The following is a 41,377-nucleotide window of genomic DNA, read 5'->3' as shown; positions in this document are numbered from 1 at the left end:
GGATCAACCGGCAAATACGCCGCACCAGCCTTCACCACCGCCACCACAGCAACAACCAACTCACACCCACGCGGCAACGCCAGCGCGACAACCTTCTCCGGCCCAGCACCACCCACCACCAACCGAGGCGCCAGCCCATTCGCCCTGGCATCCAGTTCGGCATACGTCAAAGACTCGTCCCCGAACACCACCGCAACCGCATCAGGACAACGCCCCACCCAAGCCTCAAACAACTCCGGCAAACACGCACCAACACCCCGCGAACCATCCGCGCTCCCCGGCAACACCAACACACGCTCAACCACAGACAAAATCTCAAACCGGCTAACCCGCACATCCGGCCCAACCACCACCGCACCCAACAACCGCACCAACCGCTCAACCAAAACAACAACAGAACCACGATCAAACAAATCAGTACTGAATTCGACGAAGCCGTGCACGCCGTCGGCCGCCCCATCGACCGAGAACCGCTCGCCAAGGTTGAACAGCAGATCGAACTTGGCCCCGTCCACGGCGACCAGCTCGGCGGCGACGTTCAGTCCGGGCAGCTCCAGCGTCACCTCGGTGTTGTTCTGGAAAGCCAGCATCACCTGGAACAAGGGGTGCCGCGCCAAAGACCGTCGTGGGTTGAGCACCTCGACCAGTCGCTCGAACGGCACATCCTGCCGCGCATAGGCGGCAAGATCAGTCTCCCGCACTCTGCCAAGCAACTCACCGAAACTCGGATCACCCGACACATCAGTCCGCAACACCAACGTATTCACGAAAAACCCGACCAGATCATCCAACGCCTCATCGGCACGTCCTGCCGCGGTCGCGCCGATCGGGATATCGGTGCCCCCGCCGAGCCGGTTGAGCAACACCGCGAGTGCGGCTTGGATCACCATGAACAAACTGGCCTGGTGGTCGCGCGCCAAGTCGATGAGCGCCGCGTGCAGTCCGGCGTCGACCTCGAACGGGACGCTGTCCGCGACGTGGCTCGGTGAGGCCGGGCGTGGCCGGTCCGTCGGCAGGTCGAGTTCCTGCGGGATCCCGGCGAGTTCGCCGCGCCAGTATTCCAGTTGCCGCGCGAGCGGGCTCGCCGGGTCGTCCTCGTCGCCGAGTGTTTCGTGCTGCCAAAGCGCGAAGTCCGCGTACTGCACGCGCAGGGGCGCCCAGTCTGGTTGCTCGTCCCGGCGGCGAGCGGTGTACGCGTGAGCGATATCGCGGGTCAGCGGCACCATCGACCAACCGTCACCCGCGATGTGGTGCAGGACGACGAGTAGAACGTGCTCGTCGGGCCCGACGGTGAACAGGCTGGACCGGATCGGTGGCTCGCTGGTCAGGTCGAACGGCCTGGACGCGGCGGCTTTCAGCTCATCGGCGAGCCGGTCGACCGTTGTGTTCACCACAGACAGTTCGGGCTCGTAGTGGTCGACGACATGCTGATACGGCACGCCATCGGTGTCCGGGTGGATGGTCCGCAGGCTTTCCTGCCTGGCCACCAAGTCACCGACCGCGAGTGCCAAGGCGCGGCGGTCGAGTGGGCCGGACAACCGCACTGCGAGCGGCATGTTGTAGGCGGGATTCGGCCCTTCGAGCTGGTTGATGAACCACAACCGGCGCTGCGCGAAGGACAAGGGGACCTGTTCCGGCCGGGTCATCGGGCCGAGCGGTGCCCTGGCACCGTCCGCGCCGTCGAGGATCTCGGCCAGTGCCGCGACCGTCGGCCGGTCGAACAACGTCCGGACTGGCACCTCGACACCGAAAACCGCGCGGATCCGGCTGGCCAGTTTGGCCGCGAGCAGGGAATGCCCGCCCAGGTCGAAGAACCCGTCCTCGACGCCGACCCCGCGGATGCCGAGGACCTCACCGAACAGCCCGCACAGCACTTCCTCACGGGCATCGCGTGGCGGACGGCCCGATCCGGTCGCGGTGAACTCGGCGGCGGGAAGCGCCGCCCGATCGAGCTTCCCACTCGGGGTCAGCGGCAAGGCTTCCAGCACCACGAAACCCGCGGGCATCAAGTGATCGGGCAGACGGTCGCGCAACCAGGCGCGCACGGAGGCAGCCAGTCCGCCGATGTCCCGCGTTGCCGCGGGGTTGTTGGAGTACGCCCTTGGCTGCTCACCACCGGGCAGGTATGTCCGATCAAACACAACGGAATCCGTGTCCGCGGCATCGACCATGACCACGTCGAACGCACCATCGGTCAAGGTTCCGGAGAACGTCGTCACGACCCGGTATCCATGGTGCGCACCGAGGTCGTGGAACGCTCGCGGCTCCAACCCGGCGGGTTGTTCGTCGCCCGCGCGCAGCCTGCGGCGCACTTCGGCCAACCCACTGCCGCTCTCGAACAGCCGCAACGCCTCCGCCTCATGACGGACCCTGGCGTTGGGAACCGACGCGACACGGAGCGTGGACGGGCGCTGGGCGAAGAGGTGCTCACCCAGGCCGTCGACCGATACCACATCCCGGCCCCATTCGAGAGTGGGGCTGTCCAGCACCGAAAGGGTATTCGCGGCTCCGATGTGCAAAGTCACGTCGTACCGGTACCTGGTGAGTTCGTTGTGCCGGATCCCGTCCTTCAGACACACGGTCACCGCGTCGACACCTTCGATGCCACGCACCTGCTCGTCGAACCAGCTCGGGTGGACCAGAAGTTCTTCTTCCAGCACCACGCTTTGCTCGATCCGGGCCCGGACCGTGTCCGGATCCTCGGCCGGAGCCGCCTTGCGCAACTGGACCGCGGCATTGAGACAACGCAACAAGGCGAGGTTACGGACGTCACCGATGAACACCGCGCCACCGGGAGCGACCAGGGAAACGGCTTTGCGCAGGACATCGAGCAGGTAGTCGGCACTGGGGAAGTACTGCGCCACCGAGTTGATCACGACGGTGTCGAAGTGCCCCTCAGGCAGGCCGGTCATATCGTCGGCTAGCCGGACCCGCAGGCGGACGACGGAAGCAAGCCGATCATCCGCCTCGATCCGCTGCCGGAGGGCATCGATCGCGGCGGCGGAGAAATCAGTACCCCAGTACTCGTCACAGCGCGGCGCGACGCCGTCAAGGATCAACCCGTTACCGACACCGATCTCCAGCACCCGCTTCGGTCGCAAGTCCAGCACGCGCGACACCGTGGCCGACTGCCATTCCCGCATGTGGTCGAGCGCGATCGGAGTGCCGTCGTAACTGGAGTTCCAGCCTGAGAAGTCGGCCTCGGCGCGCCCGGTGTCGTCGTGCAGGGAGTCGTGGATGAGCTGCCACTTGTCGATGTACCGGTCGTCCTCGGCGACATCCCGCTGTGCCGGCGCAGGCACCAGGTATGCCGCCAACCTCCGTTCTCCCGACCGGTCCGCCCTGGCCACCACGGCGGCTTGCGCCACCCCTGGGTGACCGGCGATCACGGCCTCGATCTCACCGGGTTCGACGCGGAATCCCCGAATCTTGACCTGGTCATCAGCGCGGCCGACGAACATCAGCTCACCGTTGGTGACGCGCCGGACCAGGTCACCCGTGCGGTACATCCGCGAACCGGCAGGCCCGAACGGGTCGGCGACAAAGCGGACAGTGGTCAGCGGCGATTGGTTGAGGTAACCGCGTGCCACTCCGGCACCGGCGAGGTACAACTCGCCGACCGCGCCGGACGGCAGCGGCCGCAGTGCCGCGTCCAGCACATAGGCGCGGATGTTCCACAATGGACTTCCGATGGCTGGTGCCGCGCCCGGGACCATCGGTTCGCTCATCGTGGCACACACCGTGGCCTCGGTCGGCCCGTACGCGTTGCGCATGGCTCGACCGACGGCCCAACGCGCGATGACTTCAGGCGCACACGTGTCGCCGCCGACGATCAAGGTCCGCAGCGCGGGTAGCTCACCGGCCGGCATCGTACCGAGAACCGCCGCAGTCACCTGGACATGGCTGATCTCGTTACGGCTCAACGCGTCCAGCAGCTCCGGACCGGCAAGCGGTCCTGACCCGGGCAGGACGAGAGTGGCACCGTTGAGCAGGGCCATGCACAGGTCCCCGACCGCGACGTCGAAGCTGAGCGCGGACATCTGCAGCACGCGATCCCCGACGCTCGCAGCATGGGTGGCGGCGAGGTTACCGATGCCGGCATGCGACACGACGACGCCCTTGGGACGGCCGGTCGAGCCGGACGTGTAGATCACGTAAGCCGCGTTGTGCGCCGCCAGTCCTGAGGCTTCCAGATTCGTAGCTGGCTGGGCCGCCACAGACCGCGCGGTCACCGGCTCATCCACGATCAGCACCGGCACGTTCGGGCTCACAGGGAGTTCCCCGGACGCATGCGTGGTCACTAGCAGCATCGGGTCGGCGTCGGCCAGCATGAACTCCAGCCGGTCGGCCGGGTAGTCCAGGTCGAGTGGCAGATACGCGCTGCCTGCCTTGGAGATTGCCAGCACGGCGACAACCATGTCCACCGACCGGGGTAAGGCCAGCGCGACGATCCGTTCTGGACCGGCACCAAGTCCGGTCAACTGCCGCGCGAGCCTGTTCGCCCGCGCGTTCAGCTCCACATAGGACAGTTCAGTGTCGCCGCATATCAACGCGATCGCGTCGGGCGTACGCTGTACCTGCTGCTCGAAAAGCCGGGGCAAGGGCTCGCTGGAGACCGGGTGCGCGGTGTCGTTCCCTGCGGCGGCGAGTTCGGTCTGCTCGGTGGCGGACAGCAACGCGAGGCGGTCGATCGGGACGTCAGGGCTCTCGACCGCCGCTGTCAGCATCCGGGTCAGCCTGCCGGTGAGCTCGCCGATCGCGTCGTGGTCGAACAGGTCAGTGCTGAACTCGGCGACACCTTCCAGCCCGGCTGGGCGACCGGCGTCGTCGAATTGCTCGGTAAAGCTCAGTGTCAGATCGAACTTGGCGACACCCGCACCCACCGGGTGTATGTCAAGCTCGAGACCAGGGGCCACGGCCGAGCCACGCGGCGCGTTCTGCAGCACCAGCATGACCTGGAACAGCGGTTGCGACGCCAACGACCGCGCCGGGTTGATGATTTCGACCAGGCGGTCGAACGGCAGGTCCTGGTGCGCGTAGGCGGCGAGGTCGGTTTCCCTGACCCGGTCGAGCAACGTACGGAAGGTGGGGTTGCCCGAGGTGTCGGTGCGCAACACCAACGTGTTCACGAAAAAGCCGACCAGGTCGTCGAGTGCTTCGTCGGTACGTCCGGCGATCGGACTGCCCAGCGGGATGTCCGTACCCGCACCCAGCCGGGTCAGCAGGCCCGCCAACGCCGCCTGCAGCACCATGAACAGGCTGGTGCCGCTGTCCCGCGCCAGCGCGAGCAAAGCGTTGTGCAGCTCGGCGTCCGCGGCGAAGCCCTGCACGTCACCGTGGTGGCTGGCCTGCGCCGGACGCGGTCGGCTGAACGGCAGCTCCAGCCGGTCCGGCAGATCCCGCAGCGTCTCCAGCCAGAATGTCAGCTGACTGGCGAACAGGCTCGCCGAGTCCGCCTCAGCACCGAGCAACTCACGTTGCCACAGCGTGTAGTCCACGTACTGGACAGGCAGTGCCTGCCAGCTCGGGACCTGCCCGTCGCAACGGGCGGTGTAGGCCGTGACCAGGTCGTCGACCAGTGGCGCGAGCGACCATCCGTCACCGGCGATGTGGTGCAGGACCACCATGAGCACATGCCGATCGCCGCCGGTGCACAGCAGTGTGGCGTGCACCGGCGGTTCGACCGCCAGGTCGAAGCAGTACCGCGCCGCGACCGCTATGGCCGCGTCCGTCTCCTGAGTGTCCACGACAAACAGCTCGACCTCGGCGTCCGCTGGGGCGAGCACCACCTGACGCGGAGTGCCCGCGGTGTCCGGGAACACCGTACGCAACGTGTCGTGCCGGGCGACCACGTCGTTGAGCGCGGAACGCAGCGCCGAGCGATCCAGCGTCCCGGTCAGCTCAACCACCAACGGGATGTTGTACGTCGGGTTCGGCCCTTCCATCTGGTTGATGAACCACAACCGGCGCTGGGCAAAGGAAAGCGGGATCTCCGCGGGCCGCGGCACCGACCGCAGGGCGGGCCGGACGACACCGTCCATGCTGATCGTGCGGGCCAACGCGCCAGCGGTCGGGTTCTCGAAGACCTCGGCGATCGTCACCTCGACGCCGAGAACGGCCCTGATCCGGCTGATCAACCGGGTCGCCAGCAGCGAATGCCCGCCGAGGGCGAAGAAGCTGTCGTCGACCCCCACCGACCCGGCGCCGAGCACCTCGGCGAACAAACCACACAGGATCGCTTCATGCGGGGTTCGCGGCGGCCTGCTCGCGACACCGGCGAAGTCCGGCGCGGGCAACGCCTTGCGATCGACCTTCCCATTCGGTGTCAACGGCATCGCTTCGAGCACCACGAACCCAGCAGGCACCAGGTAGTCCGGCAACAGCTCGGCCGCAGCGGCGCGCAGGTCCACCGGCCGTGCCTGCGATACAACGTACCCGACAAGGCGCGTCTGGCCCGCCGCGTCCGTATCCACCGCGGCGACGGCGTCGGTGACGTCGGACAGCGCACGCAACACGGTTTCGACCTCGCCGAGCTCGATCCGGTGACCACGGATCTTCACCTGGTGGTCACGGCGTTCGAGGAACTCCAACTGCCCGTCCGGCCGATAGATCACCCGGTCACCCGTGCGATACATCCGCGCGCCAGGTACGGCCGAGAACGGGTCAGCCGGGAACACCTCCGCGGTCCGCGCCGGATCGCCGAGATATCCGCGTCCCACACCGGCTCCGCCGACGTACAGCTCACCGGGCATGCCGATAGGCACTGGGCGCAACTCATCACCGAGTACGTAGAGCCGAGTGTTACGCACTGCGCGGCCGATCGGCATCCGTGGCACTTCGAAGCTATCGCCCGCCGCCAAGACCGCGTGTGTGACGTCGTCGGAGCATTCCGTGGGCCCGTACGCGTTCATCATCGAAATACCGGGGAACCGCGCGAACCAACGGTCACACAGGTCCGGTGGCAATGCCTCACCGGTGACCACGAGCCAGCGCAATTCCGGCAGCGCCGGAGCGAGATCGCGGGCGTCGAACGCGTCCAGCGCCGTGCGCAGCAACGACGGGACGACTTCGAGGATCGTTACGTGTTCCCTGGCCACCCTGTCGAACAGGGCGATCGGGTCGGCGGCGACGTCCCTGCGCACGGCACGCACCCGGCCGCCGACGATCAACGGGGCGAGCATTTGCCACACCGAGATGTCGAACGTCAGCGGCGCGTTCTGCACCAGATTGTCCTGATCGGACATACCGAGGTCGTCGACCTTGGCAAGCAGGTGGTTCACCATGCCACGCCGGTGCACCATGGCGCCCTTGGGCTTGCCGGTCGAGCCAGATGTGAAGATGACATAGGCGAGGTCGTCTTGTACGCCGCGCGCCGCGGCCAGCCGGTGAACAGGGTCTACCGCGTCGTCGGTGACCACTACGCGAACCTCATGCCCGGCTGCGGCCGCGGCCTGCTCGGCATGCGCACGGCAGTCCGGATCCACCAGCACGATGGTGATCCCGTTGTCGGTGAGCAAGCTCGCCGTCCGAGCGACGGGGACGCTCGGATCCAGCGGCACGTAAGCACTGCCCGCACCGAGCACACCGAGCACTGACGCGATGAACGTCGGCCCGTTCACCCCGAAGACACCGATTAGATCGGCCGCGGGCAACCTTCGTGAGATCGCGCTCGCGCGGCCGACCAATTGTTCGTACGTCACCTCACTGTGCTCGTCCACGACAGCCACCGCGGCCGGCCGGTCGTCGGCGATCCGCCGGATCCGTTCGACCACTCCGACGTACTCGTCCGGTCGTTCGGTCCGGTTCCACTTGTCCAGCAACAGTTCGCGTTCGGCCAGGGGCAGGACTTCGAACTGGTTGACCGGCGTCTGCGGAGTCGCTTGGGCAATCTCTTCGAGCAAGGCGATGTACCGCGACCCGTGCACCGCGATGTCTTCCTCGCTGTACAAATCCGGGTTGCCGTAGAGCTCGACCCGCAGGCCTTCGTCGTCGTGGTCGTCGAAGATCGACATGGAGAGGTCGTCGACCGGGCCCATCGCCAGATGTCGTTCGACCGCCTGCAGATCACCGAACCGGAGCTCACCGGCGACCGCGATGATGTTGACGTGCGGACCGGCCAGCTCACGGCCGTCATTCACCGCCCCGAGATCCCTGGCCAGATCCTCATAGCGGTAGCGCTGGTGCCGCAACGCCTCCCGCAGCCGGGTCTGGACCAACTTGAGCAAGTCGGCCAGCGTCATCCCCGGATCCATGGCCAGCCGGACCGGCAGGACGTTGGCCAGCATGCCAGGAACGCCCTGTTCGGCCCTGCCTACACGACCGGTCACAGGTAGACCCACGAGGACGTCCCGCTCGCCAGTCGCCCGCCGAAGCAGGATCGCCTGCGCCGCAATGGGAACACACTGCCACGCGGCCCTGGTCTGCCAGGCGACGTCCCGCAGGCCGGTGGAGGCCGCTGCCGACAGGTAACCGCCCCACCACCGCGATCCCCGCGCGGTGCTCACTGGCCTTCCCGAAGGACTCACCGGTTCGGCGCTGTCCTTGAGCCGGTCCAGCCAGTACTCACGGTCCGCCACACGCTGCTCGGAACCGCGGTAAGCGTGGTCGCGGTCGACCAGGTCGGCGAGCCTGCCGAACGGGCTGTCGCCGATCGGCTTGCCCTCGGCCAAGGCCGTGTAGACCTCCGCGGTACGACGAGACAGCAGGCCGACGGTGATGGAGTCGGCGACAAGGTGGTGGTAACGCTGGAAAGCGAGGTACCGGTCGTCGGAGAGGCGCAGCAGCCCGAAACCGAACAGCGGCGCCTTGCCCGGATCCATCGGAATAGCCAGCTGTGCTCGCATCCACGCGAGCGCGGCGCCGTGGGGGTCAGCCGCCGAACGGAAGTCCTGGTGGACCATGCTCCAGTCCACCGACGGCGACACGATCTGCCAGTGCTCCTCGCCCTCTGCGACGACCCACGTGCGCAGGCTGTCCGCCTCGGCGACGGTCTGTCGCTGCGCCGCTTCGAACAGGCCGACGTCCAGTGCGCCACGGATGTCCATGTACCCGCCGATGGTGAAGATCGGGTTCGCCGGGTCGAGTTGCTGGCCGAACCAGACACCGAGCTGGGCATCGGTGAGACGCAGGCGAATGCCCTGGTGATCGGACATGATTTTGTTCCCCCAGTTGACGCTGAACTACGGCTTATCCCAAGCTCCGGCCCGCTTGGGCCGTCAGCCGTCCATCGCTTCGATCAGGCTCTTCGGACGCATGTCGGTCCAATGCTGGTTCACGTAGTCCAAACAGGACTGACGGTCGGTCGCACCGTGGACCGTCCGCCACCCGGCGGGGACCTCGGCGAACGCGGGCCATAGTGAATGCTGTCCCTCGTCGTTGACCAGGACGAGAAACGAGCCATCTGGATCGTCGAACGGATTGGTCATGATATGTGCTCCTTCGAGTTGACCGGCGGTCAGACGACCCTGATTCCGCCGTCGATGTGGAATACCGACCCGGTGATGTAGCCGGCCCGGTCGGACAACAGGAAGCCGACGAGATCGGCCACCTCCTCGGGGCGGCCCATCCGGCCGAGCGGCACCGAGCTCAGTGTCTGAGCCAGTGCCTTGGGTTTGAGCTGTGCGGTCATATCGGTCTCGATCAGTCCGGGCGCCACGGCGTTGACCCGGATGCCGTACCTGCCGACCTCTTTGGCCAGTGCCTTGGCGAAGCCGAGGATTCCGGCCTTGGACGCCGAGTAGTTCGTCTGCGTCGGCACGCCGTGCACGCCCGCGACCGAGGACACCAGCACCAGGCGGCCACGTTTGCGTTTCATCATACCGAAAACGGCTGAATGGCAGACGTGGAACACCCCGTCGAGATTGGTGTCCAGAACGTCGTGCCAGTCCTCGGGCCGCATCATCACCAGCGGCGTGTCCCGTGCGGTGCCCGCCGAGGTGACCGCGACGTCGAGCTCGCCGAGTTCTCTTTCGGTGCGGTCGATCCAGTCCTTCACCGCGGCGGCGTCGCTGACGTCGACCTTTGCCGCCAGCACGCGCCTGCCGAGGCCGGCGACCTCTTTCTCCACTTCCCGCGCGGCCTGCTCATCCGACCGGTAGCAGAAGCTGACGTCGTACCCGTCTTGCGCCAGTCGGACCACGATGGCCCTGCCGATGCCCCGCGAACCGCCACTGACCAGCGCTACCGGGGCAGGTGGTGTGTTGTCGGCCGTCATCTTCGCTCCTTGAGATGTTGTGGGCGCAGTTGGTCCACCGTCCGGATCGCCGCGACCATCCGCTCGACCGTGAGCACCGTCGCCCCCGCGACCATGCTGGATCCGCTGAACAGCAGTACGTCCTTCAGCATTCGCTCCAGCCGGACGTGGTGTTCGAGCACCGCACCGGGCAGGACCTCTGTCAGGAATCGGACACCGGTCACCGAACCCAGGACCGGCGGATGATCGGTGTCCGGCAACGACATCAGGCCCAGCGCGCCCGCTGCCTGTGCCCACGACTCAAGTACCAGGTTTGGCGGGTACGCCGTACCTGGGGCGTCCGAACCGGTTCGCGCGTACCAAGGTTCGTTGCAGGTCACGGATTTGCGGGCGACCAGCCGCTCACCCGGCACCACGTGGACGACCTCGTCCACTAGCAACATCGGGTAGGTGTGCGGCAGCAGGCTTCCGATGTCCACGTGACCGGTCACCCCGCGCCTCCTCGACGATAGGTCAACCGGATGGTGGCGATCGCGCTTTGGCCACTGTGGGCTTTCGCGGAACACCGCACGCGGTCGGCCTCGGTGTTCCACCGCAGGTCGATGATCAGCTCGTCCCCTGGCACCACCGTCCCGGTGAACCGGGCACTCTCGATCCCGTCCATCCGTGCATCGGCGAGCAGCTCGGGCGCGACGGTGCGGAGGCTGTGGTGGACGCACTCCAGCACGCACACTCCTGGCAGGATCGGAAATCCGGGGAAGTGTCCCGCGAACACCGGCTCCTCGGCGCCGATCAACATGGTGGTCGCCGCCTGCCACTCCCCTTCGACGACAACCGGGTCGCGCAGTACAACCGGTCGGGCCACAACGGAACTCGCGGGTGTGGTCAGCATGCCGGGCCTCGCAGCCGCAACAAGGCGCCCGCTACCGTCCCGTCACGGTCCGAGGACGAGACAATGGCCAGCTTTCCGATCGCGGCCTCGTCTTCGGCCGCGGCGGCGAGTATCGCGGCGATCTGGAAGCCCGCCGAGGCGCATCCGGTGTCACCGACGAGTTCGGTCACCGCGACCCGCTCCGTCGCCTCGGATCCGAACACTTCGACCATCACATCCTGTTCGGCCGTACCGGCGCCGGGCGAGTCGCCGGAGGATGCCGCCGCCCATACGTCGGCAGGCGAGGCGCCGGCCCGGCCGAGAAGGTCGAGCAGGCACGCGCGGACCGACTGACGGAAATCGGAATCCAGACACACCGAGTTGTGCACAGCGAGCAATTCGGCCTGAGCGGACCCTCCGGTGTTTTCCGCTGCCGTGAGCATCAGCACGGCACAGCCTTCGCCTGGCACGGCCGTCGCCCGCTCGCCGCCGCGGCTGCGATGGTCCAGCCACGACCGTGCGGTCGAATACTCCTCGGCCCCACCGCAGACGACATCGGTCACATGGCCGGATCGCAGCAGCCGCCGTGCGTAACCGAGCGCGTGCAGACCCGCCGCTTGCCCACCCGCGACTGTCGCATTCGGGCCTTTCAGCCGGTGCCAGATCGCACTGCGCGCCGCGACACCGTTCATCGCCGCGTTCGGCATCTGTGCCGGATCGACGAAATACGGCACGTCCGCGGTGTACGACGGCCTGATGAAGTCCATTGTGCTCTGTGCGCTGCCGATCGCGGTGCCGAGTACCAGCCCGGTCGCAGCCAGCCGGGCGTCATCGTTGTCGACACCAGTCCGGGCGAGCAGCTCTCCGATCGCGGCGACCGCGAGGCCGGTCAACCGGTCCATGGTGCGGGTTCCCCTGTGGCCGAGCACTTCGCGCACGTCGAATCCGGGAACCAGGCACGCACGGTCCTCAGCGGACTGCCAGTGGTCCAAGTCGAGTCGGGTGACGGTACCGCGAGCTGTGTGTATTCCTTCGGCGAACGCGTCATTGCCGAGTCCGTACGGGGAGACCACGGACCAGTCAGTGATCGCTACCGCGCCAGGCGTCATCAGCGCTCTCCATACCTTCCGAGAAGCACGACGGCGTTGTTGCCGCCGAACGCGAGCCCGTTGTTCTGCGCGATCCGGACGTCCGCGGGCACGGAAACGTTGGGCACGCAGTCGATCTCGCACTCCGGGTCGGTCTCGCGGTGGTTGATCGTCGGCGGGATGAACCCGTGTTTGATCGCCAGCGCGCAGCCGATCAGACCGAGCGCGCTCGCCGCGCCCATGGTGTGGCCGAGCATGGACTTGAGCGACACGGTGCGTGGCGGCGTAGTACCGAAGACCTCTCGGATCGCCCGTGACTCGACCACGTCATTGGCTTTCGTCCCGGTGCCGTGCGCGGAGATGAAATCGACTTCCGCCGGGCTGACGCCCGAGTTGCGCAGTGCTGCCGACATGCATCGCGCGACACCGTCCTGCTGCGGCGCCACCTGGTGGTAGGCGTCGCAACTGAGTCCGTAGCCCAGAACTTCGGCGTGGATGCGCCCACCGCGGGCCAGCGCTGACTCCAGGCTCTCCATCATCACGAATCCCGATCCTTCGCCGGTAAGAATTCCCTTACGGTCCTTGTCGAACGGGCGGCAGACGTCCGGCGCGATCGTGCCCATCCGGTAGAAGCCGACGAAGGTCCGCCTGCTGATCGCGTCCGCGCCGCCGCAGAGCGCGTAGTCGACCTCGCCACTACGGATGGAATCGAAGCCGTGGCCGATCGCGTAGTTGCCGGCCGAACACGCGGTGACGACCGTCATGGTCTCCACTGTGGACAGTCCGAACTCCCTGGCAACCGCGAGCGGCATCCGGTGCGGTGCCACCCGGCGGGCGACGACTGGATCGTGCCCCTGCGGACCGGTGTCGACCTCCGCACGGACAAGCTGGTCGATGTGGTCGCCCTCTCCGTCGGTAGTGCCGATCGCGATCAGGCCACGCCTGGCCCGCAGCGCGTCCAACGGCCACAGTGCGTCCGCAACGGCCATCCGAGCACCGGCGACGGCGAACTGGCTTGCCCTGCCGAGACTTTCCGGCTGCTGCTCGCGAACCCACTCCGCAGGGGAGAAGTCGTGCACCTCACACGCGTTCGTGTGGTCGAATCCCGTGGTTTCGAAGGCTTTGATCGGCGATGCACCGCTTCGGCCCGCACGCAGTCCCTCGGCGTACTGCTCGATCCCGGTACCGATGCTCGACAGCACCCCGAGACCGGTCAGCACGACCCGCCTGGACGCGGCCATCGGCCGCGCTAACTCACCTGACACCTAGCCAACCCCCAGTCTGCCGTAATCGCGCGGCGACAGCCCACTACCAGCGGGCCGCCTCCGCGACCACCTGATACACGCTACGCAGATTCACCATCTCAACTATCTTGTCCTGGCCGATCACCACATTGAACTCCCGCTCGAGTCCAGCGAGGATCTCGATGGCCTGCAACGAGTCCGCGTTGTACTCCTCGACGAACAGGCCGGTGTCCGTGACCTCGTTCTCATCGATCTCCAGCAGCCCGCACACCACTTTCTTGACCTGTGCGAAGCGCTCGTTCGGTTCACTCATCTTGCACCACTCCAATTTCTATTCACCACATGAACTGGCCACCGTCGACAATCAGCTTCTGTCCGGTGATGTAGGCACCCCCAGCACCGATCAGGAACTCCAGCGCGTCGGCCATCTCCTCCGGCGACCCGATGCGTCCCTGCGGGATCTCATCGAGCAGCCCCGCCAGGTACTCCGGCTCGTCCAGCCGGTAGCGGGTGCGCATCTCGGCCGACTCGATCATGCCGGGAATCAGGCTGTTCACCCGTACCTTCGGCGCCAACTCGAGCGCGAGGCATTTGGTCAGGTGCAGCAACCCGGCCTTGCTCGCGCAGTAGTTCGCGCCGTTGACCCGCGGCCGGATCGCGGTCGTCGAGCCCACGTTGACCACCGAACCGCCGCCCGCCTCGATCATCGCCGGGGCCAGTGCCCTGGTCAGATAGAACGGGCCGGACAGGTTGGTGGCCAGCACCTGGTTCCAGTCGTCGTCGGAGATGTCGAGGAACGGCTTGTCGATGTTCAACCCGGCGTTGTTGACCAGTACCGTCACCGGACCGTGCGTGCCGAGGACGTAGTCCGCGAGCGCGCGGACACTCCGCGGGTCCGACACGTCCGATCGCCGCACCTCGAAGTCGTCGCTGGCCAGCTCGTCGACCACCGCTCTTGCCGACTCCTCGTCCGACCGGTAGAGGGCGACCACCCGGTAACCGAGCTTGAGCAGCCGCCTGCTCAGGCCGATGCCGATTCCTTTGGCGCCGCCACTGACCAATGCCGTTGCCTTCGTGCTCACGGCAGCACTCCGGCACACCATTCGAGCACCGACATCGCGCTGGTCATCTTGTGCGCGGTCTGCCGCCATGCCCGGCTCGACGGGCCGTCGAGCACCTCGTCGGTCACTTCCTGGCCGCGGATGGCGGGCAGGTCGTGGAGGAATATCGCGCCGGGCCGCGCCACCTCGGCCATCAGCCCGGTAGTGACGCGGTACGGCTGGAAAGCCCGCAGCCAGTCCGGATCGTCCTTGACCACGCCCATGGTCTGCCAACGGCTGGTGTACACGGCATCCGCGGTCGGCGCGATCGCACCGAAGTCGTGGTGTTGCTGGACACCTGGCTCACCATCGGCCAGCTTCCGTGCGGTGTCGAAGAACTCGGTCGGAACACCGTAGCCGTCAGGGGTGACGAGGGTCAGTCGGAAGCCCGGAGTCAGCGCGGTGGCAAGGACAAGGGCGGACGCGGTGCTGTTGCCTTCCCCGATGTACAGCAGTTCTTTGTCCTCAAGCGTGCCGAACTCCTCCGACAGCGTCGAGAGGTCGGCGAGTGCCTGAGTCGGGTGCTGGCAGCGGGTCAGCGCGTTGACCACACCGAGCCTATGACCGGTCAGCCTGCGCAGCTCGACCATTTCGTCGTTCGTCCGCGCCACCAACAGATCCAGATAGCCGGACAGCACGCGGGCGGTGTCTTCCGGTGACTCGCCGGTGATCAGCTGCAGATCGTCCGGCCCGTACGTGATCACCTGCGCGCCAAGCCCGGTCGCCGCCGCCCAGAACGAGGTTCTCGTCCGTGTCGACGACCTGCGGAAGAAGATGCCGACCGACTTGCCGTCGAGGGTCTGGTGCCGCCGCCGTGGCTCCTTCGCCAGTTCGACCGACCGGAGCGTCAGCTTGCGGACCACATCGGGGGTGAGGTCCGCGAGCGAAATCAAGTTTCTCATGTCGTCCTTCCTTCTCGGACCGGCCGCGGCAGCGGCGGTAGCACAGAGGCGAGCACCGCACCGCGGCGCGCGGCGAACCGGCCGAGCAGACCCAACAGGGGCACGGTCAGTGCCGTGGTCACCAACGCCATCACGATCAGTGCGATGAACAACGGCGCCGACAGGATCCCCGCGGCGTAACCCGCCTGCAGCAACACGATCTCGGTGAGCCCTCTGGTGTTCATCAGCACGCCGAACTGGGCGCTCTGCCAAGGTGAGTACCCCGCACAACGGGCGCCGACGTAGCCACCGCCTACCTTGGCCACGATCGCCAGCAGTGTCGCGAGGGCGATGAACCACATCGGAGTCGCCACCATCGCACCGGTGAACACCTTGATTCCGGTGACCACGAAGAAAATCGGTACGATCAGCTCGCCGAGCCGACCGATCTTCCCGACGACTTCGCTCCACCGCGTGCCGGGTCGATCAGCCGGGAGCGCCAGCCCGACGAGGAACGCACCGAACACAGTGGTCATTCCCCAGTGTTCGGCCAGAAGCGCGGCGCTCAGTGCGACGGCCACGATCACCACGGCGGTCCCTGTCGCCGAACGTGCGGCGATCCGGCCGACACCGTTCACTCCCAATAGCCGGGCGAGCGCGATGGCGACGACCAGTCCACCGATCAGCACGGCGATGGCCCGGGCACTCGACGACATCTCACCGGACGACAGTCCGATCGCCACCGCGAGACCGATCCACGCGACCGCGTCGATGACGGCGGCGGTGCCGAGTGCCAGCTTGCCGAGCGCGGAGATCTTCTGTCCACGCGCGCCGACAATCCTTGCCAGTACCGGTACTGCGGTCACCGCCAACGCGATCGCCAGGAGAACCACCAGTGCCGGGGCCGGGGCGGTGCCGCGCAGGACTGGATCACCGAGCACGACGACGGCGAGCACCCCGCCTGCGACCAGACCAGGCATCAGTCCGCCGGCAATCAGCCACACGTTGCGTAACGCCGAGTGTCCGGCGAATCCGGACTTCAGCTCGTACGCGACCGCCACGAGAAAGAACACCAGACCCGCTTGGCCAAGCACGTGCAACGCGTCGCGCACGTCAAGTGGCGTGACAACGTCGATCGCACCGATGCCGCCGACCGCAACCAGGATCGGGCCGACGAGCAGACCAGCCGCGATCTCACCGATGATCGCGGGCTGCCCGAGCCGTCGGGCCAGTGCACCTGCCAGGAACGCGATCAGCAGCGTGACCGCGACCGCCGCGATCACGTGCAGCACTACGATCACGTGAGTAGCTTCGTCGAGCCTTGCAGTTGCGCGAGGTAGTCGTATTGGCTCGGCAGCCGGTCGACCAGGTCACGTGCCTGGTCCTGGACGGCCTGCAGCTCCTTGACGGCGTTCGTGTCGTCGAGCATGGCCAATGCCGGTGACGCCTGCACTGGCACGCCGCCGAGTCCGAGCAGCATCGAGACGTAGGAGTACGGCTCGAATCCGTGGTATTGCGGCCACACAGAGTCGGTGTCGGGCAGTTTGACACGCCACTGCTCCAGCCGCTCGGCCAGGCCATCGGGCAGCGGACGGGTCTTGGTGTCGCGCCAGTACTGATTGTCGGTTCTGGCGGCCGCGTAGTAGTGCAGGACAAGAAACTCCCGGACGCCGTCCATCACTCCGGCGATCTGACGGTTGTACGCCGTGCGCAAAGCGTCGTCCCAGCCGTTGCCGGGAAAGTGCTTCACCAGCTGCTCGATGGCGTTCTGAATGAAGAAGATTCCAGTCGATTCAAGCGGCTCGACGAAACCACTGGCCAGTCCGACCGCGACACAGTTGTTCACCCAGGAATTGCGGGAGCGGCCAATCCGCATCCGGATATGGTTGGCCTCGAGGTCGTCGGCGACCGGGCCAACGAACGCCCGCAGCTCGGCTTCGGCCTGGTCCGGGGTCAGATAGTCGCCCGCGTAGACGTAGCCGGTGCCGATACGACCGAACAGCGGAATCGTCCAGATCCACCCCGCCTGCCTCGCGGAGGCCGTCGTGCACGGGCGGATGCCGTTGGCAGCCATGTCGGTCGGCACCCTGAGCGCGACCGCGCGGTCGTTGGGCAAAGTGTCCTGATAGGACACGAACTCCTCACCGAGCGCCTTGTTCAAGAGCAGACCACGAAACCCGGTGCAGTCGATGAACAGGTCACCGTGCAGCTCACCGTGGTCCTTGGTGACGACATGGCTGATCCAGCCGCGCTCGTCGAGCGCGACGTCGAGCACGTCGTCCAACACGTGCTGGACACCACGGTCACGACCGAACCCGCTGAGGTACTTCGCCAGCAGCGCCGCGTCGAAGTGGTACGCGTAGGGGAACTGAGTATCCTGTTCGGAGAGTGTGGTCCGGTGTGCGGCATGCGCACCGGTTTCCTTGAACTGCTGCTCGAACAACTGGCCGTCGAGATATCTGGGCGACCGCTTCGCCTCGCACAGCGCGGCGATCAAGAAGCAGTCCCGGTCAAAGGAAGCCGACGGCTTCTGCTGTAACCACCAGTCGGTCAGGGGGAACCCGTCGACGACCCGAAGCCGCTCGAAGGGGTGGTAGAAGTGCTCACCCTGCTGCCGCCAGTTCTCGAACCGGATCCCCAGCTTGTAAGTGGCCTGGCATGCAGGCATCCATTCTTCCTCGGCGAGGCCGAGGTAGTCGAAGAAGTGACGAATCGTAGAGAATGTAGCCTCTCCGACACCAATTGTGCCTACCTTTGAGGATTCAACCAAAGTTACGGAAATCCGGTCGGAAAAAGCCGCGCGCAAGTATGTCGCGGTCATCCATCCAGCCGTGCCGCCACCGACGACAACAACTCTATCGAGCACACAATCCCCCAGGTTTAAGACTGCGTCGTCCTATATATCGCTCTTCCGAAGCTATCGCTTTTACACACGGCAGGCTCAAGCATATGTGATCTACATCACTTGAATGTCACGACTTTAGTATTCAGGCGTTCGGCCCAACACATTGCCCCAGCAAGCCAGATAGTTCGCGTGGCTAACGTGCTGACCTGCGGGTTCGTGTTTGGATTTCTATCAATTGACTCTGGTCGCGAGGGGTGGCCGGGTGCCTCGCTCGGCGGGTGACCGCCGGGGTCCAGGCCAAGGGTTGTCGACCCTTTCGCCTCGCAGGGTGGTCGCAGCCGGCCAGCCAAGGGCAAGCGTAGAGCGGCCCAGACATTCGAGCCCCTTGCGGCGAATGTCGTGGTCACACAGGGCGAGCAACCACATCCAGGCGGTGAGTTCTACTGCCAGGCAGAGCTCAATCAGATCCGGCTGGAGCCGCGCAGGGCAGGCGTAGAGCTGGTCGGCCAGCCGCACCCGTCACGAGCCTTCCCATCAACGTCGCAGGCGGATATCCGTACGGGCGAAAGATGAGACCCACCGTCGGTTCGGCCTATATACCTACAGGATGAGATTGTCAAGTGGAGACATTGCCTCCAGAAGTTCGCCAGTCGCGTTTGCCGCGATCAGAAAACCTGCCGGACTTACGCCCGCAAGCCCTGAAAACAAAGTGCGCGAGGCTACGGTAAGCATGTCTCTCATACCAGTTGAGTTCGACTCATTCGGTTCGCGCGGTGACGGGAAGGAGCGCCTCGATGTCTGGCAACCCTGCTGAAGCTAGGTCACGCCCCAACGAATACTCAAGATTCGACAGAGAAGCGATTACGGCTTCAAGCGGGTCAGGGGTTCGGGAGTGAGGTAGGTGCCGCCGGAAGTATCTGCGAGAAGTGCGTCGTCAAAGTTTCGAACAACGCCGACGTGGGGGCGTCCTCAATCCTCCGCGTCGTGAAGGCTTTCCGGAGCAGGCTGCGCCAAACAATAGGCGCGGCTACGACTGGAGGGCAGCGGCGAGCAGCCAGACGGCGCGGAGGTTCCAGGCCGAAGCGATGAGGCCGCCGGTGAGTGCGCCTAGCGGAGTGTGGACCCCAAGCCAAGGCCCGGTGGCAGTGCCCCGATGGCGATGGGCCAGGGCACTACGACCGCGATGCTTTGAGCGACGCTCATGGAGCTGGAGGCGCCGAAGCGGGTCACAAGGCGGTCGGGGACGAACGATGAGCCGAGCCACCCCGGCTGCTGGGCTGGCTGGCGAGAAGGTAGCGCACGCGCCAGGGTCCTTTCCGGATGAACCACCAGGACGTGATCAGCCCGCTGGCCTCGGCGGCCGGGAGGATGCCGGTCAGATGCTCGGTGGCGTGACGTTCCCGTTCGGCGGAGTCGTCGCCGGGATAGGCGATGTTCAGTTGTTTCCATGCGGTCGTGCCCACAATGGCCTTTGGGGGTCAGCGGAGCAGAAGGCAGGCGTCCCACGATGTCGCCACGGTTGCGATGGTCGCGAGGGTGGCTCGGCCGAGCCGGTGAGGAATCCCGCAGGCTCGTCGGGCGGCGCCGTGGCGTCCCGGTGGCGCTGCAGCGCCGAGGTGAGAGTGATCGGCTCGACGGCGTCGGCGGCGATGCGGCGGGCGGTCGCGAGCAGACCGCCGGTTCCGTGGCACAGGCTCCGGTCGGTGAGAGAGTCCAGCTGAGCTGGGTCGTTGAGGCACGTGGTGAAGGCGGCTTCGGCGCGCTGCTGGCGGAAGCGGTCGTGCAGCGCGCGGCCGGCGAGCTGGAGGGCTCGGGCGATACCCGGCGTCCCGTAGCACCAGGATGGCCGAAGGTGTTCTCGCTCGCGGCGTGGACGGTCTCCGGGGATGTCCAGCGTCCCGCGTACCGCCACGATCTCGCCGATCTGCGGGGCGGCGATGCCCATGCCTTTGCCGAACGTGTGGGCCCGGGCGACCCGCACGCATGCCGCGTTGAGCTCTGTGACCACTCGGCGGGCGTCCTTGGCCTCTGGCCACGGTGATCGATCTGCATACCCGCGAGGTCGTCGGGCACGCCATGGCCGATCACATGCGCGCGGACCTGGCCTGTGACGCGATCACCCTGGCCACCGCACGCGGCCTGATCGGCCACGACGCGGTGTTCCACTCCGACCGCGGCGTCGAGTACACCTTGGCCCAGTTCCGGAGGGCGCTGGCCAAGTCACGGATCCGCTCGTCGATCGGACGGGTCGGATCCTGCTACGACAACGCCGTCGCCGAGTCGTTCTTCGCCACCCTCAAAACCGAAATCGGCACCACGATGTGGCGGACCCGCACCAGGCACGACACGACGTATTCCGCTATCTGCACTACTACAACCACGACCGTCTACATTCGACAGTCGGCCACCACACACCAGCCGAACCCGTATCACTTACGCTCAAACCCACGCAGCCGCGTGAAAGCCCCGTGTCCGCATCCCGGGGGAATCTCGAGCCGTCACGCGCCCGAGGACTACGCACGAGTTCTGGACTGGTTCCCTCTCGCCGAGCTGGAGTTGCTGCGTCATGACCTCACCCGCTGACGATCCCCATGCCGCGCTGCTCGCGCAGCTTCAAATGTCGTCGTCCGTGTCCGGCATGAAGTTCAACGATGATGTGCTGGCCCTGCTCACGGTCGAGCCGGACCCCGATCCGCTCCCCGGCGTCGAGTACACGGGCGACGAAGAGGACGACGCGCTGCACCGCGGCTTCCGCGAACGCACCGCCCGCGAGCTGGAACGGATACAGCTCGCGACCGAGAGCAAGTACTGGTTCTGCGTCTGCTTCACGAGCCAGGACGACAAGGACGCCTTCCTCGCCGCCGCCGGTCTCGTCGTCATCGGGGACAAGTACCTCGACGGCTACGCCACCGCGGAACTGCTCGGCGTCACCATGCCGGAACCCGACGACGCGGAGAGGGGGTGAACTGAATGCCTCCACGCAAGCGACAGACCGCCGCCGCAGCCGAGAAACGCGGCACTGCCCGCAAGAAGGCCACCACCGCCCCCAAAGCGAAAGGACGCGGCAAGGCGTCCAGCGGCTCCAGCTAGTAACGCTGGCTCAGGCGATCACCGACTACGGGCCACGAGGCGGCCACCATGCCATCTTCGAGGTCAACCCATCTCGATGGTGATCATGCGGTGGCCACCTCACGCCTACGACATGTCGTCAAGTCACACGTCGGCTTCCGTAGTCACGGATCCTTCGCTTCTTCACCGTTAGCGGCCGCCTATTGACCTAACAACGAAATTTGGTCGTCCGATTTTGCCCCCAGGTGCGACGAGAACATTGCTCGCCGTGCAATTCCCATTTGCCCAAAGCCGTTGAAACTCGAAGCTTCGATTGTGGACCGAGAGAACCTTGAACGTGAGACCGGCACAGTCTCCAGGCTCAACCGGCCACATATAGCGCATGGTGCCGGTGAAGTTATAGCCCTCGTACATACAAACTTCGCCCGACGGGCAGGGGGTCGCTGCGGCCGCTGGACCAACTGCCGTTCCAGTGACTATCCCTGCCGTCAATAGAACCGTAGCGATAAGGCTGACAGCTCGTGCCATGATCATCTTCTCCCCAGTAGAAACAGATTGTCGACATATGCCTAACGACAAAGTAGAGCTTTTGCAACTCGCCTCGTCGATGTCAACCCACATGGAGCAACACGGGAACAGTCGGACAGGCGAGAATCCTCGGTACGTCGTATCAAAGCAGAACTCGTGTAGGGGGCGTCATGGGAAGCGCGGCCCCGCACGAAAACCGACCTCGCTACGGATCTTGCACGGTGATCGTAAGGACCGGATCAACGATGCTGAGCCCGTGCCGCCTGCGGCGGAGATCGTGTCGCCGGAGTGGCTATCGGAGAAGGGGCGGGCGATCTGGGATCGGCTCTCCCCGAGCATGATCACACGTAGAGTCCTGACCGCATGGGACGTCGACGCCCTTGGGGTGCTGTACGAGGCCCTTGCCCGGTATGCCGTAGCTACCGCCCTGGTGAACGGTTCCGCGTTGCTGGTTCCTGGTGGCGGGGTCTGGTGCCGAATCCGGCGTTGAAGGTGCGGGCCGATTCCGAACGTACGTTCCTGACGTTCGCGGCGCGGTTCGGGCTGACGCCATCGGACCGGCAGGCGATCAAGGCCGAGGTGATGGCGGGACCTCGGGCGACGCGGGCCGTCACCTCTCCTGAACCCCGTTCCCACACCCGGAAACCCAGTTCCAAGACCGGCACGCCGAAGTCCCTGCGGATTCCGGTGTGCGGCTGGTCCTTCGGCGGACGTGCCTGCCGCCAACGCGGCGACCACCTCTGCCAGCAGCGCGCCGATCATGCGCAGGCGGCGGACGCGCTGCACCCGCGCACTGGCTAGCTCGCGGCGGCGGGTTTCCGGCGCGGGCCGCTAGAGCCGGTCGGCTCAGTCCTGCGGGTGGCGAGACTTCCGGGCGAGGTGGAAGATCCAGGCGGCGACCAGAGCAGTGACCAGTCCGATCGCCAGCAGGAACCACCCGATTCCCTGGCCACTGGAGGCGACGATGCTGATGCCCGCTACCACCGACATGAGGGCCATCAACGCCGTTGTCGTTGCCCTCCAGGTGAAGGGCGACCGGTTGTCGAAGTCCTTGGATGTGTCGGCTTTCATAACCCTCTACTACCCGGAAAGGGCTTCCATCAATCCCGGGGTGCGTTCGCTTCACTTCGCCGGACCGCGGCCAATCCATCCGCGCCATCCATCCACCCAGTTTAAGGGGGCGAACTTCAGGCGCAGGACACCAGCAACTAGCACTTTTGTACTAGGACCCGCACTTTTTTGTGCGGGTGAAATGGGTTTTTGCGGTTTTCTGAAAGTGAAGCGGCGACTGCGCCACCCGCGAACGTGACCATGGCGACCAGCATCCAATCGAGCTGTCACGCCGTGATCCCGCTGCTGGTACCGGCGACGACTTGAGCTCCGACCGGGCACGCGCCAAGGACGGCCACAGCGGCCTGCGTTCGTGTCGGCGTGGCGTTCACGCCACGAATTTTCATACGTGCCTCTGATGGCACTCAGTGCATTCCATGAGGACAGGTAGTGACTGATTCCCGCGTACCCGGCGACAACGCCGCCACCTCGCAGACCCCGCCGGAGCCCAATGCGACCGCGACCGGCACGACCCCGCCCGACACCGGGCTGGCCAGCACACCGGCCGAGACCGGACAGGCCGCTGAGGTGGATTACAAGGCCCTGTTCGAGCAGGCTCAGGCCAAGCTGAGCAAGGCCGAGAAGACCGCTTAGAGCGTGTCTTACGTGGTGATCGGTCACTGATCTTTGCTGTGGTTGATCGTTTGTCGTTGCGGTTGGTGCCGGATGAGCTGTGGAACCTGGTCGAGCCGTTGATCCTGGTGTTCGAGCCGCGTCCGCAGGGCGGTGGTACTGCCCCGGTGGATGCTCGTGCGGTGTTCACCGCGATCGTGTATGTGCTGACCAGTGGGTGTGCGTGGCGGGATCTGCCGCCGTCGTTCGGGGTGCCGTTCCAGACCGCGCACCGCCGCTTCAGCCAGTGGACCACAGCCGGACTCTGGCGGCGCCTGCACCACGCACTTTCGGACGAACTCGGCAGCCAGGACCACCTCGACTGGAGCCGCGCGATCGTGGACGGAGCGTGTGTACGGGCCAAAAAAGGGGATCTCTGACCGGTCCCAGCCCGGTCGACAGCGGCAAGCCCGGCTCGAAGATCCACGCCCTGTCCGACCGCGCCGGACTGCCGCTCGCCGTCGCCGTCTCCGCCGCCAATACGAACGACTCCCACGCGCTCAAGCCGCTGGTGATGACGATCCCGGCGATCAAGTCCCGCCGCGGTCCGCGGCGGCGTAAGCCGGCCAAGCTGCACGCCGACAAGGCCTCCGACCAGCCCGACCTGCGACGCTGGGTCCACGACCGCGGCATCAAGGTCCGCGTCGCCCGCAAAGGCATCGAATCCAAAGACAAACTCGGCAAACACCGCTGGGTGATCGAACGAACCATGGCCTGGTTCACCGGATACCGCCGCCTCACGTTGCGCTACGAACGCAAAGCGAACACTTCCTCGCCTTCCTCATCCTCGGAACCAGCCTCACCTGCTATAAGAAACTCCACAAACTCACCACATGAGACGAGCTCTTAGTTGCTGGAGTCTACAGGGCAGCGACGCCGCCCTCGTCCCCGCCAAGCGGGCAGCACGTGCCTACAGTTGCCCGCGATGCCGATCGAGACACTACACGCTGGATGGCAAAGCCTTCCTTATTCCCACTCGCCAGGGAATCAGCAGCGCACCGGGTCAGAGCAGGTCGGAGAGGGTGTTCGAGCAGCACCGCGTCCCGCCCAAGAGCGTTCGGTTAAGGGGAATTTATCATTTCCCCTTAACCGGTGGTGATCTGTCTCGTCACAACCTACGGATGACGATGACCGCGATCGACCCCGCAAGGGAGAAGACTCCTGGTAGCGCAGGCACCACCATGAGCCATGGCTGGTAGGGCAATCGCCCAGCCCAGTCAGGTCAAACCGAGGGCAGCACGGCAATCCATGCTCACGGAGATGACGAAGGGCACGCAGGCCCCTCCCACTCGGTACCCACGGCGAATTCGACTCTATGGCAACGTTGATGGACGATGGATCCCCAAGACCAAGCTCCCCAGCGGGATCCACCTCACCCGATGGCGCGCCATGCGTACTCCGCGACTACACCGGCGAAACCCTGCTCACCTGCTTCGCCGAGATGAACGCAGCTCGAGCCATCACCGTCGTCGCCGACCCAGGCAACAAGCCCTACAGCCCTTTCCCTGTGCCTCTCATCACACCAAGCACATGATCGCATCTTCACGCGTGATCGAGGCCATGCTCGCGTTCCTTTGAACGCATTCGCGAGGAATGCCCTCCGACCACGGTCGACCCGGTACGTCGTCAAGATCAAGACAGACATCGTGCCTGGGATTAGGGCAACTCCTCTTCACTGAGCGCACCGTCAGTCGTCTGCGGCAGGTCGAGGCTGGGCTGAGGAGTAAGCACCGTCGAACCGCGGGGCGAGCACAGAACGCTGCGCGCCGTGCCAGGACCGAAATACAGCGCAGGACTACGGGCAGGAGCCGTCCTGCCTGAAGTCACTACTCCAGCCGCGGTTCGTGATACTGGCAGCGCTCGGTGTTGGTGTCGGCGCCGCCGTTCCGACCAGCCCTGGATATCGATGACGGCGTGCGGTGGTTCGATGACGAGTTGGCCGTGAAGGCTCCTGATCTCGTTGCGTGTCAACGGGAACAGTCCTGTGGCGGATCAACACGGATGTGAGCGCGGCGAGGGGATCCGGCGCGTTACCTTCGCCTTGCCTATCGATGGTATGTCCGATTCAGTACCAATGGGGGTACCGAATACTTTACAGAGCACTACGGTCAGGTGTTGATCGATCTGACACCACTGAATCCCGTCCCATGCTGGACTCCCTCTTTCTGTGCAGGAGGCCGAAAAATCATGTGGATCCGACGTATGTCCATGATCGCCGCCGCCGTCTTTGCCGGGTCGCTCTTTGCCGGGCCCGCGGCAGCGGCCGGGTCACCGGCCGCACCGCCGATCGAACCTTTTATCATCGGCGGCAAGGTCGTCACCACTCCTTACTCGTTCTTCGCGTCGCTTCAACGCAATGGTCGTCATTTCTGCGGGGCGTCGCTGATCGCCCCGCAATGGCTTGTCACGGCGAGGCACTGCGTCCAGGGCTCCACCGGTGGCGGTTTCTCCGCTCGGATCGGCGCGGTCAACACCGGCTTCGGCGGCGAACTCATCGTCGCGGCAAGCGCGACCCTCGGCGCGAACGACATCGCCGTGGTGAAGCTGTCGAGAGCAGCCACTGCCACGCCGATCAAGATCGCGGCCTCCAGCCCGGCCGTCGGCACCGTCAACAAGCTGATCGGTCACGGGCAGACGTGCGGCACCCCTGGTTGCGGTGGTTCGTCGCCACAGCTTCGCGAGGTGGACACCACTACCGTCGCGGACTCCAGGTGTACCGCCAATTTCAAGCGAGGCAAAGAGATCTGCTTCCAGGGCGCACCCGGAACCAGTGCCTGCTACGGCGATTCCGGGGGACCGTCCATTTTGGGTGGTGAGCTGACCGGCGCTACCAGCCGATCCGGTAACAACAGCAGCAACTGCCTCAATGGTCCCGGAATCTACAACAGTGTTCCCGGCTATCGGACCTGGATCGACCAGGTCACCGGTGGTGCGGTGACCGCGTGGGAGGCGACGTTATAGCTCCTCGAGGGTCCTGACCTGAGCGCCCGGACCGACGATCGCTCGTCAACGATCGTCGGCCCGGGCGCCGGACCGAGGATGGGCCGTCGATGCTCCCGACGATGCCGTAGCGGCTCGCCTGCTCGCCGTGGTCGCAGGTCTTGGCGTTCTCGGTGCGCGGTCGCGCCTGGGGCCACCCGAGTTATGCGGCAACCGCATCAACACCGCGGGCCACCGTGCCCACAGGCGATCCTCTCCCGACAATTTCCCGCGAGCCACAAAGCGCAAACGTGCACCCCGCGAGAAAGCCTGAACCAGCAGGATCGCACCTAAAGCGAAAAGTTCTCCCCGCGAACGAGGTCGTGTGGCCGAGCGCCTGCGGTGAGCAGGTCGAGCAACAGCGCCATCAGTGGATACCGGTTACGCGAACTACGAAGCGCCTTCCACAACGGCGATCCGCAGAGCGCGGTCACCGAAGCATCCGTTGTCCAGCACTAGTGTCGCGTGATCCTGCTTGCTTGACGTTTGGTTTCGTTCCTCGGACGGCGATCTCGCGTGATCAGACGGCGGTTACGCGTGATCAGATGGCGATCTCCGGAGATCGCCGTCCAATCACGCATAAGACCTGCAGGATCACGCGACACTAGGCCCGATGGGGTCCATGACGGTCACATAGGGCGCAGATTCCAAGGGGCGGTCGGTGAAGAAGCGGACCGCCAAATCGGCGACGTCGGCCGCACGCTCCAGGACGACCCAGTGGTCGGAATCCTTGATCGTGAGGAACCGGCTGCCGGATATGGTGGCCGCGAACTCGCGCTGCCGTTCGGGAGCGGTGATGGAGTCGTGTTCGCCAGTGAACACCAGTGCCGGTACCCCGGACAGGCCACCGTCGAAGGACGGGCCGCTGATCAGGGAACGACGCAGGTAATCCATCACGTGCGGAACGTGGACGGCGACGTGGAGCATTGACCGCCGCACGTACCGATACACCAGGGAACGTCGCGGGATGCGCCGATTCTCGTCGAGGCACAGCTGCATGTTCGCGGCCACCGTGGCGAACTCCTCGGTCGCCCCGATCGCGAGGTGGGCGGCCGCCTCGCGCAACGATTCCCGCTGCGCCGCGTCGGTGTGCGAGACCACTCCGCCGAGGATCAGCCGTGCGATGCGGTGAGGGCTGCGCTGAGCGCAGCCGAAGGCGAGTTCCGCGCCGTAGGAATAACCGAACAGGTTGACCCGCGGTACGCCGAGATCGTCGATGATCCGGTCGAGCGCGGCGCACATGAAGTCGGTGCCGGCACCGGGAGGCAACGGGTCCGACGTCCCCATTCCGGGGAGGTCCGCCGTCACCAGGCACGCGATCGGGGTGATCCGATCCTCCATATGCGGCCAGCCGTTACTGCCCTGGAGTCCGCCGCCGATCACGATCACCGGCTCGGTCCGCGGATCGGACTGCCGGAGCAACCGGTAACTGAACTGTGTCCGACCGATCGCCAGCGAACGGACAACTTCCTCGTGCATGCTCTACTTTCTGCTCCGAATGCGGTGTCGAGCCCGGGGCTCAGCAGCCTTTCGTGAGGACGAGGGCGGCGTTATGGCCGCCGAAGCCCATCGAGATCTTGACCGCGCACTCGAACTCGGCAGCCCGGGCTTCCTTGGTGACCACGTCGATCGGTATGCGGATGTCCCTGGTCTGGAAGTTCGCCGTGGGCGGCACCAATTGCCGCTCCAGGGCCAGCACGGTCAACGCGGTCTCGATGCCCCCCGCGGCGCCGAGAGTGTGCCCGGTCATCGGCTTCGTCGAGGTCACCAGCGGCTCCTCGCCGAGGACCCGGCGCAGCATGGTGGCCTCGATGAGGTCGTTCATCACGGTGGACGTCCCGTGGGCATTGACATGGCCCACGTCGGCCGGCGTCACGCCCGCGTCGTCCAGCGCGGTCCGCAGCGCACGCTCGATTCCCTTGCCTTCGGGTTCCGGCGCCACCGCCGCGTGGGCGTCGCTGGAGGCGCCGTAGCCCGCGATACCCGCCCGTACACGCGCTCCGCGAGCGACGGCGTGATCGGGTCGCTCCAAGACGACCAGACCGGCACCCTCGCCGACCACGAAACCGTCACGGTCGGCATCGAACGGACGGCACGCCGTCGACGGATCGTCCCGACGCGTGGACACCGCCCTCATCTGGCAGGCACTGGCGATCAGCAAACGGGAGCACACGGATTCGGCGCCACCCGCGATGACGACGTCGCACGCACCCGAGCGCAGCAGCTGCAGGGCGGTGCCGATCGCGACCGTGCCCGAGGAGCACGCGGTGGAGACACTCAAGCTCGGTCCGCGCGCGCCGAGGTCCATGCAGACACTGCTGGCGGCGCTGTTCACCGTGGTCATCGGCGCGAGCTTCGGCGAGACACGGCGTGCGCCTTTTTCGGCGAGGACGGCGCTTTGCTGGTCGTAGAAGGGGAGGCCCCCGTGGGCCGAGCCGATGACCACCGCGATCCGATCCGTCTCCCAAACCGAGGTGTCGAGACCCGCGTCCGCCACAGCTTCCCGCGCCGCGATCACCGCGAGCTGCGAGAAGCGGTCCATCATCCGCAACGCCGGTACGCCCAGCAGGCTCACGGTGTCAAGGTCGTCGACGGTGTACATGAAGTCGCACGACAGACCGCGAAGCTCGTCCTGGTGTCGCACCCCCTTGACGGCGCTGGGTTGTGTCACACCACGCCAAGCGACCTCGGCTCCGACTCCCGCCGCGGTGACCAGCCCCAGACCCGTCACCGCGGCGGTGAGACGCGGTGCCGTCATGCGGCGAGCTTCTCGTCGACGACCGCGGCCAGCTGTTCCACGGTCTCCCGGGAGGTCAACTGGACGTCTTCGAGGTCGATGCTCAGGTTTTCCTCGAGGAGCACACGCAACTCTTCCAAGGCGAGGGAGTCCATGCCCAATTGATGCAGTGAAGCCCCGGAACGAACGTCGGCCGGTTCCACCCCGAATTTTCGGGTCAAGAGGATGGCGATCTCTTCTGCGACGGTCACGCTGGCATTGCCTCCTATTCGATCTTCACACCTACCGTGGTCACGACACAGCAGTAGATGCCCACAGACTCCGTTTATACTCCTGGCAGGCTAAAACTCTCACTTTTTGACTCGATGGAGTGAAAGTGTCGGAACGAATTCCGGACAATTGTCGGAAATAACAAGTTCAGCGATGATAAGAAGGCTACAGTGGAAGTCACGTTCACCCGCGTCGCCGCTCGCTCACGACCGGCGAAGGCAGTGCGGGATCGTCGGCTTCCAGAGCGGAACCCACACGTGACGGGGACGTTCCCGTTAAGGGAGAAGCGTTGGCGCGCCACGATTGCTCGCGTCTTCCTTATCATCCGCGACCGTGCCACGACGAGCATACAAGCCAGAAGACGACCGACAAGCATCGGGTCAGTTCGTTCGGCTTCCCACATCCGTCCCAGCGTTCAACTCCGATTGCTCATCGAGCCTGCCGACGATTGACATCAGCGCGTCGTGCAACGCGACCGACACGCGAACAAACCATAACCTCGTCGTATGGCCACTGCCGCGCGTCCCCTCCCCCAGGAAACTCCGGCCTGCAACGTGGACATCCGGCCATGACGACCGACTGGGGGACTGACCAGCGTTAACTCGGCGTGCATTACTTGGGCGACCCCGTCAATACGCGCAAGCACAATACACTCGAACTGGTGACCACAAGATAGATAGAGCGACGAATACCGTAACACGACCGTGGGAATCGTCGCCCCGCTCTGTTCGAGAGTAGCCCGGCTTGGACACTTCCTTGATCGACAAGCCAGTCGCGCCGACCGGGCGCCGGTCTTGCTTGCTCGCCCAGGACCACGCGCAGCCGGGTCCCGGTTCCGCCGAGGCTCTCTTCCCCGTCTTGCTCAAAAGCAACTCCGCTGCGCACCGAGAAACAGCAGGTCGCGGAAATACCGCGCCGAGCATTCTACGAGCAAGAGAACCAGGTTCCCGGCGTTCTCCGTGCACAAGGCGACCTTCCGGTGGAGAACAAGCTGCCCTCAAGGGGTACGAAACTTGTGGTCAGTAAGGCAAAGGTGCCACGTCTTGTCCCGGGGGGCCGTGCCCGGCGTGGCGGATTTCAGGTTCGTCGCGACGGGTAGGGGGCCACCCTTCTCGCGTCCGACCCGCCTTCGCTGAACCTCATGGTGTTCCACCGGGTCGTCCGTTTGTCGCGAGGTGGGAAACGGCGGCTACGCTCTTGCGGTGCCGAAGGATTCCATCGACCGCATGGTCGACGAGTGGGCCGCCAGCGACGGCGGACGAGACGTCAGCGCCCTCCAGGTGATCGGCCGGTTGTTCCGCAGCGCCGGGCACGGTCAGGCCGTCGTCGTCGACGCGCTCCGCCCGTTCGGCCTGAGCTACGGCGACTTCGACGTCCTGAACACTCTCCGGCGACGCGACGATCCCGGCGGGACGCATCCGCGGGATCTCGCGGAGACCGCGCTGATCACCTCCGGCGCCATGACCGCTCGACTCGACCGGCTGGAGCGGAGCGGCCTGGTGAAGCGCCGCCCCGACCCCGAAGACCGGCGCGCGGTCCGGATCCGGCTCACCACGGCCGGGGCGGACCTCGCCGCCAAGGCGCTCGATGCGGTACTGGTCGCCGACGAGGCGTTGCTGGCCCCGCTCACCCCGGCGCAACGGCGCACCCTGGCCGCGTTGCTGAAGAAGATGCTTCTGCACGCGGAGGCCGGCTGACGTCGGTCAGGCGTCTTCGGCTTCGAACTCCGCCTTGAACGCGGCCGCGCGTTCGATCGAATCGACCGGCCACGCGACCAGGCTCACCGGCACCCGGTCACCGACAGCCGCCGCGACATCGCGAGCCACCCTCAGCGACGTGCCGCCGCAGATCTCGATCACTTCGGCGCCGTCGTCGACCAGTTGCCGGGCGACCGTGACGGCGGTGCGGGAGTCCGGCACCGACACGGCGGTGGTCTTGCCGCCACCGGCGTGTTCGCGAACCACACGGTGCCTGGCCGGGTCGGCGCTGGGATGCCCGACGAAGATCGTGGCGGAGTCGCGGATCGGGTGCGCGGTGGACGTTCCGAAGCCGAACGCCGCCACACCGACCGCCACCCGTCCGTCGACGGCGTCGACGACCTGACCGGCCGAGGCCAGGTCGAACCCGCGATACAACTCGATGAGCTTGACACCGGCGGCTACCGCTTCCGACGCGACTCGCGCGGCGGCGGCCCCGTCCGGAACCCAGGCGAGCAGCGCTTCTGCCTCGCCGAGGTCCTGCACCACGCGATCGTTCTCCGGGTCGGCTCCCGGTTCAAGGAACAGAAACAGCTCCACGCTCTCGCTCATGACGGTCTCCAGTTAGCTTGCCATTGAACTACTTGACAGCAAGCATAACCGGTCTTGGGTTGGTGATATTCCGCTCGCCGGTGTCCCGCCGAAGTCCGGGTACTACGCGACTTCCTCCTGGAGCACTTCCCGCAGAAGGGTGTCCGCGGTACTACGGGCAAAGGTCGTCGCGGTGCGACTCAGCCGGTCACGGCCACCCCTTCCGGCTGCTGACCGACGGGCACCAGGGCGATTTGCTTCGACGTGGCGGTGTCGATCACCGACATCGTGTCCGACGCGGTGTTGGTGATGTAGACGACATCGCGTGGCGTCAACGACAAGCCCATGGGCGCGTCGCCGACCCTGATCAGCGTCAGTGCCCCGGATTTCGATCGCTGAATGCCGCTACGCATTCTCCCAGTCGGGCACGAGGTTCTTACTTTCCGCAGCGGACAGACGGCGATAGAACACGACGAACAGGGCGAGCGCCGCGATCAGGTAGGCGTTGCCGACGACGGCCTGGCCAATGTTCCAGGTGCGTTCGGCGCCGCCTCCGCCGGGGACCACGGCGACCGTCCAGCCGGTGAACACGACGGCGGCCATCGCCACCGCCTGCCGCCGGACCCTGACGCACAGGTAGCCGAGGGCGGGCACCACCCACACCCAGTGGTGCGTCCACGAGATCGGGCAGACCAGCAGCGCGCAGCCAGCCGTCACCAGCAGGGCGGCGGGGTCGTCGCCCACGCGGTGCAGCCGCCGAACGAGCCACATCATGACCGCCGCGCAGAGTACGCCGAAGCATCCGATGAGCACCGTCGCCGCCCGGCCTTCCGGTAGCGTTCGTGCGATGAATCCTTGCCACGACTGGTTTCCTACCCAGCCTTTCATCTCCGCGAAGTGGCCGTTGAAGATCGCGGACGTCCAGTAGCGCAGGGTATCTTTCGGCAGTACGACGAACGCGAGTGTCGTCGCGCAGAGGAAGGCCGCCACCGCGCGGGCCGCGTCGGCGGTTCGCCGGACGAGCAGGAGGTGGACGATGAAGATCAGCGGGATCAGTTTGACCGCCGCCGCGAGTCCGATCCCGATACCGCGGAAGCGCGAATCACGCAGCAGAAGGATATCCGCGACCACGACGGCCATCAGGATGAGGTTGACCTGGCCGAGTCCGATCGTCTGCCACACCGGCTGCAGCGCGAACGCGGCGAGCAGCAGGAGCGGGACGTACGCTCGCTCGGTGAAGGGCCGGAGCGCGACATAGAGCGAAGGTGCCGCCGCGATCGCCAGCAGGCCCCAGCACCCTTGCGCCGGCAGCGCGGTCAGTGGGACGAAGAGCAGCGCGGCGAACGGCGGATAGGTGAACGGCAGCTCCGGCGCCCAGTCGGGTAACACGGTCAGGTGCGCGTACAGCGGCTCCCCTTGTAGCACGGCGAACCCGCCGGCGCGGTAGACGGCCGAGTCGACCCCGAGCGGGGTGTCCGAAAGCCACCAGACGAACGCGATAGCGACGAGCACGGTGACCGCGGTGCCGACGGCGATCAGCGTCGCGTTGGCGCGCAAGGCGTTGATCCGATTCATGGGTGAAACGATCTCCGTTTCGGCACCGCGGCACATCGCCCGGCGGAACCGTCTTGGCCCTGCTACCCCGGTACCACCGGACGGCGAACCCGTACCCCGGTACTACCCGGACCCGATCAGCCCGCCTCGTAGGCGACCACGACCGCCTGGGCCGGTCACGGACCGTCGGCCCGTCGAGGACGACGTACGGCGAATCACGGTAGAACGCGCGTGCCGACGCCGATCTCCCGCGTCCCGGCGGCGTCTCGCGTTCAGCACGCGAGACGCCGCCGGGACGTGCTCAGTCCGGATGGGAAACGTACCGATCTCCCCAGTAACCGCTGAAGTTCACCGGTTTACCGGTCATGTCCCACTCGAGGATGTTGTCCTCGCCGGTGCTCACCAACAGGTCCAGGATGACCTTCGTCATCGGCCCTGGATGTGCTTCGCGCCAGTCGTCCCGGGTGTTGTAGGCGACACCCCACTCGTCCGGATCCGCCGAGCCGGGAATCCACCAGAATGTGCCCCCCGCGCCGTTGGTCCCCCAGGGATAGAGCCCACCCGGTTCCGGGAAAAGCCGGTACGGGACGCCTCGCAGGTATTCGAGATCCTCATCGCCGAAGATCTCCAGCAGTTCGGCGTTCTCCCGCTTGACGTTCGCGCACACCTCGACGTTCTCGCTCGGATTCGAGAAGGCGATGACGTCGCGAAAGCCGCCGGAAGGGAACCGGGTGAGCAACTCCTTGTAGTCACCGGGAAGCGGTGTCCCCAGCTCGCGTTCGACAGTGGTCCAGTCCAGCTCCGGCCGGAAGTCCCCGGCCCGCCACCCGACGAGCTCGCAGATCTCGTCGACGTACGACCGTTTCGGTTTTTCTGACATCTTCTTCTCCTGGTCGCCGTCAGGCCGTCCGGAACGCCGGACAGGTCTCCTTGACGAGGTTACCGGTGGGGATGTTCTCGATCTTGGCGAAACACTTCGCGCCGTTCGAGGCCATCGCCTCGATGAAGATCCACCTCGGCATCGCGGCCGTGTTGGTCGCGTACTGGACGTGGACCTCGTAGATGACCGAGACGTCCTGGCGGGGATACCGGTCCAGCATGTTCGCCACCGCGTTCTCCACCCTCTTGACGTCGGAGAGGTTGACCTTCGACCACTGGGTGACGATGTTGTCCACCAACATGGAACCGTGCAGCCTGGCCGCGACCAAGTGTCCCTTGTGCACCGGCGTGCCGTTCAACGTGGACGGGACACCGTCGGGATGTCCCACCGGGGCCGCCGGATCCCCGGACCGGTCCGTGGTCTTGTTCGCGCACACGATGCCGCCGGTGGCCCGCTTGGCGGCCTTGCCGAGCCAGGTGAAGTTCTCCATGGGGTAGTTGAAGGAGACGTTCGCCGGGATCACGGTCTTGAAACAGCCGTCCACTTCCCGCTGCCGGGCGACGGTGCTGAGCCGCTGCCCCGGTTGCGGACTGACCGCGGGCTGCTTCTTGTGCTCGTCCTCCACTCTCTTGCGCAACGCTTCCCTGTCGACGGTCTCGCAGGCGGGCGGGGCCGCCGCCGATATCGCGGCGCCCGGTTTCTTGCACCCCTTGAGCTGCCTGATCAGGTCGCGCACGTTGTCGGCGATGCGACGGCTGGCCATCTTCACGTCCTTGAAGGTGCGGATGCCCTTCACGATCCGCACGGTGGCGCTGACCGCGTCCGGGATCTTCCGCAGCACCGACGCGATCTTGAGGATCGGCAACGCGTTGATGACGGTCATCACGCAGGAGATGAAGTCGCCCTCCATGAAGCACCGTTTCGCGTCGGTGTAGCCGATCAGGTCGAGGATGACCTGTCCGCCCTCGTCTACGATGAGCCCCATCAGGTCCCTGTTCGCGTCGGCGCGGGCCCGGTTGTACTCATCGACCCCGGCCTGGCCCTTTTCCGCGCGCAGCAGTTCTTCTTCCTCCGGCGTCAGCGCGGGGACCTCGCTGTCGTCGGTGATGGCCTGCTCGGCCTCCGCGCGTTCCCGCGCCTCTTCCTCCTGCCGAAGCAGCTCCTGCATTTCGGCCAGCTGGTCCTGGATCGCCTTGGCGTCCGCTTCGGCGTTCGCCGCCCTGTCCTCCACGTTCTTCGCGTACTTCTCGGCGTTGCCGGCCGCGGAATCGGCGTCACGTGCGTAGTCCGCGGCCCGGTTCGCGGACTCGCGGGCCGCGTCCGCGTCCCGCTGGGCCTGCGCCGCCGCCTGCTGAGCCGCGGTCGCGTCCCGCTGGGCCCGGTCGGCCGCGGCGACGGCTTCGTTCGCCGCCCGGGTGGCGTCGTCCGCCGCCTTCCTCGCCGCGCGTGCGTCCGCCTCGGCCTTGTCGGCCGCCCGTCCGGCCAACGCGGCGTCGGCCGCCGCCTGGTCGGCGGCGGCGCGTGCGGCCTTGGCATCGGCCTGCGCTTCGACGTCGACCGCATCGGCCTCGGCCGATGCCCTCCTTGCCGCCGCGGCGGCCACCGCGGCGTCCGCCGCGGACTGCTGGGCCGCGGCGGCGGACCGTGCCGCGTCGGCCGCCGAAGCGGCGGCGGCAGCAGCGGCCTGGAACGCGGGCTTCACCTCGAGCCCGGCGTTCCTGGCCGCCTCGGCCGCGCGCTCCGCCTGAGCGTTCGCGTCGGCCGCGGCGGCTTGTGCGGCCCGGACCTGGGTGTCGCCGACGTCCTTCGCCCGGTTCGCCACCATCAGCACGAAATCGGCGTCCAGGTCGTTTCCGGTGAACGGGCTGACCAGGGTGATCGCCTGGTCGGCGGGAGCGGCGATCCCGGCCCCCGACAGCCCCGCGGCGACCGCCGCGCGGGTGGCGATCCCGGCCTGGGTCGCGGCGGTCGCGGCCTCCGCCGCCGCCGCGTTGGCCTCGTCCTGGGTCCGATGCGCCGCGGTGAGCGCGTGTTCCGATTCCACCGCCGCCTGCTGAGCCAGGTTCGCCGCGTTACGGGCATTCTCGGCGGCACGCGATTCCGCCGCCGTCGCCTCCTCGGCCGACGCCCGTGCCTTCAACGCCTCCGCGTGGACAGCGGCGGCTTCCCGCTCGGCTCGCGACGCCGCCTCGTTCGCCCGAGCGGCCGCGGCCTGGGCCTCGTTCGCCGCCGCACGCGACTTCTCCGCCGCGACCTCGGCTTCCCGCGCCGCCGCACGCGCCTGGGAAGCGGCAGCCAGCGCACGGTCCGCGTGCGCCCGCGACCTGCCCGCGGCGGCCTGCGACTCGGTCGCCGCCGCACGCGACGACGCAGCGGCTTGACCTGCCTGGGTGGCGAGTCCGTCGGCCCGCTGCGCGGCGTCCCTCGCCGTGTTCGCCTCGGTCCGCGCCTGCGTCGCCGCCTCGCGCACCTTCAGCTTGTCCTCCTGCAGGACCTCCGACGCGGCTTCGGCCCGCGCCGCCAGCTGTTCGAGCGCCTGTGCCTTCTTCGCTGTCGTCTCGGCGGACTGCCGCAGCTGCGCGGCCTCCTCCCGGGCCTGGTGGGCCTTGCTTTCCTCGATACCGGCGTTATGGTCGATGTCGGCCGCGATCTGTTCCTGGCGCCGGGCCTCCTTGGCCGCGTCGGCGGCGATCTGCTCCTGTCCCTGTGCTTCGACCCGCTTCGCGGAAGCTATCCGCTGCTGCGCTTCCGCCTCCTGCCGTTTCTGCTGGGCGATACCCGCCTCGTGCTTGGCCTTGTCCCGCTCGCTCGCGGCTTCCCGCTGTTTGGCTTCGGCCTCCTGCCTCTTGAGAGTGGCCTGATCACGCCACTGCTCGGCTTCACGACGCTTCGCAGCGGCGACATCGCGTTCGCGTTCAGCGTCCGTACGCGCCTGCTTCACCTTCGCCGCGTGCGTCTTCGCGTTCTGCAGCGCGGTTTCCGCCTCGGTCTTCGCCTGCCGGGCCTGCGCCGCCGCCTGAGCGGCCGCCGCGGCCTGCTCACGGGCTGCCTGCGCCAACCGCTCCGCCGCGTCCGCGTGGGACTGCGCGTTGGCCCGCCAGCGCCGGGCGTTCTCTTCCCTGGCCTCGGCCTTCTCGGCGGCGTCGGTGGCCGCGGCGTCGGCGGCGATCGCGTCGATCGCGTGGGCGGCGGTTTCGGCGGCCTGTTTCGCGGCGTTCGCCGCGGCGGCCATGCCCTGGACGACCTTCGCCCACTGAGTGCCGTGCGGCATCTGGTTCTGCACCAGGATGTCCACCTGGGCGCTCGCCAGCGCGGCCGCGGCCTGCGCCTGCTGCGCATCGGTTCGTGCGTCGCGCACGAAGCGGGCCACGTCGTCCTTCGCCCGCTGGTACAGCTCGGGGTGATAGCTGTGCCCGGCCTGGTCGGCGGCGAGCGCCCGCGCGGCCTCCCGGGACGAGTTCGCCGCCAGCGTCATGTCGTTGGCGGTGCGCTCCAGCGACCGGACACCGTCGGCGTGCGCGCCGAGCAGGCTCTGCCGCGCCCGCATCACCCGCGCGATCCGTTGCGCCAGTTCGGAATTCGCTTCGGCGTCCTTGCGCTGACGCTCCAGTTCGGCGAGCTGCGCCTCACGGGCATCGGCGTCCCGTTTGGCCGCGGCCAGGTATCCGGTCTTGAGGTATTCCTCGATCGCGGCGTCTCCCTGGGCCAGCGCCACCTTGGCCGCGGCGGAGACCTCCGGAGTCCCCCGGTCCGCGGCGATCTGGACGTGTGCCCGCCGCCGGTCCCGGATTTCCTTCTCGTAGGCGCCTGTCCGGCGGTCCTGCTCCGCGGCGATGTCCCGCCCGAAGGCCAGGAAGTTCACGCGGTCGTAGGCGTTCCCCTGCAGAGCCCGGTCGACGGCGGCGTTGAAGGCCGGGCCACCGGTGCCTGCCAGCGACTGGATCACCCCGCGGTTGCGGGTGTCCGCCTCCTCCTTCCGCCGCTTCGCCAGCGTTTTGGCTTCCTGATGACCACGTTCGAAGAAGGTCGTGATCGCCGCGTCGTCGCCTGCTTCGGCCTTCTTGAGGGCTTCTCTCGCTGCCGCCCGGACCTCCTCGTCTTCGTCCAGCGCCGCGATGTCGGCGAGCAGATCCAGTTGCAACTGCCGCAGCAGCGCTTCCTCCTCCGGATCACCGGTCTCCACCGCCGGGGCGGACGGCGGCACCGATGCCGCCCCCGCGGCCGGAGCCTGCCACTGGGCCGCGACCGCCGGCACCGCCGGCGCGGCCGAGGCGAGCTCCAATCCGGCACCCGAGATGACCAGTGCCGTGGACACGGTCAGCACGACCGCGCCACGGCACCATCGAGAGGCCGACGGCCTCCGCCCGGCAGGTCTCTTCCTCGTCATGGCACACCACTCCCCAGTAGTCGAAAAGATCGCGAATTCAGCGAAAACGCGGCACGAGACGGATTCGATGGAAACGTCACAGGCACCGGAATGAACGGAACGAGCACAGCTCGTCCCGTCCACCGGTGATTACTGTCGCCGCGGTGAATTGGTCATGCCGAAGACACCTTCCGACACATCGAAAGGAAAGTGTCCGGACTTATTCGAAATGCAGCGGAATCCGATTCAGCCGACCGGTGCCATCTGGTCGTGATGATCTTTGGCATGCTTTTCGACAGCCGACCAGTATCGTGTCTGGTCGTCGGCGAAAGTGCCGTCGGTGGCCCAGTTTCCGCGATTCTTGTCCGCCTTCGCGGCAATCATCGCCCAGACCGGGTCCGCACTGGCGTTGGCCCGCTCGATCACCGTCCGCCAGTACCGCGCCTGCTCGGCACAAGCTGCCGCCTCGCTCTCCCAGACAGCCCGGGCCTCGTCAGCCTTTTCCCTGGTCGTGGCCCATGCACGGGCGGCGACGGCCCGAGCCTGTTCCGCCGCGGCCCCTTCGGCCGCGAGCGCTTCTCGCTCGGCTTCCTCGGCATCGGCGATCAGCCGCGGGATCAGGGCGTAGAAGCGCACCCCGGCCTCCTGGGTGCGGATCCGGAAGATCTCGATGTCCGTCGCGGACGCCGCCATCCACTCGGACGCGAAGAACGCCCGAAGGTGACTGTCCGTGCCTCCGGCCCGCAGTGCGTGCTGGGCGGCCATCCGCACCTGCTCGCCCGGATCGGCCTCCGCCAGCAAGCGCACGAAGGCGCGATCCGCTTCCAGGATCTCTTGTTTGTGCTGTTCATCGGCCTCGCGAGCAGCATCGTCCAGCGCTTTCGCCGCGGCGAAGCCGGTACGGAAGAACTGCTCCTGCTGCGCGGAGTTGCCGTTGTAGGCGGCCTTGGCCTCGGCGTGCACGTTCGGCGAGAACTGCGCGCTGTAGTTGTTCATCACCCGCCGCGCGAACTCCTTGTTGCGCGCGTTGTAGGTCTCGGCCCGCTTCCTGGCCTCGAAGAACCCCGTCCGGACGAACTCCCGCAGCGCAGGCTCACCCTCGCCCGACCGCAACACCTGCCACGCCGCGACCCTGACCAGGTCCTCGGAGTGATACAAGGCGTTCTGCCGCACTATCGGATAGTAAATCGAATTCTCGATACCCGAAACGCTCGGACTATTGGCCGATCCTGTTACTCCATTCGCCGTAGCGACGTTAGCCCCGATGCCGATGATCGACAGCATGAGGGCGCCAACCAGTACACGAAGTCTCATCCCCAGAACCCCAGACCCCAGAATTACGTGCTGCCGCACTTGTCGGAAACTATGACACACGGGCACAACGCCCGTAAAGGACGTGATCCACGTCACAGTAGCAGTCTTTTTTTCGTCATGAACTGGTCTGCTATTCGCACTCGTGGTGGAGACCGAATGCCGGTCCCACGCGATTCATCCAAGGAGAGGATGTCTTGAACAGATACTGGGGTCCCTTCGCCGCGCCATCGGCACGGCGAAGAGGGGTTTTCAAACGATTTGTCGTCGCCACCGCGATCGTCGCGACAACGGCAGGTGTCGCGATGCCCGCCACGGCCGTCGCCGCGCCACAGGCGGCGTCGGCGGCCGCGGCGCTGTCGACGGACATCGAGAAGGGCAGCGCCGCCGCCGTACTGAAGATCGTGGCCGGGCCGGATCTGCTGATCCTCAGCGACCGGGGTTTCGTCGCCGCGATGTACTACGCCGCCGACGATCTCGACAAGCCGCACCCGCTCGAACCGGAACACCAGAAGCTCAAGGCGACGGCCATCGCCGCCCTCGCCGCCGACGGTGAGGCCGCGTCCACGCAGTGGATCAAGACCGGGATCCACGACGCGCACCGGGAAGACGAGCGGATCAACACCGACCGGCGGCAACAGCAGGAGCAGGAACGCACCGCCAAGGCGCTGGCCGCCTCGACCCTGAGCATCCCGGCCGACAACACCGTCCTGGCGAAGTCGATCTTCGACTTCATCGTCCACTTGGACCTGAACGCCGACGGCTACAAGGACATGGCGGTCAAGGAAGCGGCTCGCGCGGCGCTGCGGGGTACCGCGGACGACCAGTGGCGCTTCCTGACCGTCGTGCTCTTCGTCGAGCACAAGAAAGACGTGGATCGGGTGATCCAGGACGACACCACCAAGGACGAAGAGCGCAAGGCCGCCGATCGGGCGAGGGCCGCCAAAGCCAACGCCGTGTCGCACACCCTGGGATCCGTGCCCCAGACGCGACTGGAGTACCTGATCAACCTGAAGGACCGGGATTTCGTCGTCGAAATCTGGAAGGGCGTCCCCCGCGACACCGAGGTGCACGGCGCCGCCGAGGACGCCGTGAGCAGCCTCGACCCCGCGGATTGGACGTTCTTCATCAACCAGGGCGCCGAAGAGGCACACCTGCGGGACATCGTGAACGACCTGGCCAAGCGCGACCAGGAGTACATCCGGCAGATCACCGAACTGCGCACTCGCGCGGCGAACCAGCTGATCCGCCCGGCGCTGGTCGCGGCCGCCGACGTCGCCCTCGCCGGCAGGATGAGCGACCGCGGCACGTTCCTCCGGTCCGGTCAGTACGAGCACCTGGTCCAGACCCTGCGCGTCGACGCCCACAGCGGCCTGGACGTCTACCTGACCGACCGCAACGGCGACGCCGTGCTCGAACAGTGGCAGCCGGGCAACCGCCCGGAGGTGAAGT

General features: G+C 66.4%; 32 protein-coding genes and 1 pseudogene (1 of these 33 running past the window's edge). 8 read left to right on the top strand and 25 right to left on the bottom strand.

What is annotated here, in order from left to right; genetic code table 11:
* From ACM6LR_RS23590 to ACM6LR_RS23525, 14 genes are all read right to left on the bottom strand, one after another.
* Positions 1 to 9,152: amino acid adenylation domain-containing protein (locus ACM6LR_RS23590; protein WP_414944494.1), on the bottom strand; the 9,152-nt coding region annotated here is incomplete at its 3' end.
* Between the two features lie 63 nt (positions 9,153 to 9,215).
* Complete coding sequence (locus ACM6LR_RS23585; RefSeq protein WP_414941213.1) at positions 9,216 to 9,425, bottom strand: MbtH family protein; 210 nt, start codon at positions 9,423 to 9,425, stop codon at positions 9,216 to 9,218.
* Between the two features lie 29 nt (positions 9,426 to 9,454).
* The gene (gene fabG / locus ACM6LR_RS23580) at positions 9,455 to 10,213 is read right to left on the bottom strand and encodes a 3-oxoacyl-ACP reductase FabG (RefSeq protein WP_414941214.1); all 759 of its coding nucleotides are present in this window, start codon (positions 10,211 to 10,213) and stop codon (positions 9,455 to 9,457) included.
* A complete protein-coding gene (locus tag ACM6LR_RS23575) occupies positions 10,210 to 10,683 on the bottom strand; it encodes a 3-hydroxyacyl-ACP dehydratase FabZ family protein (protein ID WP_414941215.1) in 474 nt (157 codons plus the stop codon). The genes fabG and ACM6LR_RS23575 overlap by 4 nt, the downstream gene beginning before the upstream one ends.
* Positions 10,680 to 11,084 (bottom strand): 3-hydroxyacyl-ACP dehydratase FabZ family protein, encoded by a 405-nt coding sequence (locus ACM6LR_RS23570; RefSeq protein WP_414944493.1) that lies wholly within the window; start codon positions 11,082 to 11,084, stop codon positions 10,680 to 10,682. The genes ACM6LR_RS23575 and ACM6LR_RS23570 overlap by 4 nt, the downstream gene beginning before the upstream one ends.
* Positions 11,078 to 12,172 (bottom strand): beta-ketoacyl synthase N-terminal-like domain-containing protein, encoded by a 1,095-nt coding sequence (locus ACM6LR_RS23565; RefSeq protein WP_414941217.1) that lies wholly within the window; start codon positions 12,170 to 12,172, stop codon positions 11,078 to 11,080. The genes ACM6LR_RS23570 and ACM6LR_RS23565 overlap by 7 nt, the downstream gene beginning before the upstream one ends.
* Complete coding sequence (locus tag ACM6LR_RS23560) at positions 12,172 to 13,392, bottom strand: beta-ketoacyl-[acyl-carrier-protein] synthase family protein (protein ID WP_414941218.1); 1,221 nt, start codon at positions 13,390 to 13,392, stop codon at positions 12,172 to 12,174. The genes ACM6LR_RS23565 and ACM6LR_RS23560 overlap by 1 nt, the downstream gene beginning before the upstream one ends.
* A gap of 67 nt (positions 13,393 to 13,459) precedes the next feature.
* Complete coding sequence (locus tag ACM6LR_RS23555; protein WP_414941219.1) at positions 13,460 to 13,708, bottom strand: acyl carrier protein; 249 nt, start codon at positions 13,706 to 13,708, stop codon at positions 13,460 to 13,462.
* Between the two features lie 22 nt (positions 13,709 to 13,730).
* Entirely contained in the window at positions 13,731 to 14,477 is a 747-nt protein-coding gene (locus tag ACM6LR_RS23550; RefSeq protein WP_414941220.1) for an SDR family NAD(P)-dependent oxidoreductase, read from the bottom strand.
* Positions 14,474 to 15,397: an ornithine carbamoyltransferase gene (locus ACM6LR_RS23545; RefSeq protein ID WP_414941221.1), complete on the bottom strand. Its 924-nt coding sequence runs from the start codon at positions 15,395 to 15,397 to the stop codon at positions 14,474 to 14,476. Before ACM6LR_RS23545 ends, ACM6LR_RS23550 begins: the two co-directional genes overlap by 4 nt.
* Positions 15,394 to 16,677, bottom strand: coding sequence for a cation:proton antiporter (locus tag ACM6LR_RS23540; RefSeq protein WP_414941222.1), 1,284 nt, complete (start codon positions 16,675 to 16,677; stop codon positions 15,394 to 15,396). Before ACM6LR_RS23540 ends, ACM6LR_RS23545 begins: the two co-directional genes overlap by 4 nt.
* Positions 16,674 to 18,242 carry a tryptophan halogenase family protein gene (locus tag ACM6LR_RS23535; RefSeq protein WP_414941223.1) on the bottom strand — a complete coding sequence of 523 codons (1,569 nt, stop codon included), beginning with the start codon at positions 18,240 to 18,242 and terminating at the stop codon, positions 16,674 to 16,676. The genes ACM6LR_RS23540 and ACM6LR_RS23535 overlap by 4 nt, the downstream gene beginning before the upstream one ends.
* Positions 18,243 to 19,447: 1,205 nt before the next feature.
* Positions 19,448 to 19,684, bottom strand: a complete 237-nt coding sequence (locus ACM6LR_RS23530; protein ID WP_414941224.1) for a hypothetical protein — start codon at positions 19,682 to 19,684, stop codon at positions 19,448 to 19,450.
* Entirely contained in the window at positions 19,657 to 20,229 is a 573-nt protein-coding gene (locus ACM6LR_RS23525; protein ID WP_414941225.1) for a lanthionine synthetase LanC family protein, read from the bottom strand. The genes ACM6LR_RS23530 and ACM6LR_RS23525 overlap by 28 nt, the downstream gene beginning before the upstream one ends.
* A 29-nt stretch (positions 20,230 to 20,258) precedes the next feature.
* Here ACM6LR_RS23525 and ACM6LR_RS23520 point away from each other — a divergent pair, with 29 nt between their 5' ends.
* Both ACM6LR_RS23520 and ACM6LR_RS23515 read left to right on the top strand, forming a co-directional pair.
* Positions 20,259 to 20,804, top strand: coding sequence for a DDE-type integrase/transposase/recombinase (locus ACM6LR_RS23520; RefSeq protein WP_414941226.1), 546 nt, complete (start codon positions 20,259 to 20,261; stop codon positions 20,802 to 20,804).
* Positions 20,788 to 21,186 (top strand): hypothetical protein, encoded by a 399-nt coding sequence (locus ACM6LR_RS23515; RefSeq protein WP_414941227.1) that lies wholly within the window; start codon positions 20,788 to 20,790, stop codon positions 21,184 to 21,186. Before ACM6LR_RS23520 ends, ACM6LR_RS23515 begins: the two co-directional genes overlap by 17 nt.
* 293 nt (positions 21,187 to 21,479) lie before the next feature.
* Here the strand turns inward: ACM6LR_RS23515 and ACM6LR_RS23510 are convergent, their stop codons facing one another.
* Positions 21,480 to 21,818: a peptidase inhibitor family I36 protein gene (locus ACM6LR_RS23510; protein WP_414944492.1), complete on the bottom strand. Its 339-nt coding sequence runs from the start codon at positions 21,816 to 21,818 to the stop codon at positions 21,480 to 21,482.
* Between the two features lie 471 nt (positions 21,819 to 22,289).
* Here ACM6LR_RS23510 and ACM6LR_RS23505 point away from each other — a divergent pair, with 471 nt between their 5' ends.
* Complete coding sequence (locus tag ACM6LR_RS23505; RefSeq protein WP_414941229.1) at positions 22,290 to 22,619, top strand: P27 family phage terminase small subunit; 330 nt, start codon at positions 22,290 to 22,292, stop codon at positions 22,617 to 22,619.
* Between the two features lie 45 nt (positions 22,620 to 22,664).
* On the opposite strand, the gene ACM6LR_RS23500 is transcribed toward ACM6LR_RS23505, so the two are convergent.
* Positions 22,665 to 22,808 carry a hypothetical protein gene (locus ACM6LR_RS23500; protein ID WP_414944491.1) on the bottom strand — a complete coding sequence of 48 codons (144 nt, stop codon included), beginning with the start codon at positions 22,806 to 22,808 and terminating at the stop codon, positions 22,665 to 22,667.
* Positions 22,809 to 23,318: 510 nt separating this feature from the next.
* Here ACM6LR_RS23500 and ACM6LR_RS23495 point away from each other — a divergent pair.
* From ACM6LR_RS23495 to ACM6LR_RS23485, 3 genes and pseudogenes are all read left to right on the top strand, one after another.
* On the top strand, positions 23,319 to 23,522 hold the full coding sequence (locus tag ACM6LR_RS23495) for a hypothetical protein (protein ID WP_414941231.1): 204 nt from the start codon (positions 23,319 to 23,321) through the stop codon (positions 23,520 to 23,522).
* Positions 23,523 to 23,560: 38 nt separating this feature from the next.
* Positions 23,561 to 24,377, top strand: a pseudogene (locus ACM6LR_RS23490) (IS5 family transposase).
* Between the two features lie 1,365 nt (positions 24,378 to 25,742).
* A complete protein-coding gene (locus ACM6LR_RS23485) occupies positions 25,743 to 26,501 on the top strand; it encodes a S1 family peptidase (protein WP_414941232.1) in 759 nt (252 codons plus the stop codon).
* 612 nt (positions 26,502 to 27,113) lie between these two features.
* Here ACM6LR_RS23485 and ACM6LR_RS23480 read toward each other — a convergent pair.
* From ACM6LR_RS23480 to ACM6LR_RS23470, 3 genes are read right to left on the bottom strand one after another with little or no spacing between them, the layout of a single operon-like run.
* Positions 27,114 to 27,998 carry an alpha/beta fold hydrolase gene (locus ACM6LR_RS23480; protein WP_414941233.1) on the bottom strand — a complete coding sequence of 295 codons (885 nt, stop codon included), beginning with the start codon at positions 27,996 to 27,998 and terminating at the stop codon, positions 27,114 to 27,116.
* Between the two features lie 40 nt (positions 27,999 to 28,038).
* Entirely contained in the window at positions 28,039 to 29,277 is a 1,239-nt protein-coding gene (locus ACM6LR_RS23475) for a beta-ketoacyl-[acyl-carrier-protein] synthase family protein (RefSeq protein WP_414941234.1), read from the bottom strand.
* Entirely contained in the window at positions 29,274 to 29,507 is a 234-nt protein-coding gene (locus ACM6LR_RS23470; RefSeq protein ID WP_414941235.1) for a phosphopantetheine-binding protein, read from the bottom strand. Before ACM6LR_RS23470 ends, ACM6LR_RS23475 begins: the two co-directional genes overlap by 4 nt.
* Before the next feature lie 1,221 nt (positions 29,508 to 30,728).
* Between ACM6LR_RS23470 and ACM6LR_RS23465 the strand changes: the two genes are divergently transcribed.
* Positions 30,729 to 31,223 carry a MarR family winged helix-turn-helix transcriptional regulator gene (locus ACM6LR_RS23465; RefSeq protein ID WP_414941236.1) on the top strand — a complete coding sequence of 165 codons (495 nt, stop codon included), beginning with the start codon at positions 30,729 to 30,731 and terminating at the stop codon, positions 31,221 to 31,223.
* Positions 31,224 to 31,229: 6 nt separating this feature from the next.
* Here ACM6LR_RS23465 and ACM6LR_RS23460 read toward each other — a convergent pair whose 3' ends face one another.
* The 6 genes from ACM6LR_RS23460 to ACM6LR_RS23435 all read right to left on the bottom strand — a co-directional run bounded on the left by ACM6LR_RS23460 (position 31,230) and on the right by ACM6LR_RS23435 (position 39,787).
* Positions 31,230 to 31,835, bottom strand: a complete 606-nt coding sequence (locus tag ACM6LR_RS23460) for a DUF6506 family protein (protein ID WP_414944490.1) — start codon at positions 31,833 to 31,835, stop codon at positions 31,230 to 31,232.
* A gap of 179 nt (positions 31,836 to 32,014) precedes the next feature.
* On the bottom strand, positions 32,015 to 32,227 hold the full coding sequence (locus ACM6LR_RS23455; protein WP_414941238.1) for a hypothetical protein: 213 nt from the start codon (positions 32,225 to 32,227) through the stop codon (positions 32,015 to 32,017).
* On the bottom strand, positions 32,220 to 33,389 hold the full coding sequence (locus tag ACM6LR_RS23450; protein WP_414941239.1) for a glycosyltransferase 87 family protein: 1,170 nt from the start codon (positions 33,387 to 33,389) through the stop codon (positions 32,220 to 32,222). Before ACM6LR_RS23450 ends, ACM6LR_RS23455 begins: the two co-directional genes overlap by 8 nt.
* Positions 33,390 to 33,669: 280 nt before the next feature.
* The gene (locus tag ACM6LR_RS23445) at positions 33,670 to 34,248 is read right to left on the bottom strand and encodes an SMI1/KNR4 family protein (RefSeq protein WP_414941240.1); all 579 of its coding nucleotides are present in this window, start codon (positions 34,246 to 34,248) and stop codon (positions 33,670 to 33,672) included.
* A 19-nt stretch (positions 34,249 to 34,267) separates the two neighbouring features.
* Positions 34,268 to 38,635 (bottom strand): DNA/RNA non-specific endonuclease, encoded by a 4,368-nt coding sequence (locus tag ACM6LR_RS23440; RefSeq protein ID WP_414944489.1) that lies wholly within the window; start codon positions 38,633 to 38,635, stop codon positions 34,268 to 34,270.
* 225 nt (positions 38,636 to 38,860) lie between these two features.
* Positions 38,861 to 39,787 carry a hypothetical protein gene (locus ACM6LR_RS23435; protein WP_414944488.1) on the bottom strand — a complete coding sequence of 309 codons (927 nt, stop codon included), beginning with the start codon at positions 39,785 to 39,787 and terminating at the stop codon, positions 38,861 to 38,863.
* 443 nt (positions 39,788 to 40,230) lie between these two features.
* Between ACM6LR_RS23435 and ACM6LR_RS23430 the strand changes: the two genes are divergently transcribed.
* A protein-coding gene (locus ACM6LR_RS23430) for an RICIN domain-containing protein (protein WP_414941243.1) crosses the window boundary here: on the top strand, positions 40,231 to 41,377 show its 5' portion. Its footprint extends 1,805 nt past the window's final position; only the first 1,147 of its 2,952 coding nucleotides appear in the window; its start codon is at positions 40,231 to 40,233; the stop codon falls past the right edge of the window.

The organism is Amycolatopsis sp. cmx-11-32 (assembly GCF_047608695.1).
Taxonomy (GTDB): domain Bacteria; phylum Actinomycetota; class Actinomycetes; order Mycobacteriales; family Pseudonocardiaceae; genus Amycolatopsis.
The sequence above is the reverse complement of the archived record's forward strand: the minus strand, read 5'-3'. Positions and strand labels throughout refer to the sequence as shown.

Excerpts from the sequence above, each read along its gene's own strand:
- ACM6LR_RS23585 (WP_414941213.1), bottom strand. The coding sequence starts at position 9,425 with ATGACCAATCCGTTCGACGATCCAGATGGCTCGTTTCTCGTCCTGGTC.
- fabG (WP_414941214.1), bottom strand. The coding sequence starts at position 10,213 with ATGACGGCCGACAACACACCACCTGCCCCGGTAGCGCTGGTCAGTGGC.
- ACM6LR_RS23570 (WP_414944493.1), bottom strand. The coding sequence starts at position 11,084 with ATGCTGACCACACCCGCGAGTTCCGTTGTGGCCCGACCGGTTGTACTG.
- ACM6LR_RS23565 (WP_414941217.1), bottom strand. The coding sequence starts at position 12,172 with ATGACGCCTGGCGCGGTAGCGATCACTGACTGGTCCGTGGTCTCCCCG.
- ACM6LR_RS23560 (WP_414941218.1), bottom strand. The coding sequence starts at position 13,392 with ATGGCCGCGTCCAGGCGGGTCGTGCTGACCGGTCTCGGGGTGCTGTCG.
- ACM6LR_RS23555 (WP_414941219.1), bottom strand. The coding sequence starts at position 13,708 with ATGAGTGAACCGAACGAGCGCTTCGCACAGGTCAAGAAAGTGGTGTGC.
- ACM6LR_RS23545 (WP_414941221.1), bottom strand. The coding sequence starts at position 15,397 with ATGAGAAACTTGATTTCGCTCGCGGACCTCACCCCCGATGTGGTCCGC.
- ACM6LR_RS23515 (WP_414941227.1), top strand. The coding sequence starts at position 20,788 with ATGACCTCACCCGCTGACGATCCCCATGCCGCGCTGCTCGCGCAGCTT.
- ACM6LR_RS23510 (WP_414944492.1), bottom strand. The coding sequence starts at position 21,818 with ATGGCACGAGCTGTCAGCCTTATCGCTACGGTTCTATTGACGGCAGGG.
- ACM6LR_RS23500 (WP_414944491.1), bottom strand. The coding sequence starts at position 22,808 with ATGTCGGTGGTAGCGGGCATCAGCATCGTCGCCTCCAGTGGCCAGGGA.
- ACM6LR_RS23485 (WP_414941232.1), top strand. The coding sequence starts at position 25,743 with ATGTCCATGATCGCCGCCGCCGTCTTTGCCGGGTCGCTCTTTGCCGGG.
- ACM6LR_RS23480 (WP_414941233.1), bottom strand. The coding sequence starts at position 27,998 with ATGCACGAGGAAGTTGTCCGTTCGCTGGCGATCGGTCGGACACAGTTC.
- ACM6LR_RS23475 (WP_414941234.1), bottom strand. The coding sequence starts at position 29,277 with ATGACGGCACCGCGTCTCACCGCCGCGGTGACGGGTCTGGGGCTGGTC.
- ACM6LR_RS23460 (WP_414944490.1), bottom strand. The coding sequence starts at position 31,835 with ATGAGCGAGAGCGTGGAGCTGTTTCTGTTCCTTGAACCGGGAGCCGAC.
- ACM6LR_RS23455 (WP_414941238.1), bottom strand. The coding sequence starts at position 32,227 with ATGCGTAGCGGCATTCAGCGATCGAAATCCGGGGCACTGACGCTGATC.
- ACM6LR_RS23450 (WP_414941239.1), bottom strand. The coding sequence starts at position 33,389 with ATGAATCGGATCAACGCCTTGCGCGCCAACGCGACGCTGATCGCCGTC.
- ACM6LR_RS23445 (WP_414941240.1), bottom strand. The coding sequence starts at position 34,248 with ATGTCAGAAAAACCGAAACGGTCGTACGTCGACGAGATCTGCGAGCTC.
- ACM6LR_RS23440 (WP_414944489.1), bottom strand. The coding sequence starts at position 38,635 with ATGACGAGGAAGAGACCTGCCGGGCGGAGGCCGTCGGCCTCTCGATGG.